This window comes from Andreesenia angusta (assembly GCF_001855385.1).
GTDB lineage: Bacteria > Bacillota > Clostridia > Tissierellales > Gottschalkiaceae > Andreesenia > Andreesenia angusta.
In genome coordinates, this window is the sequence record NZ_MKIE01000002.1 from 342,249 (window position 1) to 398,729 (window position 56,481).

Below are 56,481 nucleotides of genomic sequence, written 5' to 3' on the forward strand. Positions count from 1 at the left end.
TATTTTGATAAATTTCTCAGAGGTTAATCTTAATTTTATCACAGAATCAAGACCTGTAATAGCTCTTTATCAAAAAACATGACGATTTCCTTACATTTTTTCAGATTTTCTCAAAAAAGATAGGTCTCTCTTCCTTATCTTTTCAAATAAAAGTCGTCTTATGCTGGCAAAATTTTGAAAAAGTCTGGTTCCGAATGCAAATATTCCGGCGTAGTAGAGAGGAACTCCAAGTATCTCCCCTATGTAAGTCAAGAACACCGCCAATATGGCGTTGCCGAAAAAGCCACTGACAAAAATGCCTGTATCAAATTTTTCCTCTATCATAGCTCTTATACCACCTAAAACCGTATCGAAACATGCAAGTATTGCCATAGACATATATATAGCGTAGCTTGAAGAGTAGGTTATCGGAAGCACCATACCTACGGCTATCCCAAGCGCTATTCCAATTATAGCGAATATCAATTTGACTCCTCCTCCTTTTTAGACTGTGCGTAGAGATATCTGAAATCCTCGAACTCATATCCCGGAATGAAGACTTTCTCCTTTTCTTCCACTTCCACTTTTATTTTATAGACGTTTTTCAGCATATCTCCATAAGTGCCCTTGCCCTCTACAGAGGCCACAAGAGACTTCGGGTCTCCTATTACGCTTATCACAAACGGATTAGCAGAGCTTCGCTTGTTTATCTTTATAACAGGCCCTCCGCATTTCACTTCGGACTTTGAAACCACTCTCTGTCCGTTTATGCTTATGGCCTCAGCTCCAGCTCTTTTGAGATCGTTCAGTATAGTCTGTATGTCTGAATCATGTATTATATCGTCATTGATATTCTGTCCTACAATTTCCTCACTGGCGTTGTCTGCAATCAAAAGCCTGATTCCAGGTCCTTCAACAGGATGCACTCCTGATATCTGCTTTATGCTATCTATCTCGCTCTCTATGCTCTTTATCAGAGTGGCATCGTCTTTCCCTTCAAGAGCTTTTTTCTCTTCTAGCTTCTCTTTTTTGTCCTCTATGGACTTCTCCATGACGTCGACTTCCACTTTTAGGCTCTCTACCTCTGTTTTAAGGCTGTCGATTGAGCTTAGAGTGACCATGTCGTAGTCCTCTACTTCCTGTTTAAGAGGCGTCGAAAGCATAGTTCCCAGAACCACTGAAAAAAAAGTTATCATTACAATATTCTTAACTTCTAGTTTCAAGCCAACCAGCTCCAATTTCTATTGTTTTACTACGTCCGAATACCTGTACTCTATGTTTTTCGTATACCTAGGGACAATCACTCTGTCTTCTTTCTCTATCTGAATCTGCATATTGTATTGTTGCTCCAGCAGCCATACGACTCCGCCCTTCAGCCTAAGCGAGTTTTCAAGGTCCTTGGAGTTTCCAAGCGCCTTTATCTCGAAAGGAGGCCCTTGCGATACGCCGTTTATCTCTATATGGTTCCCCGCTGGAACTATCTCTGTAAAAGAGGTGTACCTCTGCTCGTTTATGGATATGGCCTCTGCCTCCGCGGCATTTAGAACATTGACTATCTCTATAAGTGTGTCGTAGTATTTCACAACACCAGCTCCCCCTTCTGCCTGTGGGGGTTCTTCTATCTTCACAGTTACGCCTTCCCCCGAAAGCGACTCGTATCCACTCAGCATCTTGTACTTCTCTATCTCTGAGTAGAGCGCTTCTAGAAACTCGTCTTCCCCTGACTTCTCGCTCTCGTATATTCTCACCTTCTGTTCCAGTGAGTTTATCTCTCTCAGAAGCTGTTCTCTTTCTTCTTTTAGCTTCTGATACTCTAGAGCCACTTCCCTAGACCTGTGAACCGGGATATTCGCAGCAGATATTGACTTGTTCGTCTTGTACTGTATGGAAAGTATGCTCCCCGCTACAATGCATATGAACATAACGGCTATCTTCTGCTTTTTTCCCCTATCCATATCTAATCTCCCTCTTTCACCAGTTTTTCCTCTACTATAACTCTGTTCCCACGTGTGAAGTCTATCTTTTCAAATACCTTGCCCTTCTTGTTCAAGTCTTTCGTTATCTCTTCTAGGTAGTTCAGCTTGTACTCTATATCTTTGAACTCTCCGAGCAGCGCTACTTTCTTGCTTCCAAAGTGGATTTCCAGCTCGTTTTTCTCATTGATCTTTACGATGCTTATTTCGCTGAAAAGCCCCAGCTTTCCAACTCCAGCTAAGAAGTCCTTGAACTCTTCTTTCTCTATATTGTTGCTGTATTCTACGATGCTAGACACCACTGGCTTTTTAAGCTTCAGCCCTTCTACAACTGGAACGTAGTAGCTCTTTAAACTATCTGAAACACTCAGCACTGTGCCCTCTCCGTCAAGATAGATTTTTTTATCCCCGTCTACAACCAGCACGTCCTTTTTTTCCACAATCTCTAGAACTATCCTGTCTGGGTATTTCTTCTCTATTTTCACGCTCTCTATATAGGGCTCCGACTTCAGATTGAGCACGATTTCCTCTTCGTCTAGCTCCATTATGCTGTCTCCTATGGCTATGCCCGAGTACAGAAGCACCCTGTCTTTTTTCAGCTTTTCATTTCCACTCACGTCCACGGTCTTGATGCTGAAAAAAGATGTTTTCTCTACAAGAAAGTAGCCTATGATCCCGAGAGACACTAGCAGTGCAAGCGCTATAGCTACGTATTTGCCCCAGTTTTTCTTCGTTCCATTGACATTAGAGATTTTTTTCATCTTTATTTCTCCTCGTCTCTTTTCAATTGCCTAAAAGTTCCCTTACAACTTCAAATATCCTGTTGTTCGCATCTGATATCCCAGCCTCTTTGCTCATCCTGCCCATATGCTTCAGCGCCTCTTCATCTGAAATGAGGTCGTCTAGCTTTTCCGAAAAGTCGACACCTGCAAGCTCGTCTTCTAGCAAGACTATGCTTGCACCTCTTTTCTCAAGAGCTCTGGCGTTGTACTCCTGGTGGTTTTCAGCAGTGTTTTTCTTTGGAATCAGTATGCTTGGTTTGCCAAGCGCAGTTATCTCGGCTATCGTTATGGCCCCTGCACTCGTCACCACAATATCAGATGACACAAGGTACTTCGGTATCTCGTAGCAGTACTCCATCACCCTTATATTCTCAGGCAGGTCTGCCATGCCATTCTCTTCGAGCTTAGACTTGAAGCTTTCATAGAACCTCTTACCCGTTATATGCACTATCTGCACATTCGTGTCTCCCGACTTCTTCAATATATAGTCGAGCATGCAGTCGTTAAGGCTTCTCTGTCCGCCGCTTCCCCCGAACGAAAGCACCGTCTTTGCGTTTCCGTCTAGCCCAAGCTCCTCTAATGCGTCAGCCCTGTCTATCTGGAGAAGGTCCTCTCTTATGGGATTCCCTGTAATCTGGATTTTCTCTTTGTTGGAGAAGTACTTCCTAGCTTCCTCAAAGCTACACGCTATCTTGCTTACAAACTTCGAAAGTATTTTGTTCGTAATCCCCGGGAATGCGTTTTGTTCGTGTATCATAGTCGGAATCCTCGCAAGTGAAGCAAGCAGAACTATAGGGCCACATACGTATCCACCTGTGCCTATCACAAGGTCTGGGCTGTACTGCCTTATTATCTTTCTGGCGTCGTTAAGCCCGAGCGCCAGCTCTGTCAAGCTTTTAAAAGTGTCCGGAGACAGCTTCCTCTGAAATCCCTTCACCCTGACAGTCTTGAAAGCTATGCCTTCCTTGGGCACTATGTCGGACTCCAGCCCGCTCTGCGTTCCCACATAGAGTATGTCGGCTTCAGGAATTTCCTGCTTTATTTTCTTCGCTATTGATATGGCCGGGTATATATGTCCACCTGTTCCGCCACCAGTTATCAACACTTTCATATTCTATTTTCAGCTCCTATTCATTTTCATGTTTCTAGATATGTTCAGCAGTATTCCAATTGCAAACATGTATATAACTAAAGATGTGCCCCCATAGCTCATAAACGGCATGGTTATACCTGTCGCAGGCATAGAGGAACTAACTACAGCTATGTGTATGGCAGTCTGCACCATTACAAGAGACGTTATGCCCACTGCCAAGTAAGACCCAAAGCTGTCTTTAGCAGAAATAGCTATCTTAAATCCTCTCCATGCTACAGCCGCGTAGAGCCCTAGCACTATTGCCACACCTAAAAAGCCAAATTCCTCCGCAAAGATGGAGAATATAAAGTCGCTGTAGGGCTCAGGTATATAGTAGTACTTCTGTTTGCTCTGCCCGAGGCCCGCTCCCATTACGCCTCCTGAACCGATTGCATAAAGCGACTGAACGACCTGCCATCCGTCTCCGTATTTGTCTTTGAAGGGGTCTAGAAAGGTAGTCACCCTTCTCCACCTATAGGGCTTTGTATAGGCTAGAAGTCCTCCAGCTGCAACTCCAAGCAATCCTGTGCATGCCAAGTAGGTCATACGGCCTCCCCCTATGAAAAGCATTATAAAAAGCGTTATGCCCAGCATTCCGCTAGTTCCAAGGTCGCTCTGAAGTCCAAGTATTATAGCGCACGGTATGGCTATTATAAGCATGGCGTATAGAAATCCATCTCCGAATTTCTTCATCTTTCTCTTACGTCTGCTCATAAAAGCCGCTAAAAATATAACGGCACTTATCTTCATTATGTCGGAAGGCATTAGCAGAGTTACACCCACGTTAATCCATCTCTTCGCCCCGTTGAGCTCCACTCCAAGAGGAGTCATAACCGCAGCTCCTAAAATCAGAGAACATACGTACATGACTGGAGCTATTCTTTTCCAGAATCTATAGTCTATCCTTGAAGCAATCGCCATTCCCAAAAGCCCTACCACAAAGAAAACCAGCTGTCTCTTGAAAAAGTGCATTCCATCACCTTTGTATGCTGGATTGCTTATGGCGTCAGGCCAAGACGAGCTGAATACCATCACAAGTCCTATCACTATTATTCCGATTATAGCTGCCAGCAGCACAAAGTCTACAGGCGGCTTCTTCCCGCGAGGCTTTTTTCTGTCGCCGGATTCTTTTTTTTCCATAGACTAAGCCTCCTTAATCCTGTAGACAGCTTCCTTGAACAGCCTTCCTCTTATCTCGTAGCTAGGGTACATGTCCCAGCTTGCACAAGCAGGTGAAAGCAGTACGTTGTCTCCCTCTGTAGAAATCCTGTGGGCCTTATCTACGGCCTCTTCTATCCCAGAGACCAGATGTATATCCTCTATGCCTGACTTCACAGCTTCCGCCTTTATTTTTTCGGCTGTCTCTCCCAGCAGAACAAGGCTTTTCACTTTTCCACCGAAAGACTCCACAAAGTCGTCAAATTCTCCGCCCTTGTCCATTCCTCCAGCTATCAGAATTATCGGGGAAGGTATAGCCTCTACAGCTTTTATGGAAGCGTCTGGATTTGTGCCTTTAGAGTCGTTGTAGTACCTAGCTCCCTCCACTTCCGCCACAAATTCCAATCTATGCTCTACTCCCTCGAATTCGGATACAGCGGATTCTACCACCTCAGGAGGTATGCCATAGGAAAGAGCCACAGCCACAGCCGAAAGCACGTTTTCCAAATTGTGATCTCCAGGTATCTTTATATCTGAAACTTTCATTATATCTCTCTTTAAACTGCCGTCCGAGAAAACCACTCGCCCATCTTCTATAAAGCAGCCCTTCTCAAGCTTCCTCTTTGCGCTAAAGTAGACTGCATTAGACGAGATTTCAGACGATGCGTCTCTCAGCACCTCGTCTTCGTAGTTCAAGACTGTGTAGTCTCCAGAGCCTTGATTCCTGTATATCTTCTTTTTCGAGCTTATATAGTTTTCCAGGCTTCCATGCCAGTTTAGATGGTCCGGAGTTATATTGGTCAGCAGAGAAATCTCTGGCTTGAACTCCACAGTGTCTTCTAGCTGAAAGCTGCTTGCCTCTATCACAAATACGCTCTCAGGGTCTCTCAGTGCTTCTAGCTCGGACAGTATTCCCACACCTATGTTTCCAACTACATAAGTCTTCTTGCCCGATTTTCTGAATATGTCGCCTATCAAGCTGGTGGTGGTGGTCTTTCCGTTGGTGCCTGTTACACATATAAACTCGGCTTTCCTGACTCTCTCCGCAAGCTCTATATCTGTTATGACTTCTATACCTAAGCTTCTGGCCTTTTGAAACAGCTCTATATCATATGGTATGCCGGGGCTTTTCAGCACAAGCTCTATACCCTTTAAGTCCACATCGTTTGACCCGAGCACGTACTCTACCTGTATCCCATCAAGCTGCTCTATCTCCTCTTTCAACTCTTCACTGCTCTTCATGTCGGTCACCACTACAGACGCTCCTAGTTTTGAAAGCGCCTTTACAGAAGCCACCCCGCTTATGGCAAGTCCTGCCACAAGCACTTTTTTACCTTCTAGCATATTTCTCAACTCCTCACACTATATAACAGACAGGAAGCCGACTGTGCACAGCATCACTGTAAAAATAAAGAATCTCATGACAACTTCCGTCTCTTTCCAACCTTTCTTTTCGTAGTGATGGTGTAGAGGCGCCATTAGAAGCACCCTCTTTCCTCTCGTCTTAAAAGACACCACTTGGACTATGACAGAGATGGCCTCTGCAAAGTAAAGCCCGCAAGCTATGGGTATAAGAAGCGAAAGGTTAAGCGAAAGGGCCACGGCTACAACTCCTCCGCCCAGCGCCATGGAGCCTGTATCTCCCATAAACACCTTTGCCGGATGTAGGTTGTGGCTCAAAAAACCTATGCAAGCTCCAGCCAACGCCCCTGCAAACACAGCTACCTCGTTTTGCTGAAACCTTATGGCTATAAGCATGAATGTTATGAGCATTACAGCCGTGACGCTTGAAGCTAATCCGTCTAAGCCATCAGTCAGGTTTGCACTATTTACAGTCGCCACTATTACAACTGTCAGAAACGGTACGAAGAGCATACCCAGATCGACAGTCTTGCCTGTAAACGGAACTATGACCTCTGATCCCACCGTGTTCAAGAAGTATATGCTCATGCCGACAGCAAGCCCGACCTGTCCTATTATCTTTTGATATGCCCTAAGCCCAAGCGACCTCTTGAGCACAACTTTTATAAAATCGTCTACAAAGCCTATAAATCCAAATCCCAGTGTGGATGCAAACAAAACTCCAACTTTAGAGGTGTTCCCGGTCAAAACCATGGAGATGATAAGCGCAAGCAGCATTATGACTCCACCTATAGTGGGTGTCCCACTCTTCTTAAGATGCGTCTCCGGTCCATCCTCTCTTACACTCTGTCCCACTTTAAGCCTTCTCAGCATAGGAATCACGACTGGACCAAGTACCATCGCCAGTACAAGTGAAATTCCTGTAGTTATAACTATATCCTTCAAGTAATCCATATATCTACAATCCTCCGTATCTTTATATCTTTAGAAGCGCCTCTCTAACTATCTCTCTTTCGTCAAAGTGATGCTTTGTCTCCCCTAGTATCAAGTAAGTCTCGTGTCCCTTCCCGGCAAGCAGAATTATGTCGTCAGGCTTGGCGTTCTTCACAGCGTACTCTATAGCTTCTCTCCTGTCCACTATAGCCACATATTCTCCGCCTTCACGCTTAACTCCCGCTAGCACGTCCTCTATAATTTTAGCCGGATCTTCTGTCCTGGGGTTGTCCGAAGTTACAACGCAGAAATCGGCGTATTTTGCCGCTATCTCTCCCATAGGGGCTCTCTTGCTGCTGTCTCTGTCTCCTCCAGCTCCAAATAGCGCAACTATCCTGCCTTTGGCAAATTCCTTTATAGACTTCAGTACCTTTTCAAGCGCATCAGGTGTATGTGCAAAGTCGATTATGACCGAGAAGTCCTTGCCTGTAGGCACAACTTCAAACCTGCCCTTCACTCCGCTCAGCTTTTCCAGTCCGCTCTTTATGTCCTTCAGTGTGAGCTTCACCCTGCCCGAGTAAGCCGAGGCATAGGCTATACTTGCCGCCGCCAAGCTGTTGTACACACTGAAGAGCCCCGGTATGTTGAGCTCTATATTTATGCTTCCCATAGGGGTGTGCATCTTGTAAGAAACACCTTCCGGCTTCATAACTATATCTGTCGCATAGAGATCATACTCTTCCGAATCGATTCCATATATCAGAAGCGGAGTCTCCAGTGACTTTATTTCATCTATTATCTTCTGTCCGTATGGATCGTCTCCGTTTATGACGTTGAATTCGCTCGTCCTGTAGAAAAGCTTCTTTTTGGCCTCTAGGTAGTTGTCTATTGTCTTGTGGTAGTCTAAGTGGTCGACAGACAGGTTTGTGAAAACCCCGACTTTGAAATCAGAGTAGTCTACTCTGTTTAAGTCCAGGGCATGAGATGAAACCTCCATAACGGCAGTGTCTACCTCGTTGTCTATCATGCTGCAGAAGCTCTCCTGAAGCTCTAGTGACTCCGGCGTAGTCGTATTGGTATCTACAACCTTGTTGCCTATCAGATTCCCTATAGTCCCTATTATACCCACTTTGTGGCCTATCTCCTCGAATATGGCCCTAGTCAAGTAAGTTGTGGTCGTCTTTCCGTTTGTACCGGTTATACCTATCAAATTCAGCTTGGAAGAAGGGTCTCCGCAAAAACTGCAGGCCAGTTTCGCAAGCATTTCCCTGGAGTTTGAAACCTTTATCACAGGCATTTCAGCCGGGATCCCCTCAACTTCTTTTTGAAGCACTATAGCCGATGCTCCGTTCTCAATCGCTGAAGCTATGTATTTATGACCGTCCGTCTTGAATCCCTCTATAGCTACAAAGAGATATCCTGCTTCTACTTTCTGGGAGTTGTAGGCAATCCCCTTTATTTCAACGTCTTCGAGATTGTTTCCGGATTCGAACTCCGCGCCTTCAAGTATATCTTTCAGTTTCAATCTTCATCTCTCCTTTATGAGTTTTGCTGTCTTTTCTCTATATGATAATATCACAAAACAAGACAATATTATAGTCAAAACTAAGAGGCAATCTCAATCTGAACCGATTGCGATTGCCTCACTTTATTCAAAGCTGACCTTAACTGGTGTTTCGTTGTCTATCACTGTGCCAGGACTAGGCTCCTGACTTTTTACGTTCCCATCTCCGCTCAGGCTGTACTTAAGCCCAAGCGCCTTAAGCTCTTCTTCAGCCTCTTGCTTGGTCTTTCCGGCCAAGTCTGGCATCTCTATATTTTCAGTCCTGACTCCGTCTAGATACAGCTTTACAAAAGAGCCGTATTCCACGCTTGATCCTGGCTCAGGGTACTGGTCCACCACCGGGTCGCCCTGGTCCATGTAGTAGCTGTCTGTAGTGTAGTCTAGCCCTGCCTCTTCTAGAAGCTTCACGGCTTCGGCAAGTGTTTTGCCTTTTACGTCCGGCACCTCTGCCCCCGCGCCCTCTTCTACGTCATTCCTCTTGACTCCAAGGTACTTAAGCGTATTCACAAGCATCTCCTCACCTATAGGGCCTGCCGTATCTATTCCGAAATACTTTCCCGAAGTAGACTCGTCCACTATTGTGAGCACTATTATCTTAGGATCTTCTAATGGTGCAATCCCCACAAAAGAGCCTATATGCTTCTCGTTCGAGTATGCTCCGTCAACTATCTTTTGTGCAGTTCCTGTCTTCGCTCCCACTTCATATCCTGGAACATCTAGCTTCCCTGCGTAGCTGTCTCTTGCTGTGTCTCCCATCATGCTGAGCACTTCTTTTGCAGTCTCTTCTGACATCACTTTTTTCACGACTTCAGGCTCTGACTTAGACACCACTTTTCCGTCTTTATCTGTGACTTCAGCCACCACTTTCGGCTTCATAAGGTCTCCACCGTTGGCTATCGAAGATATAGCGGTTATAAGTTGTATAGGCGTCACTGCCACTCCCTGTCCAAAAGAGATATTGGCAAGAGTGGCGTCTTTTATACCCTCTGCCGAAGGAGGTATTATACCCGTCGACTCTCCGGTCAAGTCTATGCCTGTAATGGCCCCAAATCCGAATGACTTGGTGTACTCGTAAAGTTTCTCTCTTCCAAGTAGAAGCGCTATGTCCACCATCATGTCGTTACAGGAGTTCTGAAGCCCCTGTGAAAGCGTCTGGTGTCCATGAGGGTTGTAGTACCTCCAGCACCTTATAGGAGTGCTTGACTCTATTCCGGTTGCGTAGCCATCACAGTAGAAAGTGCTGTTTGTGCTTATGACGTTTTCCTCAAGAGCCGCAGCAACTACTAACGTCTTGAAAGTGGAGCCCGGCTCGTAAGCGTCGTTTATATTGTAGTTTCTCCACATGTCAAACCATACGTTCTGCTTCTCTTCGTCAGTCATGCTGTCCCAATTCGACTTTATAGCCTCATCTTTTACTTCCCTGGGATTGTTAAGGTCATATCCAGGCCCTGAAGCCATGGCCAGAATATACCCAGTCTTAGGGTCCATGACTATCGCAGACGCATTCTTGGGCTTATGCTCCTCTATTGCCCTTTTGACAGCGGCCTCAGCTATCTTCTGGATTTCGCTGTCTATGGTCAACTTCACATCATAGCCGTCTTTAGGCTCGTAAATCCGCTCTTCTCCATACGGAAGCTGGTTTCCCTTGCCGTCAGCTATCTTTATTAGCTTTCCCTCTGTTCCAGTCAGCTCGCTGTTCATTATGCTCTCGATTCCATACTGTCCCACTTGGTCTATATTCGTATGTCCTATTACGTAAGAGGCAAAGTCGCCTTTCGGGTAGTACCTCTTGTTGTCTTCAACTATGTCTATCCCCGGCAGACTGGCCTTCTTGAGCTTTTCACTCTGGTCCTTTTCTATCCACTGCTTTATCTTTACATTTTGTCCGCCTTTTTTTATCATGTCCTCGAGAGTCTTCTTGTCCATCTCCAGTATCTCTGAAAGAGTACTGACCGTCTTTTCAAGTTTAGACTCATCTATATCTTTCGGCCTAGCCCAGACAGTGTCTCTTTTCAAACTAAGCGCAAGCTTCACGCCGTTGCTGTCATATATAGTGCCTCTTTCAGGAGATATCGGTATGCCTCTCGACCACTGGTTGAGAGCCTCTTTCCCGAGCTCGTCCCCTCTGACTATCTGGAGATAACCCACTCTGACGAGCAGCACAAGCACAAGAAAAGACATGAATATCGAGACTATCATTATCCTTGCTTTTGATTCTCTACTGGGTAAAGCCAAATCTTACACCTTCCTTGATCTATCTAGAAAATTTGTCCAATATTCCGGCAAAAAGCGATTTTGAACTTTCAGTCTGAGCAACCGCTTCCTGAGAGCTCTTAGGTACTTTGACCGTCACAAACTGGCCTTCTTCAGCTTTTCTGAGATTTATCTTCTCTTGAGCCTCTGAGACAAACCACTCTGAATCCCTTATCTCTCCAAGCTCTATGTTGAGCTCGTCTCTATGCTTTGTAGCTTGCTCTATTTTATACTCTAGTCCAACTATGTCGTATCTCACCTTTGATATCTCGGAATATCTGTAGAGAAGAACAAAAGTAGCCGCTGCAACTGCTCCAAAAGTCAGCGCAAGCTTCAGCCGCGCTTTGGCCTTGTTTTGCTTTTTCCTCTTTTTCCTGACTTTTCTCTTATGTACTCTCTCCTGCTCTAGAGGCCTTTGCTCTATATGTACTCGCTCTTTTCTCTTTACAGCAGCCACTTGTTATTCCTCCCTTTATCTCCTAGATTTTTTCAGCAATCCTGAGTTTGGCGCTTCTAGCCCTTGAGTTTTCACTAAGTTCTTCTTCTGTAGACACTATGGGCTTCTTTGTTATTATCTTGACTTCTCTTTTCTTGTCGCACATACAAACCGGAAGTTCCGGTGGGCAAACACAGCTCAAGCTCAGCTCTTTAAAAGTCTCTTTCACTATCCTGTCTTCCAGTGAGTGGAAAGTTATTATGCAAATCCTTCCGCCTCGCTTCATCTGCTTAACTGCGTCCATTATAGTCTTTCTTATTATCTCCAGCTCGTCGTTTACCTCTATCCTTATGGCCTGAAAAGTACGTCTGGCCGGATGAGGTCCTCCCTTTCTGGCTCCGCTTGGAATCGCTTTCTTTATCACTTCCACCAGCTCGAGAGTCGTGTCTATAGTCTTCTCTTCTCTCTCTGTGCAGATAAACTCCGCTATTCTCTTGGCCCATCTCTCTTCTCCATAGTCTTTTATTATCCTGTGGAGCTCTTCCTCAGAGTAGCTGTTGACTATGTCCCAGGCCGAGATTTTAGCCTTGCTGTTCATCCTCATGTCGAGCTTGGCATCCTGCTTGTAGGAAAAGCCTCTCTCCCCCTCGTCAAGCTGATGCGATGAAACCCCTAAATCCAGCAACAGTCCATCTATACCCTCGATATTGAGTTTGAATAATATATTTTTTATATTGCTGAAGTTGTCGTTTACAAATATGACTCTGTCTTCATACTGCTTAAGCACTTCTCTGGCTTTTTTTATGGCGTTCCTGTCCTGGTCTATGCCTATGAGCATTCCGTTTTCAAGCCTCTTGGCTATCTCCTTGGAATGACCTCCGCCGCCAAGAGTGCCGTCTACATAAGTTCCGTCCGGCTTTATATTCAATCCCTCTATGCACTCGTCTAAAAGTACCGATACATGCTTAAACTCCAATTCCAACACCTCTTCTGATATTTTCTATTTTCCTTTAGCTTTTGCAAGCTTTCTGTTTCTGTATATAAAGTATAGAGCGACTATAATCACCGAAGCACTTAAGAGCTGTGCAACCCTTATTCCTCCGAACATAAGGCTGTCTGTTCTCAGCCCCTCTATAAAGAGCCTTCCCAGAGAGTAGAGCGCTATGTACATCAGGAATATCTCGCCTTCAAAAGCCTTACCCTTTTTTCTGTAGTATAGGAGTAGCCCAAGCACACCTAGGTTCCAAATCGACTCGTAGAGAAATGTCGGATGAACCCCTACGCCGTCCACAGTTATAGCCCACGGAAGGTCTGTCGGCCCGCCATGTGCCTCTTGGTTTACGTAATTCCCCCAGCGGCCTATGGCTTGTCCAAGCACTATCCCTGGAGCCATTATATCTGCTATCTTCCAAAACTTGAGTTTCTTCACTCTACAGAATATATAAGCTGTAATCGTTGCGGCTATAAGCCCTCCGTGTATTGCAAGACCGCCTTCTCTTATGTTCAGTATGCTCTTTATATCCCCTGCGTAAGAGTCCCAGGAAAAAGCCACATAGTATATCCTCGCCCCAACTATCGCCATAGGTATCGCCACTATGAGGAGGTCTAGCACTATGTCCTCTTTTACTCCCTCTCGCTTGGCGCCTTTCATGGCCACCGCAGTTCCAAGTATCACGCCTATAGATATTATTATTCCGTACCACATCACATCTATTCCAAATATATTAAATGCCACTGGATCCAACTGCTTTCCTCCTCGACTGATTTTAAATATACCTATACAATATAATACCACAGTTTCAAGCCGCTTTCCAAACTTTATTGTATTTTTATGCCTATCTGAAGCCATTTAGGTCCAGGGTAATAAAAAAAAGGGCCTAAGCCCTTTTCTCTAAAGTGAAACCACTTCTCCTGTGCACATATACACAACTCTCTCGCACACATTGGTTATATGGTCTCCCATACGCTCAAGGTATCTGCCCACGAAGAGCAGGTCTATCGCCTTTTTTATTATCGTCTTGTCTTCTTCTATCTTCTCTAGTAGCTCCGCGCATATCTCGTCGTATATACTGTCTACTTCGTCGTCTCTTCTTGCCGTCTCTATAGCCAGGTCTTCGTCTCTGTTTATAAAGCTGTCCAGACTCTTGCCGAGCATCTCCTGGCATATGTTCGCCATTCTAGGTATGTCTACAAGAGGCTTTATGTGAGGACCGTCCATCTCTATCACGACGTTGGCTATGTTCACGCCGTAGTCGCCAACCCTCTCTAGCTCTGTTATTATCTTGAGTACGCTGCCTACAAACCTCAGGTCGCTCGCAACTGGCGTCTGAAGCAAAAAGAGCTCTAGGCATTTCTGCTCTATGTCGGCTTCGAGCCTGTCAACCTCGTTGTCTAGCTTTTTTACCATGGCCGCTTTTTCTTTGTCTGTCTCTAGAAGTGCCTCTAGTGACACCTTTATGACCTTTTCCACCTTTGAACCCATGTCCAGCATCATCAGATTAAGGTCTCTAAGCTCGCTGTCAAATGTCTTTCTCATCCTAATTAATCCCCCCGTTTAACCGAATCTTCCAGTTATATAGTCCTCTGTCCTCTTGTCCTCAGGATTAGAGAATATCTTCTTTGTTTCCCCTACTTCTATAAGCTCTCCCATCAGGAAGAATGCAGTCTTATCCGAAATCCTTCCAGCCTGTTGCATAGAGTGAGTCACTATGACTATGGTATAGTCTTTCTTAAGCTCGTCTATTAGCTCCTCTATCTTAAGAGTGGCTATAGGGTCTAGCGCCGACGTAGGCTCGTCCATCAAAAGCACCTCTGGCTCCATTGCAAGCGCCCTTGCTATGCAAAGCCTCTGCTGCTGACCTCCTGAAAGCGCCCAAGCCGAGTCATTCAACCTGTCCTTCACTTCATTCCAGAGGGCCGCGCCTTTAAGGCTCTTTTCAACTATTTCGTCTAGTTTCTTCTTGTCCTTGAGTCCGTGCTGCTTAGGCCCGAAGACTATATTCTCGTATATGGACTTCGGGAATGGGTTCGGCTTTTGAAACACCATACCAATCTTAGTTCTCAGGTCTACCTCGTCCACCTTAGGGTCGTATATGTCCCTACCTTCGAAAACTATGCTTCCGTCGTGGCTCGTTCCAGGTATAAGGTCGTTCATCCTGTTGAGTATCCTTAGAAAAGTCGACTTTCCGCAGCCTGAAGGGCCTATAAGCGCAGTCACCTGGTTCTCCTCTATATCTAGATTTATATCCTTAAGAGCTTTGAAGTCCTCGTAGTAGAAGTTCAAGTTTTCTATCTTTATCTTTGTGCTCATGTGCATTCCCCTATCCTTTCAGTCTGTCTTCATATTTATTTCTAACGTATATGGCTATTCCATTAGTGATAAACAGTATCACCAGCAGCACTATTATAGCAGCAGCAGCCAGGTCATGAAATTCCTCCTGAGGCCTCGCAGTCCAGTTGTATATCTGCATAGGCAGTATCGAAAATGAGTCCATTATCCCCGTCGGTGAGAAAGCTATAAACGAAACCGCTCCTACCATCAGCAGTGGCGCAGTCTCTCCAAGCGCTCTAGAAACCGCAAGTATATTCCCAGTCATTATGCTCGGTATCGAGTACGGCAGTATGACCCCCGTTATAACCTGCCACTTTGAAAGACCTAGCGCATATCCCGCTTCCTTTAGGTCTTTCGGAACGCTCTTTATAGCTTCCTGGGACGAAACTATTATGACAGGGAGTATAAGCAGCGCGAGCGTCAGTGATCCTGAGATTATGCTTCTTCCAAGTCCAAGGAACACCACGAACACTCCCAGCCCAAGTATACCATAGACTATAGAAGGCACTCCTGCCAGGTTTGAGATATTTAGCTGTATAAAGTTCCTCAGCTTGCTCTGTCCCGTATACTCTTCAAGGTATATGGCCGTGCCTATTCCAATCGGAACAGCTATTACAGCTGTAATGGCTATTATCCAAATGCTTCCCATCAGTGGAGCTCTTATTCCCGCTCTGCTCGCTATCCTGGAAGTATAGTTTGTAAAGAATTCGGCGTTAAGCCAGCTCAGCCCTGAGCTGAATATGTCGAATAGGAGAACAGCCAGCACTACTACCCCTAGAAGGGCGGAGGCCAGCACTACTCCATGAAATACATTGTTTTTTATCCGTCTCGACCTTATATTGCTCACTAGTATTCCTCCTTGTACTTCTTGACTATATACCTAGAAAGCACGTTAAGCCCTAGGGTTATACAGAAGAGCAGCAGCCCTACTGCAAATATCGTTTTGTAGATAAGCCCTCCATGGCTTACATCTCCCGAAGCCACCTGCGCTATGAAAGCCGTCATAGTCTGAACGCTCTCAAGAGGGTTCAGTGTCATATTAGGTGTAGACCCCGCCGCAAGCGCAACTATCATAGTCTCTCCTATGGCTCTTGAAATCCCAAGTATAAAAGAGGATATTATGCTTGAAAGGGCCGCTGGCACTACTACCTTGGTGGCAACCTCCAGTTTTGTGCAGCCAAGCGCGTAAGCTCCTTCTCTTAGAGACTCTGGCACTGCTCTCATGGCATCCTCACTCAGCGAAGATATCATAGGCAGTATCATTATGCCCACAGCTATTCCCCCGCTCAGCGCATTGAACACGCTAGATGAGGGAAACACAGTCCTTATTACAGGGCTCAAAACTGTAAGGGCAAAGTACCCATAGACTATAGTAGGTATTCCTGCCAGTATTTCAAGCGTAGGCTTCAGTATTTTCCTAGTTCTTTTAGAGGCATATTCGCTCAAGTATATTGCACTTCCAAGCCCAAGCGGAATCGCTATTATACAGCCTATAACTGTGACTACAAGTGTTCCAGCTACAAGTGGAAGTACCCCAAATTTTGGGTTGCTAAAAAGCGCTGTCCACTCTGTTCCAGTTAAAAACTCCACTATCGAAACTTCCTTGAAAAACCCAATGCTCTCGCTTAAAAGCACCCCTATTATCCCAATAGTCGTAAGCACTGAAACTCCTGCAAACATGGAAAGCAGTATTTTTATAAGCTTTTCTTTTCTCTCTATCTTCTTGTATCTTGCTGTTTTCTCTTCGTACGGTCTATCCAAAATCATCTCAATCCTCCTTGCCGTTTTTAAATCCTAAGGTAATTATATTCCCTGCAAGTGCAGATTGTGTTTAGTCAAAGTAAACCGAAGGTTAAGAATGTGTTAAGTCAGACTTATTAGTTTTTAAAGTCATCGTTGTATTTTGACAGCACTATCAAAAAAATAGCCCCTATGAATATAACTATACCTCCATAAGCCATGGATATTCCGACGTCAAAGTCGTGAAGGGCATTTACCATAGCTATTGAAAGCGGTCTGTTGTGCACTCCATAGAGAAGCGCCGATATTGTATATTCACCTATACACCTCATAAAAGCCAGCGAAAATCCTGATATTATTCCTGGGCTAACTATGGGGAGTATGACCCATTTAAATGTCTTGATCTGGTTAGCTCCTAGGTTCCTAGATGCAAACTCGTATTCTGGATTGAAGTTGCTGAATGCTGTATAGGTGCTTCTAGATACCAGAGTCACAGTGGCTATTACATAGGCTATAGGCAGTATAGCGTATGTTCCCACAAGGGAGTTGTTGAAAAGCATCAGCCTCTTTTGATTGAATGCAAATATCAGATTCACCCCCAGCGTACTTGGAGGTATCGCCATAGGGAGCAGTACCAAGAAGTTTAACGCCCTGGATTTAAAGCTTTTATCTTTTAGTATCAAGTAGGAGCTTATTACCGCTATAGTCGTGGCCAAAGCTGCGGCTATAGAAGACATATATAAGCTGTTCTTTATAGGTGCTAATACTCTTGCTCTAGAAAATATAGCTCTATAATTCATAAGCCCGAAGTCGTTCGGAAATATATTCATCATCCAGCTCTTAGAGTCCGCAAACGACAACAGTATTATTGCAGCAAGAGGAACTACTATCAAAATTACTATAAAAAGCGCCGTGGCATGAAGCATAGCATTTGCAAGTCTACTTTCTACTTTCACCTTTTTGAATTTTTTTGACTTAGTGGCTTTAGACTTTGAAATTTGCTTGCTGTAATGGCTATAGAGTCCCATAGTCGTAATAGATATAACCATAAGCAGTATAACTTGAGTAGAGGCCATTTGCATCTGATTGCTCATCTTAGACTGAAGTATCTGTGTGCTCATCATCCTGTACCCGCCACCTATTAAATATGGTGCCGAGAAAGATCCCGTTCCTGTAGCAAATGTCATTAGAGCGGATGTCAAAAGGGCCGGCCTTATATGTGGAAATATTATATCCTTAAATATCTCAAACTTTGAAGCTCCGAGTCCCTTGGCGGCCTCTATAGTGGAGTAGTCTAGAAATTTCAAAGCTATAGACGTGTTTATATAGAAATATATATACTGAGTGAATGCATGTACAAATATAATCCCCCAGAAACCAGAGAAGTTTATAGGCGGGCTTTTCAGATTCAACATCAGCTTTAGCGCTTGATTTACTATACCAGTCTCTGAATACAGCTGTATAAAAGCTATAACTATCATAACCCCAGGAAGCACAAATGGACTTAACATAAATAGATTTACTATTCGCTGATATTTGGCTTTAAAATAGTCTGTATAAAAAGCCATATATACTCCTATCACCATGCAGCTTAAAACTGTACCTATCCCAACTTTCACCGTATTAGAAAAAGCTATTTTATTCACTTGAATTGAAAAAAACATTCTATAGAAATCTAAAGACAGCCCCCCAACTTCTGATCTAAGCGTTATCATAAGTGTATTTGCTATAGGAAATAGTACGAAGGTAAATATCAAGTAAAATAAAATGATGTATATTATATAGTTCAGTGCCTTTTTCAAAAAATCACTCCTATTCCAGACTCTTTACAGCTCTTTTATCTATCTTAAATGCAACTAGATCCCCAATATTTCTGGGATTTTTACCAAGAGACGTTCCCTCTGTAATTTTAAGTCTTACTTTTCCATACACACATGTGTATGTGGTGTGGCTTCCATTAAACTCGGCCTCTACTATATTTGCGTTCATATCTCCCTCTTTTACCAGCGCTATATCTTGAGGCCTTATGCAAGCCTTCAATATATCTTCTCTCTCTATACCTATTTCTTTAAGCTCTTCTTTGTTCAGTATATTGGACTCTCCCACAAACCCTGCTATAAATTCATTTTTAGGATGATTATAGAGCCCACGAGGTGTATCTACCTGAACTATTTTCCCATCATTAAACACAGCTATTCTGTCTGAAATAGACATGGCCTCCTCTTGGTCGTGAGTGACGAACACAGTAGTTATACCCAGCTCCTTCTGAAGCTCTCTTATCTCTTTTCTCATCTTGTATCTAAGTTTTGCATCCAGGTTTGAAAGCGGCTCGTCTAAGAGCAACACTTTAGGCTCCACCGCCAAAGCCCTAGCGATGCATACCCTCTGTTGCTCTCCTCCAGAAAGCTCATTTATATCACGTTCTCCAAACTCGCTCATCCCCACCATCGCAAGCTTGTTTTCTACTTTATCGGCTATAGTCTGTTTGTTCATTTTTCTAGTTTTAAGGCCGTATCCCACATTCTTGCTTACATTCATATTAGAAAAAAGTGCATAGTTTTGAAACACCATTGCAATCTCTCTTTTTTCCGGCAAAAAAGAAGTTATATCTTTTCCGCCTAGCTTAACCTTGCCGGAGTCTGGCTTTTCAAACCCCGCAAGTATCCTGAGTAGAGTGGTCTTTCCACAACCTGATGGTCCTAGAAAAGTAAACAGCTCTCCATCTTCTATTTCGATGTTCACTTTATCTAATATTCTTTTTTCTCCAAATGATTTTTCAATATTTTCAAACTTTATATTTCCCATAAGTTTCCTCCCCAAAAAAATCCCGCAGAACACGTGTATGAGTTCTGCGGGATTTTTTTATTCCGCTATATCTTTTCCTGAATCTCTTATTTCAGTATCCCAAAGATTCAACCATTCCAGTTCATTTTTTGCGACATTTCCCCAGTTTATATCCATTTCCTTTAAAGGAGTCTGCATCCACTCTGGCCCCTGCTTTACTGCTTCAGCCAGTGTAGGCATTCTGTCAAATTCATTTGCCAGCTTAACCTGAACCTCTTCGCTTCCAGCGTAGTCTATAAAAGCTGCCGCCGCATTAGGATGAGGTGAGTTCTTTATAGCCGCAATAGCATCTGTAAGAACTATAGATCCTTCTTCTGCGTCTATCATAGTAAGCGGCATTCCATTGTTGTTCACATTGTCAGTTATAGAGCTTAAAACTCCGTAACTTATAGGTGCCTCACTTTTCCCAACTGCCTGGAAGTGAAGACTTCCGCTTCCATAGTAGTTTTTAGTGTTTTGATCTAGCTGCTTCAGATATTCAACACCTTCTTCAAAAGAAGAGTTGCTACTGTAGTAGTCTAAAAGAGAAACTATAGTAGCTCTTTGAGACGAAGAAACATAGTCTCTAGAAACTATCATATCCTTATACTTAGGGTCTGCAAGATCTGCCCAGCTCTTAGGAGCCTCTTCCTCGCTTAAAGCTTCGTTGTTGTAAAACATAACAACAGGTGTCTGCATCACTCCAAACCATCTTCCTTCCGAATCCTTGAATTTAGCATCAAGGCTTTCTTCCCATGAAGGCTTCGTACTCTCAAATAAGTCTTCTTCAGCCATTGTTATAAAAAGCGAAGAAGCTCCTCCGTACATTATATCTGCCTGCGGGTTCTCTTTTTCAGCTCTCACTCTATCTGCAAGTTCACCTTTTAGATTTATGAATTCAACTTCTACTCCTGTTTTTTCCGTAAATCCATCTGCAACCACTTCCAGCATATCCTCTCCATGCGTTGAGTAGATTACAAGCTTTTCCTCTAGGTCCTGAGTTTTGGCTTCACTCTCTGCACCGCTTTTTGCATCTTCAGAAGATGATTTGTCTGAGTTTGAGCAAGCAGCTAATGAAATTGCCAGCACCATAGATAGAGTCAATAGTAAAAATCTCTTTAATAAGTTCATCTATACATTCTCTCCTTTTGATTGAGTTTTTATACATTCTTTTTAACCCTACCATTTAATCCTAATTATTTCAAATAAGCTTATTCTATCCATTTCAATATTTGCATTTTATTTTTCTATAATAAAAAAGAGAGGCACATGGCCTCCCCGAAAGTCTGTTCTTATTTTATGGCTTCTAGAGTAGCTTTCCCCTCTTCGTAAGCGCTGTCCTCTAGTGCTATATACCCAACATCTCCAACTATGTCTTTAGCTAGGTCTAGGTAAGTCTCCACAAAAGCTCTGACCTGTGGCTTCTCTTTTATCGAGTTGTTAGAAACGTAGATGTATATCGGTCTTGAAAGTGGTGCGTATTCTCCGCTTTGGATAGTCTCGTTGTTAGGTGCTATTCCGTTTACAGATACAAGCTTTAACTTGTCTTGGTTCTCTAGGTAGTAAGCGTATCCGAAGTATCCCATGGCGTTTTTGTCTGCCATTATACCTTGAACAAGTACGTTGTCATCTTCACTGGCTGTGTAGTCTGTTCTAGAAGCTCCGCCTTCGCCCATTATCTCTTCAGTGAAATAGTCGAAAGTTCCAGAGTCTGTTCCAGGTCCATAAAGCTTAACTGGCTCTGCTGGCCAATCCGCCCTTACATCTTGCCAAGTCTTTACAGTGCTGTTTGGCTCCCATATCTTCTTCAGCTCTTCAGCTGTTATATCCTCTATAAATTCATTGTCTTTGCTTACAACTATAGATATTCCGTCGTAAGCCACGTCGAACTTAGTGTATTCTACCCCATTTTTCTCTGCTTCTGCTTTTTCCTCATCCTTTATCTCTCTAGAAGCGTTTGAGATATCTGTCTCGCCAACTGTGAATCTCTTGAATCCTCCACCTGTTCCAGACATTCCAACAGTCACTCTTGAGTCAGGATTAGCTATTTGGAACTCCTCTGCAATTGCCTCTGTTATAGGATAAACTGTAGAGGAACCGTCTGCTTCTATTGAACCAGATATTTCTGTACTAGCTCCACCGTTCCCGTTCTCTCCGCCATCTCCGTTGCTTCCGCAAGCAGTGAATAAAAGTGACATAGATGTTATAGCTAGTAGTGATGTCTTTACAAATTTTGAATTCTTGAATAATTTCATTGATTTATTCCTCCTCTTATTTGATTGCTATTTTGTTTGCGTTTTTATTTCTTGATTACAATCTAATTCTAGCAATTTCAAATGTAAAGTATGTATAGACAAAGTTAAAGAATTGTTAAGTAGCATTAAGGTACGGTAAACTGTTTACGATTGCCCCAGTTTGAGTTATAATCTAATGGACTGAAAAATAGGAAAACGAAAAGGAGCTAAAATATAAATGAAATTAGGAATAGTAGGTTTACCAAACGTAGGAAAGAGTACGCTTTTTAACGCCATAACTTCAGCAGGAGCAGAGTCTGCCAACTACCCATTCTGCACTATAGAGCCGAATGTAGGAGTTGTTTCAGTTCCGGACGAAAGACTGGATGCGCTTAGAGAGCTTTTCAACTCGGAGAAATGCGTTCCGACAGCTATAGAGTTCTTCGACATAGCGGGACTTGTAAAGGGTGCCAGCAAAGGTGAAGGACTTGGAAACAAGTTTCTTTCACATATAAGGGAAGTAGACGCAATAGTACATGTAGTTAGATGCTTCGAAGACGAAAACATAACTCATGTGGAGGGCAGAATTGACCCTGTAGATGATATAGAGATAATAAACCTGGAGCTAGTGCTTGCAGACCTTGAAGTTGTGTCAAAGAGACTCGACAAGGTGCAAAAGCTTGTGAAGGGAGACAAATCGTATCAAAAAGAATTCGAGCTACTGACCGAGATAAAGAGTGTGCTTGAAGAAGGCAAGTCTGTCAGGACTATGGAGTTCTCTCCTGAAGATACAACAGTTGTAAAGAGCTTTAACCTAATATCTTCAAAGCCTATACTCTACGTTACAAACGTGTCTGAGGAAGACGTAGTAGAGGGGAACGAAAATAGCTTTGTGCAAAAGGTTATGGAATACGCCTCTGAAGAGGGTTCAGAAGTTGTAGTGATATCTGCCCAGATAGAGGCGGAAGTTTCAGAGCTTGACCCTGAAGAGAAGAAAGAGTTCCTAGGCGACCTAGGCCTTTCAGAGTCAGGACTCGACAAGCTTATAAAAGCAAGCTACAAGCTGCTTGGGCTTATGAGCTACCTTACTGCCGGCCCTAAAGAAGTTAGAGCTTGGACTATAAAGATAGGCTCTAAGGCGCCTGAAGCCGCTGGAAAGATCCACTCTGATATGGAGAAGGGATTTATAAGGGCAGAGGTCGTAGCTTTTGACGCTCTTATGGAGCACGGTGGATACACTAAGGCCAAGGAAAAAGGGCTTGTAAGACTTGAAGGCAAAGAGTATGTGATGAACGATGGAGATGTTGTAAATTTCAGATTTAATGTGTAGGGTTTCCCTGTTTAAGCTATATAGCCCAACCCATTGAAAACACTGAATTCTTTTACTTGTCTTTACGGACTAGAACTTGAAAATATCGTTGTTTTCTCGTTCTGTTGCAACGCTATTGCAACGGCGTTGCAACAGTGAGATGATCGGATTGCTACATCAATATGATAGATATGTATGAAAATAGCCGCCATAAATTTGGCGGCTTTTCTGTTTCTTCCTATTTCTACTTAAGGCACTCGTAACATACGCTTAGAACCTTTAATATATTCTATAGAATCTCTTTTTGTAATTCCGTCTTCAGAGCAAATATCAATAGCTATGTTTAAGTCTTTGTTTTTATTATATGTAAAGCAAAATACACTTTTGGCACAAACCTCCGCTGAATGTTCTTCTTTTAGTACTAAGTTATATTCATAACGTCCATTTCTTTCTTTTGCCGATGATGACGTGACAAGGTACATACTTTCCATGTCAGCTAGACGACTTTGCCTTAAATCTACTTTATCATTAAAAGATATATTTAGATAATTGATGTCATATTTCTTATCTAATGTATTTATTATTGATTCAATTCGGTATTCTCTATTTAACAGCATTCCTTCACTTACTTTAGGTTTCGATAGCGAGATTATACTATAAGGAGACCCTTGATTTGCTACTATTGATATTCTTGAAACCTTATCTTTCAAATTTATATTTTCACTTTTTAGCTTATCGTTATCATCAGACTGCTTATCAATTGCACCAATTAAATATTGACATACTGCTCCTAAAAATATCACCATTACCCCTAAAGCAATTGAAGATCCACTAAACTCTGCCATGTAAATACTTATTATACTTATAATAACCACAATAAATATTCCTAAAACATTCACACACCTCATCAAGCTACTTTCCCTCCAAAACTGTATTTATAATATTTATAAGTATAATCGGCGAAGTAGCTTTAGAGTTTATTACTCCACCTTTGCTCAACGAGGTTGTTATTTTAGTAAGCCCTTCTCTTTCAACAGTGAAAACTATAAATTCAATAGTATTTCCTTTTGAAATTTCATCTATAATATTTTCTTTATTTTCTACAGACTTTATATAACCATCAATATTAATATCACAATGTAATATTTTCCTTGCTTTTCTATTTACTAAGTCTTCAAAAAAGTCCTCTGTGATTTCATAAGAATTTATATCTAAATTTAATAATAATTTGTATTTTTCCACAATAAGATTAAAGTATTCATTATATAGTTTTTCTATTAATAAGTACTTCTTGTCTGCTATTAAAAAAGTATTAATATAGACATCCATAGGTATTTTATTTAAATTTTCAACATACTTAGTATTGGTGCAATACTCTTCTTTTATATAAAATATAATGTGATATGTATTGTCATTAATCTTGCTAAAAGAAAATATACCTACATCTTCTTTTATATTTGTATAGTAGTCTAATTCTTTAAGTTTTTTCTCTACGGATTCCATATCCAATGTGGACTCTATTTTATATATCTTCAAATCCATAGCTTTAATCCTCCTCTTTTTTTGACTCGCTGTCCTCCTCAAGTTCATTGGCTGCTTTTTTGATATCAGAAATCAGCTCTAATAAGTGTACACTAAACGCATCTAGCTCTTCCGGTGTTTTAAATTGAGACTCATCTATTGAAATTTTATTTCTTTCTTTATAAAGTTTAACTACATACTTGTCCTCTTTAAACTCTAAGTGGAAAGTTACATGCTCATATACCCCACTATCCTTATACATCAAATCAACGTCTGACTTTTTATCAGATGCAGGATCTATTTCATAAGAAACCTTTTTTGTACTATCACCCTCGATTTCAATCTTTTGTATTTTTATTTTCTTCCATTCATAATTGTCTCGAATATGTTGGAATACTTCATTTGTCAACTTTATTGGCCTTACTTCTATTCCCTTTTCATTTAATAATTCTAAACATTTAGATTTTGAACTTTCTTCACTTGAGTAGTTGGCTTTTACTATTATATTTAGGTCGCTTGTTATACTCACTCTACAGCTTCCAAAATAAAAATATGGTTCCCTTATAGTTACCATTTTTTCTTTTTCTACATCGTATCTGTTTTCGGTATATTGTCCTAATGTGTTTTTAAAAATATACATACAGCTCAACATTTTTGAAACCTCATCAAACTTAATTTGAGCATATCCTTCAGAATCATAAACCTTATCCTCATTATATTTTGATTCACTTGTCTTTAATAATTCTATTATTCTATCAAAATCTATCTCATTATCATTAAAGTATACTGTGTCAAACATACTGATTTCAGGTGATCTTTTATAAAAAAATAAACTTGCCATGTTTTCCCCCTTTGTGTCAATATTAACCATGTATATAACTCACTTTTTTAAATTTGCACACTATAAATATACCACACTTAAGATCACCTATGAAGTGAATCAGGCATTTTAACATATTTTTTTATAAAGTACAATGAATTTGGAGAACAAAATCTTATTTGAAAGTACTATAATGTAAATAAGGGAGGGTAAATTTATGACAAAAAAACAGCTTGAATTTTTAAAAGCCATCTACAACGAAGGTAAAACTGCCAAAAAGTTGTGCCAAGAGTTGAAAGTAACACCTTATAAAAATGATTTATTTGCTGGACACTATAACGCTTTAAATAGTCATATAGATTATCTTATATCTGACGATAAAGGCGAAATTGACGATATGTTTGAAATAATTCCATTTGATGGTCCAGAATCTAATGAAGACATATATATAATTAGTCAGAGCGGAAAAACGTATATTGAAAATCACAAAGAAGACTCTAAGCGCTATAGAACCCAAAGTATCCTTACACTAATAGCTATTATAGTTGCAATCATCGGAGTTATTATTGCTTTTTTTCAGTTAGCAAGCTGATGATATTGACATTATTTTAAAAACAAAAAAGCCAGGGTTTCCCCTGGCCTGCTTGCTACATACTATTTGCAGCTACACCCCGTCTTGGTAGATATGTTCAGCATCCTTATGACTTCTCCCCTGGTTGCAAGGTCATTCAGGTTTGTGGAACTTATCCCAGGAGCACCTGCCTGAGAAAGCCTTGTGTTCAGCTCTACAAGGTCCTTGTATGCCCAGTGAGTATCTACAGTACCCGCAGTGTCATACTTGCTCTGCTTGACTGCTTTGTCCACTTCAGACTTCACAAGAGCCCTAATCTGTGACTCTCCAAGCATTAGTTGCTTCATCTCGTCTCTAACTATATTCCTTATGTCCTGCTCTTTCATTCCGTTCCCTCCTAGTTGATTCGCTACTCTAGCTTTGAACTCTATCCACTTTGCCCAGTTATCTGACCTCATGAAGTTCGGGCAGTACTTCCTACTAGCATCATAGTGTCTAACTACTCTGTCCAGTGGTATATTGTGCTTTTGCATAAGCTCGACTGTCAGGTCTATCGCATGAGCCACAGAACGCTCCTTGTTGCCCGGAAGGCATATCTCTATACCTATGCTATTGCTGTTTGTTATTCCGTACTTTCCACGGCCGTCTCCGACGTGCCAAGCGCTATCTTCATCTCTTATTATCTGGATGATGTTGTCTTGGTCTATGAAGTAATGAGCACTGGCTCCACGATTACCCCCATTGAAGTATCTGAAGTGGTTTTCAGCACTAGCAGTAGGGTTCCCGGTATCATGAATGACTATATATTTAGGCTTGTTCGTGCCTTTGTTGAAGTTGTACTTCACAGGCATAAACTGAATTGGCAGCATGTCTATTCCTCCTCACTTTTGCTTTTTAAAACTTCAATGGCTTTCTTAAGAGCACTAGGCACTGGGAGCCCCATAAGTCCTGCGTTTTCTATTATTGAGATAGATTCGTTTATTATATAGGCTATTATCACAGCGTCTCGTATGAACTCGGAGCCCATGACCATATCTAGCCTGTATGCCATTAATACTATGGCTAGAATCATACCCTTTTTACAGAGTCCCCTAAACCCAGCACCCGATTCTAAAGCTCCAAACTCTGTTTTAGTGCTATTGTTGAATACTCCAGCAACTACAAGGCCTGTTATGTAGTCCACCGACATAAATATTATTAGTGTGTTTAGTGCCATATCCCAGCCTCCTAATTGATGTACTGCAAAGCTACCGACTGTTCCGGCGACTGATAGCACTCCTGTTTTCGCTACGTTTATTCTTTCCATGTCATGCCCCTTTCTGATTTTGGGTAAAAAAAGAGAGCCTTACGGCCCTTTCTTCTATGCCGTTGCTAAATACTCTGCAACTGCTATTGTATATTCTGTCGGAACTGTAGGTTTTGAGTCACCTTCCACTGGTTCGAGTACCCATTTTCCACTCTTTACGAGTATCGCGTAACATACTATCATGTAGCTTTTCAATTTACACACCTCCATTAATTTGTAATTTCAGATTTTCGACTTCCATTGTAAGGCTTACTATAGCCTCAGCCATAGCGGCTTTTTCTTCGTCTACAACTTCATCGACTATCGGCGTAACGCTGTTTATATAATCTGCAGATGGATTAATTAACAGCTTCACTACTGCACCACTATCACCTTCCTCAATCAGCCATTCACCTTTTTCGTCTACAACATTCTTCACCAAAATCCACCCTCTTTCTTATTTATAGTAAACTGAAATAGCAGAGCCTACTCCAAGCGACACTAAGCCCGCATCCTTTATCTCTATCGATGTTAAATTTGAGGCATATGCAACTTTACTTTGCAAAGTTGCATCTCCGTTAGATATATAATAGCCGTCTACTGGCTTGGTGTTTAAAATCGTATTTATGGCCGAATGATTTCCCACAGATGTACATAGTTTAACTGCAGTAGATGTGCCATTTAGATAGACTTTTAAATTTCCACCACTTACAGCTGTGCCTTGGATTAGCAAGTGTCTCGCTTCTGGTGGTATGCCAGCCACTGAAACAACGGCGGTGTTTTGGGTTATTACTGCGCTGGCAAGGTGCTTCCACATGCTTGTCGGGAATTGCTCTTGTTTTATTTTCCCTTCAGAGTCGATACTGGCTGCATCAGTAATTCCATATCCCGACAAAGTAGTTGGCTTAGACTCAAGAGAATTGAACGAATGGGTATGATTTACTGGAGATTTGCCGCTGTTCAATTCGTTGAGTGCTCCGGTTACATCCTTGGCCGCTGTAGACCTAGAATTGTCTACATCATCAGCCTTGGCTTTTATTTGCAGAGCTATCTCTTCCAAATGAGAGTCGACCTCTTTATTGATTTCTTTTTGATTTCCTCCGCTCAGCACCGCGAAGCCGACATTCGAGTTAATAATCCCATAGTCATAGTTCAGCTCAGATAACTCCGCAGTAACATTAGCTGCATTACCTATTGCTGCCACAACCTGATAGTTCCATGAATATGGTCCTTGCGACGCAGGGGCATAGTAGTCCCCATAGGGCCCTGCATTACAGTACCCATATAAAATCTCCCCTTCTTCTGGGTCTATTGCAAATATACCTATTTCACATATATAAGTAGACTCCGTAACTTCGCTATTATTAATGCTTCCGATTATAGTAGCACTTTTAAGTTCTGAATTAGGAGATATAGTTAGTATCGGAATATTAAACTTAGGCTCAATTAGCCCTAAGAAAGATGCTGAGTTTTGACCTCCGATATCACCAGATCCAACTTGCATTTTAGTAAATATAATTTGCTGCCCGGCTTGGGCTTTGGCATATAGAGCCATTCCCTTCGACGTAATTATCATGTTTTTAAATAACGCCATATTCTTAGACTCCTTCCATCATTAAAGTAGTTTCACTTATTCCTTGAATAATCAAATTAGGATATTCTCTGAGATGCACGATATCTTCGTAGTCGAAATCCATTTCTATGGTTTGAGATGTGCTCGAACCTACTATAACCCCTGAATAGCACTTAAAATCGACGATGGATTTTCCTATATAGTTGACTTTTACACCCTCTGGCTTAGGAACTATATATCCGTGCTGTATGAGGTCTTGTCTAATCTGATTCACATATCCCGTAACATAAGCATTGAAGCTCATGTCCTGATTATCTTCTATCTGAAGCCCGATATCGCTGAAGATATTTTCCCAGATTTCATAGATGTGAGGTATTGTTCCGTCCCACATATTTATTGCCACCTTGGTCTTGAGTACTAGTCTGTAGGTTTCATCATCTAGCACTGGGTCATGGCCATTCAAGGGCTGAAATGTTAGCGTCCTTTCCCTTCCAATTATGATCCCTAGAAGGTCGAGTTGCTGACCTATGGCATTGTCTATATCGAAGTTAATGTCTATAGACTTTGTTGCGAGATATGCGTGGTCTATTATGGTCAAGCTTTTACTAAGCCAAGATATAAACTTCGGCCTATCTCTGTGCTGTGAAGTAATATTGTCTAAATATTTTTCTATAGCCAATAAGACACCCCCTAAACCACATTTGCCGTTACATTATTTACATTCCCACGACAAACCTCATTAAAAGCCAAGCTTATATCATCTGTCTGATGCGTTTCTCCAAGCCTAGAAGCCGTTATTGAAGTTATCGAAAAGAGCGGAGACGATAAATCAGGCATAGCTTGAAGCGCCGCACCCCACAAAGAAGATATAGATAAGCTGGAGCCTATTTTCATGGCGTTGAGATAGTCCTGTATCTTTTTCTTTATACTCTCCGTAGTTTCAGTTGTGTATCCATAAAGCTGCTTAATATTTACGATAACCTCTATATCTACATAAGTTGGCCTGAAGAATCTTATTGGTGCTTTCTGCTTCTTAGAATCTACTATTTCAATAGTGACATCTCCGTTTGTGAAGCATCCAACCCCCTTGTGTTTCCATATAGCTCTTGCTATATCGTTGTTGCTTCCACCCTCTACTACTGCTGTAATCGAGTGTGGAGGCAATCCTTTTTCATCTACAACATTAGTGTCGTTTTCGTATACCTTAGAGCGTGTAACTCCAGTCAGTTGAGCTACAGACCCCACAGTGCCTTCAAGCATTGTCAAGCTAGCCTGGGCTGTACTTTTGGATTGACGCACCCTTAAGAGCGAGTCGTCTTCGACATAAGAACCTACACTTCCATTCTGTTCGTTGTAAACACTATTCCATCCGTATATAGGATTGAATATAGAATTTATGTCCCCGGGATTAGATACTACAGGTCCTGGAATAGAGCATTTAGCGATTATTTCTACCTCTCCACTTTCGGGGATCATTACACTGCGAGGTAAATTCCACTTTATGCCGGACTTGTCTACCGCAATACCTTCCAGTATTTCAGTTCCACCTAGACCCATTACTTTGACTTTACATTCACTATAGGTTGCAGGCTTTCTCTTGATTCCATTTATTTTCACAACTGAGTCAAGTCCAGTCCCTATAGCTGTGTTAGGAGCCCTGTTATTGTAGACTTGCTCTGCCATTTGGAAAGCGTCATATATTTTTTCAGCAACGGTAGCTATCCACTGGTAATCTTGACTGTCCTCTCCAAGATATATGTCTTGTCCGAAAATCGACTTCGCATCTCCTACAAGTTGATCTCGTATGCCTATATATGTCGGGATGTGAAGTCCAGTTTTGTCGATGTACGGTTTAAAATAAGTCATTCACTAGCCTCCTTTCTATAGCCTAAGATCAATATCTCCAATGTCGATGTCGCCATATCGTGTTGTTACTATGCACGAAAAAGTGTATTCTCTATTTTTGAATTCACTAGAAAAGTCTCTTATAGCAATTACATCTCTTGTGTTTATGATTCGGTCCTTTACTATGCTGTCAACTATCATCTGTCTATCAGAATTTCCCCTAGCTCCTAAAATCTCTTGAAATAGTGGGGTGCCCTCTTCTAAGTTCTCCCACCATTCCCCTTTGAGCAGTTTCAGCCTAGTCTTGATAGCTTGAGCTACAGCATATATACCATATGTTATGTTCTGACTACCCTTTCCAAATGAGTAGTCTCCGTCAGCGTCCAGTATTCTGTACTTCATATTTCAAACCTCCTAGAGCCGCTTAGTGCGGATCACTTGTCTCTCCACCAGAGTAAGTATGAGTGTGAGTGTTTATATCGAGACCATTCGACTTCACACTAGCAGCTGAAAGATTAATGCTTCCTTTGGCCACTATATTTACATTATCTCCAGAGAGTTCTATATAAGAACTGCCCTCTTCGTTCCGAATTTGGCACGAAGTTGTAGAGTAGTCTTTGACTCTGTTCGGCTGTGACCATATCCCTGGTATGCAGATTCCGTCGGACAGATCGTGTCTCCGTTTCTCCATCTGATTTTGAACTCCTCCATGCATAAACCACCCGTCTATGCACATGTCAGAGAAGACAACTAGGCACTCGTCACCAGCTTTTATAGGAAGAGTCATCATATAGCCTCCCGCCCTTGGAATCAGTATCGGAAGGTCCAGCAATGGAGGTATTTCTGCCCACTGGCTAGCTCCACTGTCATTCGTTATAGATTCTCTGATGCAAAGTCTAACTGTAGCTGTTTGGGACTCTATATCGAAAGCCTGAATTATACCAGGGCAGGCAACCCTCAGGCTGTTGTTTAAATTAGATTTAATCATCTCGCCCTCTTCTGTTTTAGAAGGGATTATTTCAGGTATTCTCATTATTCTACCTCCTTATACCGGAACTATAGGTATAGCGCCACCTAATTGAGTTATAGTCTCGAAGTTAAGATGCCACTCATTCCCTCTAGTGTCTCCTACGTATTCCATTTTTATTACTCTATAGATTCCATCCTTATCTAGCGAACGTATCATAGCTTGAACTTCGCCCGAATCACCAGCAGATGCTCCTGAAGATGAACTAGGATTAGAACCTCCTACGCTAGCATTCGCACTCGCAACACTAGGCGGCGCACTATTACCCCCACTCCCATTGATTACAAAGATAGGGTCCTTGTACTTGCCACCTTCCTTAATCTCGAAGTGAAGGTGAGGCCCTGTAGAGCCTCCGGTGTTTCCAGAAAGCCCTATCTGCTGTCCTTGCCTTACGTTGTCACCCGTCTTGACCGACCAGTCGTTAAGGTGGAAGTAGTTCGTTGCTGTGCCGTCTGGATGTTCAAGCATGATTATTTTTCCGCCACCGTAGTTTATCCCTTTGGAGTCTACTCCAGCTTTCAATACCTTTCCAGCTTTTGATGCGAATATAGGGGTCCCTATAGGCATACCTAAATCTATTCCGTTATGATTAGTACCGCCTCTTCTCCCAAAGTGGGAGGTTATCTTGAAATTGCCGTTGTAAGGAATAAGGTAGCCTCCAGCACTAGGTTGTCCGCCTGAAGTGCCTGTTGAAGCTCCAGTATCCCCGGTAGATGTGCTAGCAGGAACAGCATTGGAAGTTCCAAAATCTACACGCTTATCTCGAATCAGACTGTTGTCTATGTGAATCAAGCTATTAAGTTTTATTTGAGGATTCAGCAGGCATTGTCCAGATACTCCGTATTGAGTTTGCTCCGGGACCCCTATAAGTCCAGAAGTAGTGTCCAGCTTGAATATCTCATCCTTAGGGAGCTCTTTTAAGTCTATTAAATTCAACCTACCATCATCCATGTAGCACTTAAGACCATTGCTTTTAGCAATCTGCCTGATAAAGTCGGAGGCTTTTCCGAAAATAACTTTCCCCCTAGGGAGCGTTGTGGTTTTCAGTTTTTCGGATATGCTTCCGAGCGGTACAGGATTAGACGCTTTATTAGCTATATGCTCCACTATACTTCTATGGCTCTGTCCTCTTAAAATAGAGTAGTTGGCTATATCGAAGTTTATAGCTCTGTCAGAATCTAGAGCTATTATAGTAAGCTTGAAGGTGTTTGCATTGACCTTTTCCCTTATGCACTGAATGATATCTCCATCGAAGATAAGCCCAAATTGACTTCCTTCATATCCAGCCTCTACAGTAACTCTTTTGCCATTCATAATTATGGCATTCTCTGTTTGGGCATTCAGGTTGTAAACTGATATTTCAGAAGAGTTTGGCTCCATCTGGATAGTCTTTATAATCGAGAATGTGCAGTGAAGCCTAGATATATCTATAGCTGTACCAGATTTATCAGATACGGTTATTCTGTACCTTCTGCCAAAAAGGATATCTCCTCTTTTCTCACTTCCTTTAATCACCTGATAGTTTGTTTCCTCTATGGTCATCATTTCCACTTGCTCTGATGACCCAACAGAGGCATTCGCAGTAGCTCCAGGAGTATAAGAGCCAGTACTTCCGGTAAATCGGTTGTAGTATTCGTGTGCCTTAGGTTTTCTTCTACTTTCAAGGTGTGATGATGATTCAATGTCTAATGGTCGTAGAAAATTACGCATGAAGGATGCTGTTAGTTCAGATATAGAGCCTTTTCCTTCCATAAAACTATTGAAATTCAGTCCATATTTTTGAATCCACTGTTTCTTAGCTCCTGTTGCAGATGCTCCTTGTCCTGTTAATTCAGCCCAAAGGAAATTAAGCTGATGATCTAGAGTAATTCCGTATCTTTCAAGCTCACTTCTTCTCCCTGTTGAACCACCTTTGGGATTTGTCCATTGAATTAAGCCAAAACCTCCTCCACCACCGACCTCGACCAAGTTTGTATCAAAACTACTTTCAGCTTGGATATTTCCCATAACTGCCGCTACTGACTTCTCAGGGAGCCCCTTACCTCTGAGAAACTTCCATACCACAGCTTCTCTTTCTGATCTATTCAAGCAGGACACCTCCTATTTATAAATTTGGGCATAATAAAAGCAACCCCTTTTGGGATTGCTTTATTCTTTATATTTCAAATATATTGCTTATTGAAAGTTTTATATTTTCAAAGCTTGTTAACATTGCTACTCTGAATGACTTTATTATTAAGTCATTAGTAATCTCCTTGTTTTTTTCGATCATGCCTTCTGAGTAAATTTCTATCATATCTAGAGAATAGCTAAGTGCGATCTCAGCCTTTCTCATATAGGCTAGCTCTTCTTTGAGCTTTTCTTTTCTTGTTAGAACTCCTTTTGAAGCCACCCCAAAATAATTATCTATAAAACCCTTAGCTCTATCGTAAATATTAAGACCTTTACACACCATCTCTACGGACACCCTGTCTAAAATTACCAAACTAGCAATATACTCGCTCACATTTGGATTGCTGTCCTTGAATTTAGATAACTCTTCACCTTTAAGCATTACTCCTAAGCTGTTTTTTTCTAAAAAGCGGTGTATTCTCCACTCTGTCAATCCTGTTACTTGCTCCACGTCCTTAACAGTCATATGAGGTACACCATTCAGGTACTTAGGTTCCAGTTCTTTAGGCTCTTCTATCTGGAGTTGTTCAGGCTCTCTAATTCTAAAGTAGCTTTTCACCAACTGCCTTTGAACCTTCCAAGCTAGGTCGTCAGTGAATGACTTTACTAGCATTAGATATCCTGTTTCGGTGACTAAAAACACAGCCTTTGCACGACTGAGTACGAAATTCGTACCTTGTTGTTTTAGTCTTTTAAGTTCATTTCCTATTACCTCAAAGTAGTCTTCACCTTCTATGAAGTGCTTCTTATTTTGACTAAAGTTTCTCTTGGCTGTCCCACTGGCTCTTTTGTGCACTTTATCAATGTCATTAAATGTAACAACTCTTTGGCCTTCCCAAACCTTCACTTCCAATGGCATTTCGTTTACTTGTACTGTATTCATATTAAATTCTCCTTTCGTCTTCTAAGGTCAATGCTGCTGACTTTAGAACTTCGCTTTATTAGTTTGAAAGAAACAACTCAATATGATACAATATTTCATAGAGAGCTATCTCTTGGCAAAACACTCGTGTATTCTTTGGTCGGAAGAACGGGTGTTTTTTATTTTTTGTCATCTTGATTTTCTTCAACCAACTTAGTTATATACTCAACTAATATTTTTTGCATATCTTTTCCTGACGTTATCGAGTATATTTTAAATTTTTGGTGAAGTTCATCATCAAGCCTAACTGTTAATGTTTTTATGTTAATCACCTCCTGCTATATTGTCATTCTATCATTCTAGAATGACAAGGTCAAGGAGTTTTTAATTTATTCACTGGAGTTTTTGTCTTGGACTGTAAAAATAGTTGCGTACGAATTTCGTCCAATAGAAAAAGCACTCTCTCGAGTGCTTTATTCATTATGATTTGTATAGTAACCAGTCATCGCATTCACTATTGCGAAAGGCTCATCGTTTCCTACAACGTACACGTCATAGTAACCATTATCCCAATAACCTTGATCGTAATAATCTATAGTCTTGTTGCTCCACTCTTCATAAAAAGACTTTTCAAAAACTTCTTTCCAGTTATCTTGAATAGGAGCATTATACATCATGTGCCTAGTAAATTTTACTATATCATATCTATCCCAGCCATCTTCTACAAAAGATGCGTATATATCATTTATATCTTCATCCGACAATCCGTTTAATAGAGTTTTGTTCCAGTATTTCTTTTCTTCACTATTCAGAATATAGTGTCTTGCTTCAAAAGCTACATCTCCACCTATTCCGATGCCTGGTATATACTCTCCTACTTCTCCGGTTTCTTTGTCTACACATAGGTTGTAGTCCATAAAGCTACCATATTCTTTGCTGAATACCCCAAATATATAGTAATTCTCTATCGCTTTATAGTTTTTAGCCGCATAACTTTCATAAGGCATATACTTAAATCCTAGCCTGGAATTATCAGACTTTTCATCATTCAATATTTTGTATGCTTCCTCTAGAGATATATTAGCTTCCGGAACTTCATTTAATATAACGTTTTTGTTTTGTCCGTCCCACTTAATATCCAGTCCAAGAAGATCCGATATCATTCTCACAGATACCAACGTTCTGCCGTTTATTATTCGAGGACTGACATCGCCACGACTTATCTCAATATTGTTATAGTAGCTATCTGTCCAGCCATCCACATAGTAGTTTCCAGTGTAGAGTTCGATTTCCACGCCCTCTTTTTCTCCTATGGCGATTCTTTTTTCAGCATTCCAACTTACTTTCATCCCTAAGTTTTCAAATAATGCTCTAATTGGCACCATCGTTCTACCATCTACAATTATAGGCTTTACGTCTAGGTTTATTTCTTGACCGTTAAGAATTATACCGTTGGCCTCAGTATATTCGGCCCCTAGTACAGGTGTTGCGAATGAGAAAATTACTAGCATTAATACAATTAACTTTTTAATTGACATTTCAATCCCTCCTTTGACAATATTATATATCCCTCTCAATTGGAAGTCAAAATACTTCTCTGGAAAGAAGTGTTTTCTGCGTGATATAATTATTCAGCAAAGGAGGTGTTATTATGTCAGAAAAAAGAGATTCTTTTGTAGGCAACTCTAGAAGAGAAGTTCGAGACGGTGCTGGCTCTAAGGATAATTCCAATATCTTAAAGCTAAAACCAAATAAGAAAAAAGACTCTAACTAGCCCGTAGAGTTCTTTTGCTTTAACTTAGAGTGCAGCTCTTCTAAGCTGTACTCTTTAATCAATATGTCCTTATCAAGACTATAGTAAGTACGTGTCACATCGTCCTCATCCAGGTGTTCTTCTATCCATTCCCCCTCTAGTATCAGCTCTTTCTCTTCGTTGTCCGCATGATTCCAGTTCTTGACCAAACCACATGCTATTTGCTTTCCATCCTTGAATATGGCGACTGGCTGACTTTCGTTGTTATTGAACATTATGTTCCAGACATCGTCCTCTTGAGACACTTCACTTAGTCCACGAGACTTCCTTATGACATTTGCCAGTGCCGTCGTATACTTGGGATGTATTATACTAAGCATCGTTCCATATAATACCGAGACCATAAGCATGAGCGTAGTGTACTTCAGTATATTCCATATATCTTCCATATACTTCATCAGTTGAGGTATTGTTTCAATTTCTGTGAGACTTACAACCACTACCAGACTAATCACTATTATTGGAATGCTGTGTAGCAAGGCTATTACGGTCCTCCTGAAATCGGACTTCTCTTTTTCCCCCGAGTTGAGACGCTCATATATGTTTCTAGCTATGAACCCTGGAGCCACAACTAAAAGCATTGCAATATAATTTTCCATAATCAATCCCCCTCTACCTAATGGTATTTCTGTTTACCATATATGTCAATTGCTTATTCAGGAGTGTCACCCCAAACCAAAGCAAAGTTTACACCTAAGTCAAACTCATTTGGCTTGTTTCTTTGAATATTCGGGTCAAGCTTTACGACATGAGCGCTCCCTATATTCAAGTAGCTATGCTGTTCAAGTATATTAAGTCCGCACACAAGAGGTATCGCATTTACTAAGTCCTTTCTTTCTTCATCCTTCAGGCTCATCATCCAGCATTTCTGCTCGGTGTTATATCTTAGAAAGAAGTATAGTTTAATTGCAGCCCCGTCTACTGGGATAGTGCTAGTGAACGTTTGGTTTGGAGACGATGAAACAGGAATTATATACATATTCTAACACCTCGCTTAGTTAAATGCTTTATGCAGAAGACTTTCATCAGCTTCTATAGCTTTCTGATCGCCTTCATTTGTTGAGGAGCTTTTCTGCGGACGCTCCGATATCTTTACAGTAGAAACTTCCGTTACAAACATCTCCTTAAGCACTACTGTAGCTTTAAGAGCGTGTGTAGTAGTGCTATCATCATCAGCAGATATAGTTTCAACCATCATGTTTTTATAAGTTCCGAACTTGGTAGATACCATAATGGGCATTCTTTGAGACTGAAGTTCTTTTAGTTTCAAGTGTGCAGATACAGACCTAGAGCCGTTCCCTGAAAATTGACCCGCTACATGACTTTCCATTACATCACTCATACCTATCTGAAAGGTCAGAACGTCAGCCTCTTTAAATGCGTGGTCTGACACGTTCGCCCCGGTTTGCACGGGGTGCTCTGTAATGTTCAGCTTACTTGTGTGATTGGTAGAAAAGATAGCATCGAATATAAGCTTCTCACTTCCTGTATCGAAGTATGTTTTTGACTTTACAGACCTCACTATTCAAGCACCCCCTGCATATTTCTTATTGTTATTCCTTGCAGCCTTCTATCTATTGCCCTTGAGGTAGATTCAGCCTCTGTCCCGTAAACATTTATTGTATTAGCGTTGCTTATTGAGTTGCTATTGCTTATGTTCTGAGAAGTGCTATTATTGTTAGTCATGTAGCTCTTGGACTCGACTCCACTAGAACCACTTCCATAGTCATTGGCAAAGGACACTACTTTTTCTCCGAATTCTCCGAAGAACTCTTTGCCTTCTTCCCACTTGCTTTTCGACCACTCTCTAACCTTTCCCCAAACCTCTCTCGCTTTATCCTCTATCTTATCTAGGGCTTCACTGGCTCTTTCCCAGTAGTTACTCCATTCGTCACTTATATAAGACATTCCGGTAGCGAAGCTTTCTTTGAGCTCGTCAAAGTCTTCAAGTATACCGCTTATACTTTCAGAGCCCTTTTCTCCGAATGATTGCCACTTGTCCCTGAAGAAAGATATTCCCAGTCCAAAGACAAGTTTCAAGAATTCGAATTTTTGCTTTATTTTTTCTATTGCCTCTGACCCATCTCCTGTAAAGCTGTCTATTATGTCTCCAATTACAGACTTTCCGCCTCTAAGATATGTCAGGAAGTCATCAATAATTGCTATTACAAGAAGGAAAGGAGCTGTCATGGCTATTATCCAAGCCATTATTCGCTTAGCTGTCTTCTCAACCTTATCAGGAGCCTTGTCAATAATATCGAATACACTGCCTAGCAGCTTAAAGAACTTCCATACCGGGGATATTACCTTCCAAAACATCCATATTATCTTCCCAACTACAAATATGAGTCTTAGAAAGCCTCCTATGAGCGTTCCGATAACCTTAGCAACCTTAGGGATATGTTGTATAAGCCAACCATTTAAATCGCTCATATCACCCTTAACCTCTGCTAATGGACCAGCTAGATATTCCAGTATATAATGCCCTATCCACTGAAATAGCATAGAAAGAAGTTGCTTGAACCTTTTGAATTCAAGACCTAGCCCCTGGACAATCTCTAAATTTTCACTGAACTCTGGTGGCAATCGCATCTGAGAAGCGTCTTCTCTCAACTGATTAAATTGTTTCAGCAGCGTAGGACTAAGCCACAAGTCTTCCATTGAAGCCCCAAGTAAATCTAGGGCCTGACTAACTTCTTTAGCAGTTTCCTTGGTAGTCCAGAGTTGCCTTGATAGCTTTTCGTATTTAATATCTTCGTTCGCCAGCTTATTCAGGTATTCTCCAACTTTTTTTATGGCGACTATAAGAGCTAATACGGCAGCTATAATCGCCGCTATGCTCGCAATGGCTGTTAAGGAGAATCCTTTGAGTGCTGGCCCACCTTTACTGATTAGACCGCTTATGCCTTTCTTGAGACCCCCGATTTTCTTTGTCGCAATCTCTGCTGTGGCAGAAAATTTATCATTTATTCCAAGAGTCTTTTCTTTAAAGCCTTTTAGAAATTTGAACAACTCCTTGTAGCTTTCAATATCATTTTTAGCACCAGACTTCTTATTGTTGCCCCCGGTTCTGTCCTTTGCAAGCTCCCCTTGAGCTTTCTTAAACATCTCAAGGTGTTTCGAGCCTTCTTTAAGAGACTTATCTAGGCTTGGAAATAGATCCCCGACTTTCATAGATTTAATCTGAGAAAGAAGCTCCTTGAACTCTTCTGTTCCCGGAAAGAGACTTTCTATATCTATAGACTTTAAAGATTCGGGAATATCCTTTATCTCACTCAGTCCAGGGAATAGGTCTTTTAGGGTTTTAGAGTCCAGTAAAGAAAAAAGACCTTTCAGAGAATTGCCAGTCTCAGAAAAGCCTTTTTTACTAGTCTCATTGAACTCCTCTACTTTTCTTTTGGTGCCGTCCATAGAGCTATTCGCTTGCTCAAAAGAAGTTGAATCTATTCGAAATCCGATTCCAACTAAGTAACTTTTTATTAAGTCTATACTCAAGTCAGATTCACCTCCTCACCTTTGTTCTTGTATTTCCACTTAAAACCATGACCTGTTTTATATATGCCCTTGCAACATTTGCCTATACTATTGTTAAGTTGAGTAACGCCAACCGCAGCACAAGCTTCTTTTATAGAAGAGTACTCGGAAATGAACTCCCCCTCAAGAGATAACTGAATTACAGGAACTTCATTTTTCTTTGAGGCTTTCTTAGCGTTTTCTCTACAAGCCTTCAATCGTTTCTCGGTTTTCAAACTGGCCTTTCCTTTTTCAGAAAGAGGAACTCCTTTTTTAAGCAGAGATAGTTTTCTATTTCTTTCTTCTGATTTGTGAATTCTAGATAATGCCTCCTGATGCTTTTTAGAGTTTCTAATGCTACTAGAAAGTTTTTGACTATAGGCCTTCTTTTCAGATTCAGTCATGGAGGCAAGCTTGTTGCCAGACTTGCCTCCATCCGCAAGATTGTAAAACGTATCTTCATTTACTGCATTATATTTTTCTATCCATTTTATCTCAAGGTAATTTAATTCTTCTTGGGATGCTCCATATTCAATAATGTCTCTTTTGAAATTCTCTTTTCCGTACTTCTTTATAGCTCTCTTAATTAACTTCCCACTCCCCAAATAGTATTCCCATCCCGAACTCAGCTTACGTTGCCCTATATACTTTTTGCCGTCTATCAAGTTTGTAGTTATATATATGAACCCAATTTTTTTCAAAACCAACCCCTCCTTTCGTTACATTATACAATCAATAATCATTGTAAGCAATAACTATTGATTGGAAAGAATAAATATATTAAAATACAAAGAAAGGAGTTGATTATATGCAAATGAATTTGAAGGAACTTTTAGAGAAGGAAGGAAAGAGTGTTTACTGGCTGAAGCACGAAACGAATATAAGTCATGGTACAATATACAAAATGGTGAATAACGAAACTAAGATGATCTCGTTTGATAATCTTGAAAAGATATGCAAAGCTCTAAAGTGCACACCTAACGACGTTTTCGGATATAAGGTCTAATCCCATTAAGTCACCTCCCTCTTAGACGCCTCATAAGCCCTGCGCTCATTTTCGTGAGTGACTTGCATTATTTCATGAGCATCCAATAAGTCGTCTAAAGTATAAGTTCCATCCCATACTTCATGTTGCTTCCACATGCCTTTTATAACCGGTGCGTAGGTGAAGGCTTCTACGTTGCGGAATTCTGCTGGGATATATTCAACCCCTTGAGCATCGAGGCCAAGGGGCTGTCTTCGAAAAAACCCGACACATTGAACACTAGTGACTGGATTGTTAGATTCATTACTAAAGCCGTGTCAAATTCTATGTCAGAGACCTCAAATTCTCCGTACTTATTAAGCACCTGAGCTCCTCCAGATGGGAGTGTTTCCTCTACTCTTTGTAGACAGTTGTCTTGAATATACCTAAACTCCTCTTCTGGAAGGTCAAATAGCGACCCTGCTAGCTCTGTGAGATTTATCTTGTCTATATCAAAGTCTTTAAGGCTATCTGCTTTAACATTCTTTAATATAGGCGTAAGTATTTTAGTTAGCTTGAAAAGCATATAGGAGCCTGTCCTCGCATCTAGCTTATTCAGCCTAAAGCTCCTACCTCCAACCTCTATATCTTTGAAATTTTTACGTTGAACTGTATTATCCATCTAATTGCCTCCTATTTCTCGGTTATTTCTGCGGCCATAAGGTTCCATGTCACATGCTGGCCTTGTGCTTGATAGCTTCTATCTGCAATCTTCTGTGGAGATACACCGGTGCAAACAGTTTCATCGCCTAGGTTTTTGGACGCTATAGTGATGGTCATATTCGCGAATTCTGATAAAGGACCTGCGGACTCCACATAGTTATACCATTTCAAGAGCCATTTATGTAGCTCTGACGTCTGCTGTATCGCTATAGTTATGGCGCCATTCTTTCCAGCTAACTTAGATACCATTACTTCGCCATCCGCACCTACGTCATGTGCTGTTTTGTCTCCTGCCATAGACACTCCTATGCTCCCGACACCAGCACCTGTAGATGATTTGCTCCCCACTTTTGGGTGTGAGAAAGATGCAGTTACATCTCCAAATCCATATACTTTCATTTTATCCCTCCTATCTGTTTACGAATACTTTTATGGCTACTGCCTCTATCGCTCCGGCCAACTTAACAAGGACATAGATAGGCGGAGCTTTCCTAGCCTCTCTATCTTCTTGTGACTGATCATTTACAGAGCCGCTCATTATGAGGTATCCTCTCTCGAGGACATCCCCGGTCTCAACATCTAGTATAGGTGCAGACGTCCATATTCCCGGTGCTATGAACCCTGTTCCCCTATGTTTTTCAAGCGGAGCTCTGATTCTATTCAGCAGATTATCCATCCCTGGGTCGGTCTGAGGTATCTTGCTTGAAGTTTGGAGCCCGTCCATAACTGCCATCTGTATATCGTTGGTCAGCATATCTAAGTTTATTATTTCATCGAAAGGAGTCCCATCGGCCATAACTCCGTCCTCGAACAGATTGTAGACTGATCCTCTATTGATATAGACATTGCAGTTGTTATTCTTGATTTGAACTAGTTGAGTTCCGTTTAGGTCCTCGGTATTTACGCCGACTTCTTTTTTAAACTTTAGCGTGTATGCCGAGCTTGCCGTCTGGGTGTTGGCCCCCATAGCATAACCTATAGCCGCCATTATTGCATGATCTGTTGTAGAGTACTGCCCTATAGTCCTTTGAATTCCTGACTTTTTCAATGTCTCTATTACATTTCCTTCAGCATTTGTGAGAACTTCACTGTCGCTTGTGTTATATGCGTGAGTTGATGGCGGAATAGCAGACTCGATATAATTAGCTACATCTATTATTTCCGTCTTGGTAGCATTACATACATAGACTGTATACCATTCAGCATTAGCTTCTCTACAGGCAGTTACAGCTTGAACAGCCGTCTCACCTATATCATCCCACACCCCGATTGCAACTCTGCTTGGCTTGGGAGTCTGGGAAAAGTATAGCTGTGCTGCTAAATATTCCGGCTCCTCTCCAGTCCAACCATCAGCCTTCATATCTTCCATGCCTGCATAGTTTTTAACCCTTTCGCTTTTTGTAATAATTGTAGAAACTCCAACTATAAGTGCTATGTTGAATTTAGTCCTGACCGAGCGTACAGGGCCTATGTCTACACTTACGTCAACGGCATCTTTAAGGGGTAAAGTTGACATAATACCACATCCTTTTATTTATTTTTCAATACGATTACCTCCGCTCCCGTAATGAACGGAACTTTAGCTTCTCTTATGACCGACTCTGTAAAAGTTGCTGAAAAATCAGTCCTATCCCACCACTGCTTATTATAGAATTCAGGAATTCTTGTTGGCATTGGCACGTCTGTAACCAGGAATAGATTTTGCTTCTTAAACTTAACCATGTATTCATTTGCGAATATATGGCTTCTTAATAAGTCAGCATTGTCATAAGAATTCGGACCATAAAGGGTCCAGTTTATTTTATGTGTTCTAGCATATCCGGTTTTTCTTTTAAGATTATCTAAGTCAGTTTCATCTGTGTCGTATAATATGTTAAGCTCTCTAGCCATACGATTATCTTCAGGAGTAACCCTTAGTAAAACCACATCTTCGTCAATCTTCCAGCTTGGAGCTCCATCTGACTGCCAAGCTATCCTGACTTTGCTCATTTCTTCCTCAGTCGTATATCCAAGCATATGGCATGTTATGTCGAAAAAGAAGTCCTCTATGTCTTTGAGTTTAAGTATTTGGTCTGCCATTACCTACTGTCCTTCCTGACTGCAATAGACTTGTAATAGCCATAGTCCCTATACGGCTGAACAGCATATATCTTGTACCTCTCGCCATTCCATGAAACTTCATCCGAGGTTCCAGAATCACTAGTCACAAATACTTCTCCAGTAGTGAATATAGCTATTTCTCCACCAACTCTGTCCCCCTCGGGTATCATCTCTATGTCCTGGGGCTTTGCAGGGCTCACTACTCCTTGCATGGTTAAAGGGTTCTCCACTTGTTCGAATCTCCCTTTCACCCAAGCTCCAGATTTCCTAAAAAGCTGTATGCTTTGAGATAGTTTCGGATGAAGAATAGCCCTTGAAACATTAATCATGCGTATCACCTCTTCTTATCACGGATATTATGCTCTTCCGTAGCTCTGTAGAGTCTATAAGTGGGTTTTCACTACCCTTTCGTTCTATGGTCAAGGGACTGTTTGGAGGCCAATTGTTCTGTGGGTCTCGGAACCAAGCTCGGGCCATGTTCTCGCCCAATACGCCGACTTTCTCGAGCGCTATCACAGGGTTGTTTCCATCAAGTGCAGCTTTGACCGCTTCGGCCATCTCTTCCGCTATAATCTCTTTTCCATCATCGAGTGCTGGTACTAGGACAGGTCTAGGCGGTGATTGGTACATAGGAGAGCCGTGTTCATGTATATAAAGCTCGTGCGCCTTGCTATAAGGCATAGTATCCACATCTTTCTGCATAGCTTTCCTCATCTGGGAGTCTCTGATCCCGTGTGTGTGGATGTAAAGGAGTTGAGCGTTGGTTATGTCGCTATCATCCCTCTTAGTGTTAGCCTCTTCAGGTATTCCAACGCATACAGTGTTCTGCGCCAACTCCTCTAGGGATTTTTTCAGGTCTTCCGTGAAGTCCTTCTCTAATGAGATATTGACAAAGCCCTTTATCATAAAAGCACCTCCTATAGAACCACCATTCCGCCCTTTCCTACAAGTTTGGCCAAACTCGAAAGCTGTTGTCCAAATTGAGTAGACCTCCAAGACGCCCAACCACTTACACTTTCGGCCACTACACTATAGTCAGTGCTTACTGATACATCTCCTACTGAAACAGAAGTGTCTAATCCTAATGACTGCCCAGCCTCTAAAATTCCTGCTGCTCCACTATTCGGGTCAGCAGTACTCTGCATGTGCAAGTGGCAGAAATGAGCTGTGAACAAAGCCATTCCAATCCTCCACCTACTGTGCCATCTGACTTCTTTTATAGACGCATCTGCTAAATCGAGATACATTTGAGCTACAGCTTGAGGAACCACATGGTTTCCCGAGTCATCAGGTCCAAACTGAGGATACATTAAGTAAAAGTCTTCTAGTGTAAAAGGAGGATTGGCGCCAGTTTTTATATTACTGGCCCCTCCGATTATTCCGTTTATAGACATATAAAATCACCTACTTCTCTTCAGCAGGCGATTCTTTAGTTGCAGGCTTTTTGTTAGTTGCAGGCTTGCTATTTTCAGCCTCTTTCTGCTGCAATTTATTCTCTATAACTTGGATAGTGTTATCCTTTTGAGCCAGTTTGAATAGCATTGTTTCAGCAACCCAGTCTGGGACATCCTTTATTTCATGGTGCTTTATCTTAACTTCCTCTTCGCCTCTAGTAAATAGAAGCGATCTTGTAGCCATTACTCTCATTGTTATTCCCCCTCTATATTCCGTCTACATACAGTGCACATTGGTGATATAGGAATTTTACTTGTCCTATATTAGCCACATATGGCGTATAGTATGCTAGATCTTTTGCTGAAGTCTCTGTGAATGACCTCATCATTGGCACAGGGATGTCTATGCACACTCTGTTCTTGGCATTAACATAGGCTACCATTCTGTTCGTGTCTCCAGTTCCTGCTCCAGTACACCATCTTGATGGACTGATTACTAGCTCCACGCCTTGATTTTTAGCTATATTGTTTTCTAGTAGATAGTTAAGTAGAGACACATTCCCTGCATCACTAACCTTTCTACTAACTAGATATGAGTACTCTGAAGGCGGTATCAATATATGATTCGCCATACCACTTAAGTCATACTCAGAGTCAGCCCAAGTTTTAGTAAGTGCTTGGTTTATATCATCCAGTATCTCATCTGGAGTCTTGTCCTTCCAAGTTGTCTTAGTGCTTGCTCCAGCTGTAGCGGCAGTAGCTGTTATTGCCGGATTGTTTACCAAGCCATATACATCATCTTCAGGAAGTCCTTCGTAGACCATTTGATCTAGTGTCTTGTTGTAGTTTAGCTTTATTCCATTATCCAGTATCTCATTTAGAGAACGGCCTATCTTTTGAAGCTTTTGTTGATCTATGAAAGGAACTTTAAGCACGTTGCTCCACGCATATACTTTGAACACGTCCTTGCTTACGTCTCCTTGAACTATAGGAAGGTTATTTGTCTGGCCTCTCATGAGTCCGTGCTCGTTTCCTCCCGTAGTTCTGTAGTCAGCAAACATATTGGACGTAGACTCTACCCATCCACCGCCAGTATTTGCGACTATATCCCTTGGCCACGTTACTGATGTAAGTGGTTCGTTTAACTCCATATCTCTTTTTTCTAGCTCTCCAACTAAGAATGCCATTCCACTATCGACAGATGCTGCGTCCATAGCTATGGCCCCTTGTCCTAAGCTAAGCACTTGTGAGTCAAAAGATTGAACTCTAGTATTTCCGAAACTCTTCATATGCTATCCCTCCTTATATTGACCTGTTTAGTATAGTTATTTCTGCAACTCCATTAGCGTCAACTTCTCCGGTTGTAAATCTTACTCCAGAAAGCTCAACTGTGTTCGTAGTATCTGGCGCAGCTTCAAAGCCACCTATCACTCCGGCAGGGATAGCCACATTCTCGGTTATACGTATATATACCTTCCCGTTTGGAGTAGGTGCTCCTGCATTGACCTTTACAGACATGTAGCCTCTGGTTAAGATGTCGGTTCTTTCTTTATCCAGGTATCCAGATGTCGAAGTATCAACGCTTATCGCTTGTTTAACCTCTCTGACTGCTATTCCTACAAAATCAGCCGCTGTGTCACTTGCTCCAAATGCAGAAACTGTATTATCACTATTCAGAACTACCGGAGCTCCAAATCCTATTTCTCCAGTAGAAAGTTTGTTTTCGACTATAGCATCTATACTCCTAGATATCGTTCCTGGATATCCGTAGTTCAACTTCTTTCCTATCGCTGATCCTGGCATATTAGTTTCCTCCTTTTAGGTTTGCGTTGTATTTTTTAGCTATTTGGTCTCCGAGGTTTTCTAAGTGTGCAGTCATATCTTGAACACTTCTTTGATTACTTGCATTGTCTACTGCGCTTTGTTTTTGAGATTTTGCTATAGCAGAATACGTGTTTCTCCCTTTTGGAGCCTTTGTAGCTTTCTTGTACTCCTTAAGTAGAGAGTCACAAGCCTTCTTTCTCTCTCCTGCGTCTGGTATTGCAGCTATAACAGGCTTTATAGCTTTGAGTGTAGCTACCCAAGCTTTGCTGTCTGTTACTGGATTCGTAGGTCTATCTTCTGGATCCGAAACATCTCCTTCTTCAAGATCGCCATCCTCTGTCTCCACTATTTCAGACTCTTCACTATCCTCTATCTCTTTTATAACTTCGTCTATAGCGTCTTCTGGACTCGTCTCCTCATCCTTAGCTGTTACTATAGCTTCTACTATTGAGGTTAGTTTGTCGATCTTATCATTTATAGCTGCTATCTCGGGAGATGCGACCCCTTCGCCGTTGTCATTAGCTTTCTCTCTTGATTCTACTTCTTCATCTTCGGCTCTTCCCTCTTCAGCCATGTCATCTACAACTTGAGCTATGTCTTCAGGTTCAGCATCCATCGCTAAATGTTTGAGCCCTATAGCCGCTAGGAATTTAGTTGTTGTAGAAGGTTTTTTTCTAGGCATTTTTAGTTTACTCATATTATCACCCTCGCTTTCTTTACTTTTAGAATCTTTTATTGACACTCTGTGACCTGCTCGTCCAGCTTCAACCACTGCGACATGATTGCCACGTATATTGGTTTGACTGTATGTCCCATCATCATTTTTGACGTATATACAGTCGTATCCAGACGACACTTCACGCTTACCATTTTTGATATCCTCTATGAGTCTTCTCTCGTGAATAATCAAGTCCGCAAGCATAAGGTCTGGTTCATCTTTACTTCTCCTTACATTCTGGACAACTCCCTTGGAATACCTCTGAGACGTTTCGGGAGTCAATAGGTCGGGCGGATGTTCATTTGTCACTATCTTGCCCTCAAACGAGGCCAATGTAGCCTTGCTGAAAAGTTCATCCTCATTTCTATGGACTTTGATTCTTTCCTGTCGCCTCTCTGTGTCCCCTATTTCGGCTCCCAGATATTCCATATGACCAGTACGTCCTATGGGGACATTCCGAGCTACTAGGTAGCCCTCTGGTGTCTCCGCTATGTTGTTTGATATTTTACTTGCAAAATAAGCTATCCCATCGTTTCTTCTCACCTCCTTAAATAGACATAAGAAAAGCAACCTGAGTGTTCAGATTGCCTTTATAAAGCCTATTTACATTATGCTTTCAAACTCTTTTCGGGTCATTCTCTGTATCTGTCCGCCATGATAAACCTTAGCTGGGAATTTAACAGTCTTTAGATTCACTATTGGCTCAGGGATAGCAGCGACAATTAAATATATCGCCAGGCGCATAGTGCCCATATGACTTTTCTCCTTTGAGCGCCTCTGGGTCAGGTGGATCATTCCAGTTTACAAGTACGTCATTCATATGCCTGTGACTGCTCCTCACACGGCTGTCTTCAGACGTCTTCCATACATACCACCTAATACCCATTCGCTCGCTTCTAGCTTTAGTAAGGGCTGTCGAGGCTTTACTGCTCTCTGTCCTAGCTATCAATGTAGCTCTGCTCTTGTTCAGCTCAGGAAACTTCTCCTGAAGGTCCTTAGCTATATCGGTATGTCGCCTTCCTTTCTGGGCTTCTTTGGCCACATACCTAGATACATATTCAGTCATACTCTCTGGAATGGTCTTTATGAGCTTGGAGTTTTCTTTGACTATCTCCCGGAACACATCCCCTACTTCTGTTCCCATTTCATTCTTTAGGGCTTCGTATATTTCCTTTCCTTGACCATTCACCTTTGCAGCTTCTCTCCAAGTGCGTCCAGCGTCTGTGAATACGTGTGTGGCCATTTTCAGAGCTGTAGTTTCGGCGTGGTCCTGAAATTCTTTTGTTTGAGTCAAGCTTTTTAAAACCCCTATCATGCTGAAGGGGTCTGTAATCCCTATTATGGCCTTTTCTACGAACTTGAATATCTTCTTTAATGACCTAGCATAGGAGCGCTCTATGCGTCTCTTGGGTTCCCACAAGCTACGCTTCATTGCTCTATACCCCTAAGGTAATTTTCCACTATAGAGCTTCCTGTCTCCGGCATATCCTCTCCAGCGGTATCAAAGTCATCATCAGCTTTGTCTATATCCTCTGCGGTTATATTTGTGAACATTCCAGTGGTAACACTCATTTCCTTGAGTTCCTTTAGGGCCACCTTCTGGCTCAATATGCCTGCATTGAACACATTGACGATAGAGTTGACTTTCTTGTCCACTATGTTTGCCAGTTCGTCCTCAGACTGTTCTGCTATAGGATTGAACTCATAGTCAAGGTCATCAGGGATGTACCCAAACTCACTCATCGCCATAACTGGAAGTAGCTTGTCTAGTGCCGGCTCCAATTGCGAAGCTTGCTTTTGTCCTACCATGTCGTAGTAGTTCTGCATATCGCTTTCACCTGTGGCACTCAGTCCAGCAGGGCTTCTCCCAAATAGCTTAGTAACCGGTATCTCTGCCGCACCCGATATGTCCAGCATGAAGTTCTGGTATATGTCAGATAGCCCTGAAAATGAGTATTGTATGGTATGGAAGTCATCGTCCTTATCCATAACCTGTAGTCCCATATTATTCAGTAGTTGATTTTGCTGTGACAGGGTAGTATATAGCTCTCTCTGTGATTGTTCATCACCCATAGCAAGCATTTCTCCAAGGTCAGCCATCTTCAACACTCTGATATTTGCTAGGAATACAAGTTGTGCTATATTCCAACTAGTGTTATCCCTTTTCTTAAGATCATCGAATACCATTTCTACTTCGGACGCTCCCCAGTGCATTTCTGCATATCTTTCCATTAAGGGAAGTTCTCTTCCAGTAAACCTAAGTACTCTACTGTGATGCACCCTCATTGCACTTCCATTCTCCAGATTCCACTCGTAGTACTCTGGATAACCGAACTCCGGACTCGACACATCCTCTATAGTTTCACTAGAAGGATATAGACCTGTCCATCTATCAGCTACTATCAGTCCCTTGAAGCTTCCAGGCATTATCTCATCATAGTTAAGCGGCTCGTCCAATATATGTTCGTGGCCCTCTATTATCATTACAGCTCCGGAACCACCATATAGGCGACACCACTTTAGAGCTTTCAGAATATCCCTTTTAACTCTAGTTCTTCTCTCTAGCCTCTCGAAACGCTCCACTTCTCCTGGCTCTAGTTGAGTCTTCAAGTCTATCCAGTTCTTGCACATGTCTTCCGGTATACAGTCTATAATTTTCCGTACAATCCAATGTGAGCGATATAAGCTGTTCATCAAACCATAGTTCTGTGTAAGTCGAGTATTTGGATATTCTGTGCTCTCTAATAAGTTTGGCGTTCCAGTACCAAGTCTCGCAAGAGTATTCATAAAAGCGTCTGCTGTGTAGCCACTCATTTGTTCCTTTGGTTTACTGTCTACAGCTTTCTGCATCTGCTTTTCAGCCATTTTCTTATTTCTCTTTCGACTCATACAATCCCTCCTTTCTATCTGGCTAATCTTCTAGGTTTTACTACAGTCTTGACGTAATAGCGTACAGCATCACAATTGTGAATAATGAAACCACCATTAACACTGTAGTTATGGTGGTTTTCGACTTGCATATTATATACATCTTCTTTCCCGATGTGTTTTATGTTTTTTATTTTTGTGCATTTATACTTCTTAGCTTTCCTCTGCATTTTCTTGAACATGTTTTTGATTTTGAGTATTTGTATGCCGAGTAAATATTTCCACAAATAACGCACGTCCTTTCATTGTTATCAAGTCCTTGTTTTCTCCTCCATGCTGATTTACAGTTATTGGAGCAAAACTTGTTTAATCTAACAGTTGCTTCAAACTCTTTTCCGCAATTGTAGCATGTATACTTTTTCTTGGCGTAGAGTTTGTCTTTCATTTCCTCATAATGAGATTTGTGCCACTCCCTACCCGCTTCAGACTTATGCCACTCGATGGCTTTCGGCCTAGCTTTTTCATTAAGTATTTTTGCCGATTCCTTTCTTCTCTCTTCATTTTTCAAAAAATCATCTGCGTGTATTCTCATATGTTTTTTATTTGTAAGTAGTTCAAGATTTTCTATTTCATTACATAGCTTGTCTTTGTTTTTATGATGAACCTCATGCCCCTTCGGGATTTCTCCATTAAAGTATTCCCACATATAGACATGCAATCTTTGTCGCTTATTCCCCTTGGTAGGTCTAGCTGCAAGATAATAATTAGTTTTTTCATCTCTTGTGAATGTATGACCATTAAAGTATGCATGTTTTTTATCTTCATCATATTTGACCATAACTTCAACTCCTTTTTTATATCGTATCTCATTGTATCAGTAATGGTCTTTTATATCAACTATGCAATCCTCCAAAGTTAAATCTTTTACCTGTATCCAGCCTCGATTCGTCAACACAGGGTGATCTTCAGTGGCTTTTATATACCGTCCATCTTCAAGTTCTATTTCAAAAACATCAGCATCAGATTTCGTCTTACAAACATCGTAATATCTAGATGATGTGGTAATTCGCTTCTTTTCATCGAAGCAATATACAGTTCCGCTTTTCCCAACCAATTCAGATATTTGAATCTGTCCCTCGGTAGTATCTATCAGGGTATCTCCTGTTACACAAGCGTGATCTGCAACTTTAACCGGCTTCTCTTCTCCACGTTGCGAAGCCTTCTCGTCCCACACGTAACTCAATACGTCTCCTATAGTCCTTTGACACTTAGATTTGACCATCTTTATCTTTCCTTGACCTATCATAGTCGAGGTCATTCTGATGCCGTCTAAGACTTCGTTATCCGCCGCCTTGACTCTTAGGCCCCTACTCCTTATTTCAGCCTTGAATGAAGCGGCTGATGGGTCCAGTATTATCGCTGTCGGGCTTGGCCCTTCATTTACGAATGCCACTAAGTCGTCTGCATATTGCCTGTCTGTCTTTTGGGCCATCTTTTCTTTTGAGTCATAGTAGTACTCTCTAGTAACCCACGCTATATCTCCATCATCGTATATATCCAAGAATACCGTAGCATTGGAGGTACCATAGTCTATTGCTATATACCGCCTAGCATAACTCTGTATAGACATCGGCAATTCATTCTCTGCAATCTCATTAACCTCCGGGTCCCACATATCAAATATGGCACCAGAAGCAACAGACCATAAGCCAAGTATGTAGCGCTTGTAGAATACCCCTCTATACATGTTTCTGTAACGCTCTTTTATCCTCTCTGAAAGAGATAAGTTATCATCCATGGTGAAATGCAGATAAAGTAGATTTTTCTCCTTTGCTTTCAATATCCAGTTTTGATTGAACCAATGCATAGGTCCATCTGGATTGCAGTTGAAGAAAAACTTACTTCCTTCTACAGAACAACGTCCAGTACCCTGATTGACAAAGGACTCAGGCATAAGTGCCACTTCGTCAAAAAGTATACCCGAAAGAGTGATGCCCTGTATCAAGTCCTGACTAGCCTCATCTTTCCCGCCGAAGATGTAAAAGTAATTAACCTTTCCACCCTTGCTTATCTCTATGTAATTGTCTGTTTTTTTATCTGTGTACCTGTAACCTCTGCTAAGGAGCATAAGCCTTAGCCAAAACCATACATTTCTTCTGAAACTTCCTACCGTCTTTCCACACATAGCAAAATTCTGATTTTCAAAGTTATCCATAGCCCACATAACATAAGACAGCCCCATTGAGACTGTCTTTCCAGATCTGATTGCTCCATCTGCTATTATTCCGTCTGCTTCCTTGGCCGGACTGCTCGGCATCCAGAAAGTCAGCACCTTCTTTTGCTTTGTAGAGAAAGGTTTGAACTTGAATATAGTCTTATTTTTAGCTTTCTTCATCTTCCCATATCTCCTCTACTCTGCCACTAAGAGCCTCTATGAATCCATCGTCACCGAGCTCTTCTATCTCTCCCGTAACCTTAGCTTTGTCGAGCTCTAGCCTGTCTTGAGATATCCTTAGCTTCTCTTCATCTATCTTACGCTTGAATTTGTCAGGGAACAGGTCAAAGAATAAGGCTAGTTTATCGAGTGCCTTCTGCCTATCTTCTAGCTTAATAGATACGCCATTCCTACCTTGCTTGATTTCACTTATTAGAGAGCCGTCCACTTCAAAGCTGCTCTTTATCTTGAGGTAGTCCACCTCGACCTCTTTAGTACCGCCCGATGCCACTCCTACTTCAATCAACTCTGTCCCGAACTCTACAAAGTCCGTCATGTCCGAGAACGCTGTTTTTATATACCTATCCAGTATGTCGTAGTCGTCTATAAGCAAGTCCTCCGCTATAGCTCCTTTGAGTTTCTTTATCTCAGCTCGAACCTTAACATTCCTTAACAACCTACTGCCTTCTGCATGAGCACTGTCTGGAGCATACCCAGCTCTTTTTGCTGCCATGGTTGCATTACGGTTTCTTATGTAGTGCAAACAGAAAGACCTCTGCATTTCAGTAAGTTCATCGTTTTCTTCCATAACTACTTCTATAGCTTTTCGAGGAGTAACGACCTTTTTTTCTTCCTTCTCAACCTCAACCTTTTTTGACTCAACCTTTTCGGTTTTGGTTTTTTGGTTTTTTGTTTTTGGTTGAGTTGGCTTAGTCCAAGGTTGACCTCTATCTCTATCCTGCTTCGCCCAGCTCTTTATAGTCCCTTCGCTTACTCCATACTTCTCTGCAAGCTTTTTGAACGTTCCTTCTCCAGACTCATAAGCTTCTCTTAAAGTATCCTTCTCTATCACATCTCTTCACCACCTCTACTTTCACGCACGAAAAAAGACACCCTTCCGAGTGTCTTCTTTACCTATATATTTCTCTCCTGTGACCTATATCTATGACGAATATCTTTATCTCTCCGTCGTCTATTTCAGCTAGTATCCTGTAGTCCCCAAATCTATATCTCCAAAAGTCTCCTAGATCACCTTTCAAAGCTTTCCCCTTTATTCTTGGGTTCTCAGTTCCTTGAAGGTTCTTTTTGATAAAGGACATTATCATCGCACTATCTCGCTTATCCATCTTCTTTAGAATCTTAAGCGCTTTGTCGCTGATAACGACCTGGTACTCTTTCATTAAAGCCCCAATTCTTTTTCTACTTCGTCTAAAGAGTAGAACTTAGTGTCTTTTTTGTTAAGGAGATACTCATTATAGGCTTTAACGTCTATTTCATCTTCGATTTTCTCGATTACAGATTCCCTCACAAGTTCAGAAATAGTCATGTGCTTTACTTTTGCGTACTCACGTATTAAATCATTATCTTCATTGTCTACTCTTACAGTAATAACAGCCATCGTCATCGCCTCCTTGTAATACAATTGTATTACACAAAGACTCTCATGTCAAGAAAAGAGCCTTTCGGATCTCTAGTCTATTATCTCCGGCTCAACTGGTATCCACATCTTAGGGTTGTAGTTCAGTGAGTATTGGTACTTGTCTACGTTCTTGTAGTCCTTCTGCTCCACTACGTAAGTCACATTGTCGCTCAAGCCCACAAAGTGCTTCTGATAGGACCCATCCGAGTTCTCTACGATAACCTCCAATTGATTATCTGTTGTGTCTGCTGTTATGGACATCTTGCCCGTCATCTGAAAAAGTACGTCCCCTTGTATGCAGTTCATTACTGTAAGCTGTCTAACCACGTTAAAGTTGTCCGCCTCTTGAGACAGGTTGTATGACACCCTGTCCGATTGACTCTCATTTACGCATCCCACTAGCGATACCATTAATCCTGTCGCTATAATTGTAGCTGCTAATTTCTTTTTCATTCTCTTTCCTCCCTAATCCCAAACCTCTATTATCATACAAGGCCCTGTACTCTCTGTTTCTATAGTCTGTCTACGTCCGTCGTCTTCATAAGTAGTCTTGATACTGTACTTCTGGTGTGGCTCTGCCATTCTGGCCGATACCGCTTCTCTCCTTATGAGTTCCTCCATCAAAGCTTTTGTACTTATGCTGGCTAAGTCTATTTTTATCGCACTATTGATTATTACTTCCACATCATAGCCTCCCATGTAAAAAGAGCACCTTTCCGGCACTCTACTTTTTAGTATACTTCTGACTCGTCACTTCTCTAAAGCATCTGCCAAACATACATGTCGCACTTTCTACGTCTGACCATCTAGCCCATAGACAACTACTGCACTTATGTTGCTTCTGTCTGTCTCGTGCTGTCATGTATATCTTCTGGCGGGTCTTTCTCATTTCTTTATTAATACTCATTCCTTGTCCTCCTATCAGTTATGAGGAAATCTTATGTACTCTCGGGGATAAACCGAAACTTCCCGAGCCCCAGCGTCCTGGAGTTTTTGTTTCCACCATCTTGTGGTGGCTGCCCGTTCATTTAAGTATCGGGCTCGGTCCTCTTATGATTGCTCGTATAGAGCTCTGTTGTTCGGGATGGCAGGAGTCGAACCTGCGCAACATATTCCTCTACCACTGAGTTACATCCCTATTGGCCTTACATGCGTAAAAAGTGGCCCTTTGTCCACTCTTTCTTCAATGCCTATGTACTGGCCCTTTCAGGCCATATGGTTAGGGGTTAATCATTGAAAACTTATCTATGGACTTATATGGGCGGAGTTTGTGCATCATATCTTGTTTGCTTCTCTCGCCCAATGCCTATGTATATGTTCCGGATCTAAATCCTTTCGGCAAACTCCCCGGAATTGTTTGTGAAAATAAATTTAAGAAAGGAGGTGCGTACCGGCAGATATCCATACACACTTTATGTTAACTACCTATGTTTCAGTAGTTATACGCATTGCCGGTTGTTGAGCCGGCCTATTAAGTCTCAATATCTTGGGGAAAATGGACTTATTTTGGCTTTTCCTTTTCAGGCAATCCCCCGGCCAGGGTTTAGAAAGACTTCTGTATTTAGCGAGGATCCGTAACAACACTATGGGTAGTCCGACAGTTCCCCCTCGCCATACTAATATCTTACTACTTATATTGTTTCCCGTCTTGGCATTTACTTGTCATCTTAACTTTATTTTAGAAGAAATTCTAGCTATATGGTCATAAGAATATCCTAGCTCATCCGCTATCTCCTCCAACTTCTTTCCTTCCAACAGTTTCATTCTTCCAACCTTGTATTCTAGGCCTTTTAAGTCCTTCAACTTGTTTCCTATGTCGTATCTAGTTGCTACCAAGTCTTCCAGCATACCCTGATAATTCTCTATGGCTCTTTCCGTTCTGAATAACTGGTCGTGATATGTAGCTACATCCATCTTGTGAGTATCCCTTATCTTTTCAAGTGCATAGTACTGCCTCTTTAGTCGCTCTATCTCCATCTCTATAACGTCTTTCTCTACGTCTAAGTCTTTCGCTATCTTAATCGC

70 protein-coding genes and 1 tRNA gene (1 of these 71 cut by a window edge) are annotated in these 56,481 nt (G+C 41.6%); 4 read left to right on the top strand and 67 right to left on the bottom strand.

The features are described from left to right. Window positions 1-90: 90 nt before the first annotated feature. From EUAN_RS03955 to EUAN_RS04055, 21 genes are all read right to left on the bottom strand, one after another. The gene (locus tag EUAN_RS03955) at window positions 91-465 is read right to left on the bottom strand and encodes a small basic family protein (RefSeq protein ID WP_211266273.1); all 375 of its coding nucleotides are present in this window, start codon (window positions 463-465) and stop codon (window positions 91-93) included. Continuing rightward, window positions 462-1,202, bottom strand: a complete 741-nt coding sequence (locus EUAN_RS03960; protein WP_071061931.1) for a DUF881 domain-containing protein — start codon at window positions 1,200-1,202, stop codon at window positions 462-464. The genes EUAN_RS03955 and EUAN_RS03960 overlap by 4 nt, the downstream gene beginning before the upstream one ends. A gap of 18 nt (window positions 1,203-1,220) precedes the next feature. Then, the gene (locus tag EUAN_RS03965) at window positions 1,221-1,934 is read right to left on the bottom strand and encodes a DUF881 domain-containing protein (RefSeq protein ID WP_071061933.1); all 714 of its coding nucleotides are present in this window, start codon (window positions 1,932-1,934) and stop codon (window positions 1,221-1,223) included. A 2-nt stretch (window positions 1,935-1,936) separates the two neighbouring features. Next, entirely contained in the window at window positions 1,937-2,713 is a 777-nt protein-coding gene (locus EUAN_RS03970; protein ID WP_071061934.1) for a cell division protein FtsQ/DivIB, read from the bottom strand. 22 nt (window positions 2,714-2,735) lie between these two features. Next, window positions 2,736-3,845, bottom strand: coding sequence for an undecaprenyldiphospho-muramoylpentapeptide beta-N-acetylglucosaminyltransferase (gene murG, locus EUAN_RS03975; protein WP_071061936.1), 1,110 nt, complete (start codon window positions 3,843-3,845; stop codon window positions 2,736-2,738). Between the two features lie 9 nt (window positions 3,846-3,854). After that, entirely contained in the window at window positions 3,855-5,006 is a 1,152-nt protein-coding gene (ftsW, locus tag EUAN_RS03980) for a putative lipid II flippase FtsW (protein ID WP_071061937.1), read from the bottom strand. A 3-nt stretch (window positions 5,007-5,009) separates the two neighbouring features. Continuing rightward, the gene (gene murD / locus EUAN_RS03985; protein WP_071061939.1) at window positions 5,010-6,368 is read right to left on the bottom strand and encodes a UDP-N-acetylmuramoyl-L-alanine--D-glutamate ligase; all 1,359 of its coding nucleotides are present in this window, start codon (window positions 6,366-6,368) and stop codon (window positions 5,010-5,012) included. A gap of 18 nt (window positions 6,369-6,386) precedes the next feature. Continuing rightward, window positions 6,387-7,340, bottom strand: a complete 954-nt coding sequence (gene mraY / locus EUAN_RS03990; RefSeq protein ID WP_071061940.1) for a phospho-N-acetylmuramoyl-pentapeptide-transferase — start codon at window positions 7,338-7,340, stop codon at window positions 6,387-6,389. A gap of 22 nt (window positions 7,341-7,362) precedes the next feature. Then, window positions 7,363-8,844 (bottom strand): UDP-N-acetylmuramoyl-L-alanyl-D-glutamate--2,6-diaminopimelate ligase, encoded by a 1,482-nt coding sequence (locus tag EUAN_RS03995; RefSeq protein ID WP_071061942.1) that lies wholly within the window; start codon window positions 8,842-8,844, stop codon window positions 7,363-7,365. Window positions 8,845-8,967: 123 nt separating this feature from the next. Beyond that, window positions 8,968-11,118: a penicillin-binding transpeptidase domain-containing protein gene (locus tag EUAN_RS04000; protein WP_071061943.1), complete on the bottom strand. Its 2,151-nt coding sequence runs from the start codon at window positions 11,116-11,118 to the stop codon at window positions 8,968-8,970. A 19-nt stretch (window positions 11,119-11,137) separates the two neighbouring features. Beyond that, the gene (locus EUAN_RS04005) at window positions 11,138-11,593 is read right to left on the bottom strand and encodes a hypothetical protein (protein WP_071061945.1); all 456 of its coding nucleotides are present in this window, start codon (window positions 11,591-11,593) and stop codon (window positions 11,138-11,140) included. Between the two features lie 22 nt (window positions 11,594-11,615). Continuing rightward, window positions 11,616-12,548 (bottom strand): 16S rRNA (cytosine(1402)-N(4))-methyltransferase RsmH, encoded by a 933-nt coding sequence (gene rsmH / locus EUAN_RS04010; protein WP_071061946.1) that lies wholly within the window; start codon window positions 12,546-12,548, stop codon window positions 11,616-11,618. Window positions 12,549-12,572: 24 nt separating this feature from the next. After that, complete coding sequence (lgt, locus tag EUAN_RS04015) at window positions 12,573-13,316, bottom strand: prolipoprotein diacylglyceryl transferase (protein WP_071061948.1); 744 nt, start codon at window positions 13,314-13,316, stop codon at window positions 12,573-12,575. Window positions 13,317-13,463: 147 nt separating this feature from the next. Further along, a complete protein-coding gene (gene phoU / locus EUAN_RS04020) occupies window positions 13,464-14,108 on the bottom strand; it encodes a phosphate signaling complex protein PhoU (RefSeq protein ID WP_071061949.1) in 645 nt (214 codons plus the stop codon). Between the two features lie 18 nt (window positions 14,109-14,126). After that, a complete protein-coding gene (gene pstB / locus EUAN_RS04025) occupies window positions 14,127-14,882 on the bottom strand; it encodes a phosphate ABC transporter ATP-binding protein PstB (RefSeq protein ID WP_097678047.1) in 756 nt (251 codons plus the stop codon). 10 nt (window positions 14,883-14,892) lie between these two features. Next, complete coding sequence (gene pstA / locus EUAN_RS04030) at window positions 14,893-15,750, bottom strand: phosphate ABC transporter permease PstA (RefSeq protein ID WP_071061953.1); 858 nt, start codon at window positions 15,748-15,750, stop codon at window positions 14,893-14,895. Beyond that, a complete protein-coding gene (gene pstC, locus EUAN_RS04035; protein ID WP_071061955.1) occupies window positions 15,750-16,670 on the bottom strand; it encodes a phosphate ABC transporter permease subunit PstC in 921 nt (306 codons plus the stop codon). The genes pstA and pstC overlap by 1 nt, the downstream gene beginning before the upstream one ends. Window positions 16,671-16,780: 110 nt before the next feature. Beyond that, on the bottom strand, window positions 16,781-18,307 hold the full coding sequence (locus EUAN_RS04040) for an ABC transporter permease (RefSeq protein ID WP_169817334.1): 1,527 nt from the start codon (window positions 18,305-18,307) through the stop codon (window positions 16,781-16,783). 148 nt (window positions 18,308-18,455) lie between these two features. After that, on the bottom strand, window positions 18,456-19,448 hold the full coding sequence (locus tag EUAN_RS04045; protein WP_071061958.1) for an ABC transporter ATP-binding protein: 993 nt from the start codon (window positions 19,446-19,448) through the stop codon (window positions 18,456-18,458). Window positions 19,449-19,505: 57 nt separating this feature from the next. Further along, complete coding sequence (locus EUAN_RS04050; protein WP_071061960.1) at window positions 19,506-20,597, bottom strand: extracellular solute-binding protein; 1,092 nt, start codon at window positions 20,595-20,597, stop codon at window positions 19,506-19,508. Window positions 20,598-20,758: 161 nt separating this feature from the next. Then, window positions 20,759-21,721: a PstS family phosphate ABC transporter substrate-binding protein gene (locus tag EUAN_RS04055; RefSeq protein ID WP_071061961.1), complete on the bottom strand. Its 963-nt coding sequence runs from the start codon at window positions 21,719-21,721 to the stop codon at window positions 20,759-20,761. A 217-nt stretch (window positions 21,722-21,938) separates the two neighbouring features. Between EUAN_RS04055 and ychF the strand changes: the two genes are divergently transcribed. Beyond that, a complete protein-coding gene (gene ychF / locus EUAN_RS04060) occupies window positions 21,939-23,030 on the top strand; it encodes a redox-regulated ATPase YchF (RefSeq protein WP_071061963.1) in 1,092 nt (363 codons plus the stop codon). Between the two features lie 227 nt (window positions 23,031-23,257). Here the strand turns inward: ychF and EUAN_RS04065 are convergent, their stop codons facing one another. From EUAN_RS04065 to EUAN_RS04075, 3 genes are read right to left on the bottom strand one after another with little or no spacing between them, the layout of a single operon-like run. Then, window positions 23,258-23,908: a hypothetical protein gene (locus EUAN_RS04065; protein ID WP_169817335.1), complete on the bottom strand. Its 651-nt coding sequence runs from the start codon at window positions 23,906-23,908 to the stop codon at window positions 23,258-23,260. Between the two features lie 13 nt (window positions 23,909-23,921). Continuing rightward, on the bottom strand, window positions 23,922-24,551 hold the full coding sequence (locus tag EUAN_RS04070) for a hypothetical protein (RefSeq protein ID WP_071061966.1): 630 nt from the start codon (window positions 24,549-24,551) through the stop codon (window positions 23,922-23,924). Window positions 24,552-24,555: 4 nt separating this feature from the next. Next, window positions 24,556-25,371, bottom strand: coding sequence for a hypothetical protein (locus tag EUAN_RS04075; protein ID WP_071061968.1), 816 nt, complete (start codon window positions 25,369-25,371; stop codon window positions 24,556-24,558). A gap of 196 nt (window positions 25,372-25,567) precedes the next feature. Here EUAN_RS04075 and EUAN_RS04080 point away from each other — a divergent pair, with 196 nt between their 5' ends. After that, entirely contained in the window at window positions 25,568-25,942 is a 375-nt protein-coding gene (locus tag EUAN_RS04080) for a hypothetical protein (RefSeq protein ID WP_071061969.1), read from the top strand. Window positions 25,943-26,004: 62 nt separating this feature from the next. On the opposite strand, the gene EUAN_RS04085 is transcribed toward EUAN_RS04080, so the two are convergent. From EUAN_RS04085 to EUAN_RS04135, 13 genes are all read right to left on the bottom strand, one after another. Next, window positions 26,005-26,790, bottom strand: coding sequence for a peptidoglycan recognition protein family protein (locus EUAN_RS04085; RefSeq protein ID WP_071061971.1), 786 nt, complete (start codon window positions 26,788-26,790; stop codon window positions 26,005-26,007). A 2-nt stretch (window positions 26,791-26,792) separates the two neighbouring features. After that, window positions 26,793-27,227 carry a phage holin family protein gene (locus EUAN_RS04090; RefSeq protein ID WP_071061972.1) on the bottom strand — a complete coding sequence of 145 codons (435 nt, stop codon included), beginning with the start codon at window positions 27,225-27,227 and terminating at the stop codon, window positions 26,793-26,795. A gap of 54 nt (window positions 27,228-27,281) precedes the next feature. Beyond that, window positions 27,282-27,422, bottom strand: a complete 141-nt coding sequence (locus EUAN_RS12595; RefSeq protein WP_169817317.1) for a CD1375 family protein — start codon at window positions 27,420-27,422, stop codon at window positions 27,282-27,284. 1 nt (window position 27,423) lies between these two features. Beyond that, complete coding sequence (locus tag EUAN_RS04095) at window positions 27,424-27,648, bottom strand: hypothetical protein (protein ID WP_071061974.1); 225 nt, start codon at window positions 27,646-27,648, stop codon at window positions 27,424-27,426. 15 nt (window positions 27,649-27,663) lie between these two features. Next, complete coding sequence (locus tag EUAN_RS04100; protein ID WP_071061976.1) at window positions 27,664-28,800, bottom strand: hypothetical protein; 1,137 nt, start codon at window positions 28,798-28,800, stop codon at window positions 27,664-27,666. 4 nt (window positions 28,801-28,804) lie between these two features. After that, entirely contained in the window at window positions 28,805-29,458 is a 654-nt protein-coding gene (locus EUAN_RS04105) for a baseplate wedge 1 family protein (RefSeq protein ID WP_071061977.1), read from the bottom strand. 11 nt (window positions 29,459-29,469) lie between these two features. Then, window positions 29,470-30,645 carry a baseplate J/gp47 family protein gene (locus EUAN_RS04110; RefSeq protein ID WP_071061979.1) on the bottom strand — a complete coding sequence of 392 codons (1,176 nt, stop codon included), beginning with the start codon at window positions 30,643-30,645 and terminating at the stop codon, window positions 29,470-29,472. Between the two features lie 15 nt (window positions 30,646-30,660). Beyond that, window positions 30,661-31,026: a contractile injection system sheath initiator gene (locus EUAN_RS04115; protein ID WP_071061981.1), complete on the bottom strand. Its 366-nt coding sequence runs from the start codon at window positions 31,024-31,026 to the stop codon at window positions 30,661-30,663. Between the two features lie 22 nt (window positions 31,027-31,048). After that, window positions 31,049-31,657 (bottom strand): Gp138 family membrane-puncturing spike protein, encoded by a 609-nt coding sequence (locus EUAN_RS04120; RefSeq protein ID WP_071061983.1) that lies wholly within the window; start codon window positions 31,655-31,657, stop codon window positions 31,049-31,051. A 12-nt stretch (window positions 31,658-31,669) separates the two neighbouring features. Next, entirely contained in the window at window positions 31,670-33,739 is a 2,070-nt protein-coding gene (locus EUAN_RS04125) for a phage protein (RefSeq protein WP_211266274.1), read from the bottom strand. Window positions 33,740-33,806: 67 nt separating this feature from the next. Then, window positions 33,807-34,706: an ORF6N domain-containing protein gene (locus tag EUAN_RS04130; RefSeq protein ID WP_071061984.1), complete on the bottom strand. Its 900-nt coding sequence runs from the start codon at window positions 34,704-34,706 to the stop codon at window positions 33,807-33,809. A 158-nt stretch (window positions 34,707-34,864) separates the two neighbouring features. Then, complete coding sequence (locus tag EUAN_RS12600) at window positions 34,865-35,017, bottom strand: hypothetical protein (protein ID WP_169817336.1); 153 nt, start codon at window positions 35,015-35,017, stop codon at window positions 34,865-34,867. Between the two features lie 141 nt (window positions 35,018-35,158). Further along, on the bottom strand, window positions 35,159-36,223 hold the full coding sequence (locus EUAN_RS04135; RefSeq protein WP_071061986.1) for a copper amine oxidase N-terminal domain-containing protein: 1,065 nt from the start codon (window positions 36,221-36,223) through the stop codon (window positions 35,159-35,161). A gap of 113 nt (window positions 36,224-36,336) precedes the next feature. Here EUAN_RS04135 and EUAN_RS12930 point away from each other — a divergent pair, with 113 nt between their 5' ends. Further along, window positions 36,337-36,459: a hypothetical protein gene (locus EUAN_RS12930; RefSeq protein ID WP_281182076.1), complete on the top strand. Its 123-nt coding sequence runs from the start codon at window positions 36,337-36,339 to the stop codon at window positions 36,457-36,459. Here EUAN_RS12930 and EUAN_RS04140 read toward each other — a convergent pair. The 5 genes from EUAN_RS04140 to EUAN_RS04160 all read right to left on the bottom strand — a co-directional run bounded on the left by EUAN_RS04140 (window position 36,456) and on the right by EUAN_RS04160 (window position 40,712). Then, window positions 36,456-37,097, bottom strand: a complete 642-nt coding sequence (locus EUAN_RS04140) for a DUF6338 family protein (RefSeq protein WP_071061987.1) — start codon at window positions 37,095-37,097, stop codon at window positions 36,456-36,458. The two genes, EUAN_RS12930 and EUAN_RS04140, sit on opposite strands and share 4 nt — an antisense overlap. A 53-nt stretch (window positions 37,098-37,150) precedes the next feature. Beyond that, entirely contained in the window at window positions 37,151-37,477 is a 327-nt protein-coding gene (locus tag EUAN_RS04145; protein WP_071061989.1) for a phage baseplate plug family protein, read from the bottom strand. 15 nt (window positions 37,478-37,492) lie between these two features. Further along, on the bottom strand, window positions 37,493-38,020 hold the full coding sequence (locus EUAN_RS04150) for a phage baseplate protein (protein ID WP_071061990.1): 528 nt from the start codon (window positions 38,018-38,020) through the stop codon (window positions 37,493-37,495). After that, window positions 38,020-39,606 (bottom strand): phage tail family protein, encoded by a 1,587-nt coding sequence (locus tag EUAN_RS04155; RefSeq protein ID WP_143000703.1) that lies wholly within the window; start codon window positions 39,604-39,606, stop codon window positions 38,020-38,022. The genes EUAN_RS04150 and EUAN_RS04155 overlap by 1 nt, the downstream gene beginning before the upstream one ends. 383 nt (window positions 39,607-39,989) lie before the next feature. After that, window positions 39,990-40,712 (bottom strand): hypothetical protein, encoded by a 723-nt coding sequence (locus EUAN_RS04160; RefSeq protein ID WP_071061993.1) that lies wholly within the window; start codon window positions 40,710-40,712, stop codon window positions 39,990-39,992. Window positions 40,713-40,825: 113 nt separating this feature from the next. Between EUAN_RS04160 and EUAN_RS13030 the strand changes: the two genes are divergently transcribed. Continuing rightward, the gene (locus EUAN_RS13030; protein ID WP_211266282.1) at window positions 40,826-41,017 is read left to right on the top strand and encodes a helix-turn-helix domain-containing protein; all 192 of its coding nucleotides are present in this window, start codon (window positions 40,826-40,828) and stop codon (window positions 41,015-41,017) included. Window positions 41,018-41,022: 5 nt separating this feature from the next. On the opposite strand, the gene EUAN_RS13035 is transcribed toward EUAN_RS13030, so the two are convergent. The 25 genes from EUAN_RS13035 to EUAN_RS04275 all read right to left on the bottom strand — a co-directional run. Continuing rightward, window positions 41,023-41,154, bottom strand: a complete 132-nt coding sequence (locus EUAN_RS13035; RefSeq protein ID WP_425388411.1) for a DUF6889 family protein — start codon at window positions 41,152-41,154, stop codon at window positions 41,023-41,025. A gap of 32 nt (window positions 41,155-41,186) precedes the next feature. After that, window positions 41,187-41,657, bottom strand: coding sequence for a phage tail assembly chaperone (locus EUAN_RS04170; protein WP_071061997.1), 471 nt, complete (start codon window positions 41,655-41,657; stop codon window positions 41,187-41,189). Window positions 41,658-41,668: 11 nt separating this feature from the next. Beyond that, entirely contained in the window at window positions 41,669-42,097 is a 429-nt protein-coding gene (locus EUAN_RS04175; protein WP_071061998.1) for a tail tube family protein, read from the bottom strand. A 10-nt stretch (window positions 42,098-42,107) separates the two neighbouring features. Next, the gene (locus EUAN_RS04180) at window positions 42,108-43,214 is read right to left on the bottom strand and encodes a DUF3383 family protein (protein WP_071062000.1); all 1,107 of its coding nucleotides are present in this window, start codon (window positions 43,212-43,214) and stop codon (window positions 42,108-42,110) included. A 14-nt stretch (window positions 43,215-43,228) separates the two neighbouring features. Further along, a complete protein-coding gene (locus EUAN_RS04185; RefSeq protein ID WP_071062002.1) occupies window positions 43,229-43,777 on the bottom strand; it encodes a phage neck terminator protein in 549 nt (182 codons plus the stop codon). Beyond that, window positions 43,777-44,127 (bottom strand): hypothetical protein, encoded by a 351-nt coding sequence (locus EUAN_RS04190; protein ID WP_071062004.1) that lies wholly within the window; start codon window positions 44,125-44,127, stop codon window positions 43,777-43,779. Before EUAN_RS04190 ends, EUAN_RS04185 begins: the two co-directional genes overlap by 1 nt. Next, window positions 44,120-44,704, bottom strand: coding sequence for a hypothetical protein (locus EUAN_RS04195; protein ID WP_071062006.1), 585 nt, complete (start codon window positions 44,702-44,704; stop codon window positions 44,120-44,122). The genes EUAN_RS04190 and EUAN_RS04195 overlap by 8 nt, the downstream gene beginning before the upstream one ends. 11 nt (window positions 44,705-44,715) lie before the next feature. Then, window positions 44,716-45,192: a DUF4054 domain-containing protein gene (locus EUAN_RS04200; protein WP_071062008.1), complete on the bottom strand. Its 477-nt coding sequence runs from the start codon at window positions 45,190-45,192 to the stop codon at window positions 44,716-44,718. A gap of 10 nt (window positions 45,193-45,202) precedes the next feature. Next, entirely contained in the window at window positions 45,203-45,445 is a 243-nt protein-coding gene (locus EUAN_RS04205) for a hypothetical protein (protein ID WP_071062010.1), read from the bottom strand. 13 nt (window positions 45,446-45,458) lie between these two features. Further along, window positions 45,459-46,481 carry a DUF2184 domain-containing protein gene (locus tag EUAN_RS04210; protein WP_071062012.1) on the bottom strand — a complete coding sequence of 341 codons (1,023 nt, stop codon included), beginning with the start codon at window positions 46,479-46,481 and terminating at the stop codon, window positions 45,459-45,461. Between the two features lie 13 nt (window positions 46,482-46,494). Then, window positions 46,495-46,995: a structural cement protein Gp24 gene (locus EUAN_RS04215; protein ID WP_071062013.1), complete on the bottom strand. Its 501-nt coding sequence runs from the start codon at window positions 46,993-46,995 to the stop codon at window positions 46,495-46,497. A 1-nt stretch (window position 46,996) separates the two neighbouring features. Next, window positions 46,997-48,277, bottom strand: coding sequence for a DUF2213 domain-containing protein (locus EUAN_RS04220; RefSeq protein WP_211266275.1), 1,281 nt, complete (start codon window positions 48,275-48,277; stop codon window positions 46,997-46,999). 160 nt (window positions 48,278-48,437) lie between these two features. Continuing rightward, on the bottom strand, window positions 48,438-49,166 hold the full coding sequence (locus EUAN_RS04225; RefSeq protein ID WP_084655699.1) for a phage head morphogenesis protein: 729 nt from the start codon (window positions 49,164-49,166) through the stop codon (window positions 48,438-48,440). After that, entirely contained in the window at window positions 49,163-50,623 is a 1,461-nt protein-coding gene (locus EUAN_RS04230; RefSeq protein WP_071062015.1) for a phage portal protein, read from the bottom strand. The genes EUAN_RS04225 and EUAN_RS04230 overlap by 4 nt, the downstream gene beginning before the upstream one ends. A 14-nt stretch (window positions 50,624-50,637) precedes the next feature. After that, complete coding sequence (locus EUAN_RS13040; protein ID WP_084655700.1) at window positions 50,638-50,844, bottom strand: hypothetical protein; 207 nt, start codon at window positions 50,842-50,844, stop codon at window positions 50,638-50,640. Continuing rightward, window positions 50,793-51,440: an HNH endonuclease signature motif containing protein gene (locus EUAN_RS04235; RefSeq protein ID WP_071062016.1), complete on the bottom strand. Its 648-nt coding sequence runs from the start codon at window positions 51,438-51,440 to the stop codon at window positions 50,793-50,795. The genes EUAN_RS13040 and EUAN_RS04235 overlap by 52 nt, the downstream gene beginning before the upstream one ends. 36 nt (window positions 51,441-51,476) lie before the next feature. Further along, complete coding sequence (locus tag EUAN_RS04240; protein ID WP_071062018.1) at window positions 51,477-52,997, bottom strand: PBSX family phage terminase large subunit; 1,521 nt, start codon at window positions 52,995-52,997, stop codon at window positions 51,477-51,479. Beyond that, window positions 52,984-53,889 (bottom strand): terminase small subunit, encoded by a 906-nt coding sequence (locus tag EUAN_RS04245; RefSeq protein ID WP_071062020.1) that lies wholly within the window; start codon window positions 53,887-53,889, stop codon window positions 52,984-52,986. Before EUAN_RS04245 ends, EUAN_RS04240 begins: the two co-directional genes overlap by 14 nt. Window positions 53,890-53,947: 58 nt before the next feature. Next, window positions 53,948-54,217: a type II toxin-antitoxin system RelE family toxin gene (locus EUAN_RS04250; RefSeq protein ID WP_071062022.1), complete on the bottom strand. Its 270-nt coding sequence runs from the start codon at window positions 54,215-54,217 to the stop codon at window positions 53,948-53,950. Next, window positions 54,217-54,435, bottom strand: a complete 219-nt coding sequence (gene relB / locus EUAN_RS04255) for a type II toxin-antitoxin system RelB family antitoxin (protein ID WP_071062024.1) — start codon at window positions 54,433-54,435, stop codon at window positions 54,217-54,219. The genes EUAN_RS04250 and relB overlap by 1 nt, the downstream gene beginning before the upstream one ends. A gap of 72 nt (window positions 54,436-54,507) precedes the next feature. Continuing rightward, window positions 54,508-54,909, bottom strand: coding sequence for a beta-sandwich lipoprotein (locus EUAN_RS04260; protein WP_071062026.1), 402 nt, complete (start codon window positions 54,907-54,909; stop codon window positions 54,508-54,510). A gap of 12 nt (window positions 54,910-54,921) precedes the next feature. Next, a complete protein-coding gene (locus tag EUAN_RS04265) occupies window positions 54,922-55,140 on the bottom strand; it encodes a BC1881 family protein (RefSeq protein ID WP_071062027.1) in 219 nt (72 codons plus the stop codon). Between the two features lie 40 nt (window positions 55,141-55,180). Continuing rightward, a complete protein-coding gene (locus EUAN_RS04270) occupies window positions 55,181-55,363 on the bottom strand; it encodes a hypothetical protein (RefSeq protein WP_071062029.1) in 183 nt (60 codons plus the stop codon). 172 nt (window positions 55,364-55,535) lie between these two features. Further along, window positions 55,536-55,594 (bottom strand) — tRNA-OTHER (locus EUAN_RS12610). A gap of 524 nt (window positions 55,595-56,118) precedes the next feature. After that, on the bottom strand, window positions 56,119-56,481 hold the 3' portion of the coding sequence (locus EUAN_RS04275) for a hypothetical protein (protein WP_071062030.1). 6 nt of this gene lie beyond the right edge of the window; 363 of the gene's 369 nt are visible here — the last part of the coding sequence; the start codon falls outside the window, past its right edge — the gene reads right to left on this strand; its stop codon occupies window positions 56,119-56,121.

Coding starts and splice junctions, on each gene's coding strand:
- EUAN_RS03965 (WP_071061933.1), bottom strand. CDS start 1,934: ATGGATAGGGGAAAAAAGCAGAAGATAGCCGTTATGTTCATATGCATT.
- EUAN_RS03970 (WP_071061934.1), bottom strand. CDS start 2,713: ATGAAAAAAATCTCTAATGTCAATGGAACGAAGAAAAACTGGGGCAAA.
- murG (WP_071061936.1), bottom strand. CDS start 3,845: ATGAAAGTGTTGATAACTGGTGGCGGAACAGGTGGACATATATACCCG.
- ftsW (WP_071061937.1), bottom strand. CDS start 5,006: ATGGAAAAAAAAGAATCCGGCGACAGAAAAAAGCCTCGCGGGAAGAAG.
- murD (WP_071061939.1), bottom strand. CDS start 6,368: ATGCTAGAAGGTAAAAAAGTGCTTGTGGCAGGACTTGCCATAAGCGGG.
- mraY (WP_071061940.1), bottom strand. CDS start 7,340: ATGGATTACTTGAAGGATATAGTTATAACTACAGGAATTTCACTTGTA.
- phoU (WP_071061949.1), bottom strand. CDS start 14,108: ATGAGAAAGACATTTGACAGCGAGCTTAGAGACCTTAATCTGATGATG.
- pstB (WP_097678047.1), bottom strand. CDS start 14,882: ATGAGCACAAAGATAAAGATAGAAAACTTGAACTTCTACTACGAGGAC.
- pstC (WP_071061955.1), bottom strand. CDS start 16,670: ATGATTTTGGATAGACCGTACGAAGAGAAAACAGCAAGATACAAGAAG.
- EUAN_RS04040 (WP_169817334.1), bottom strand. CDS start 18,307: ATGTTTTTTTCAATTCAAGTGAATAAAATAGCTTTTTCTAATACGGTG.
- EUAN_RS04045 (WP_071061958.1), bottom strand. CDS start 19,448: ATGGGAAATATAAAGTTTGAAAATATTGAAAAATCATTTGGAGAAAAA.
- EUAN_RS04050 (WP_071061960.1), bottom strand. CDS start 20,597: ATGAACTTATTAAAGAGATTTTTACTATTGACTCTATCTATGGTGCTG.
- EUAN_RS04055 (WP_071061961.1), bottom strand. CDS start 21,721: ATGAAATTATTCAAGAATTCAAAATTTGTAAAGACATCACTACTAGCT.
- ychF (WP_071061963.1), top strand. CDS start 21,939: ATGAAATTAGGAATAGTAGGTTTACCAAACGTAGGAAAGAGTACGCTT.
- EUAN_RS04070 (WP_071061966.1), bottom strand. CDS start 24,551: ATGGATTTGAAGATATATAAAATAGAGTCCACATTGGATATGGAATCC.
- EUAN_RS04075 (WP_071061968.1), bottom strand. CDS start 25,371: ATGGCAAGTTTATTTTTTTATAAAAGATCACCTGAAATCAGTATGTTT.
- EUAN_RS04080 (WP_071061969.1), top strand. CDS start 25,568: ATGACAAAAAAACAGCTTGAATTTTTAAAAGCCATCTACAACGAAGGT.
- EUAN_RS04085 (WP_071061971.1), bottom strand. CDS start 26,790: ATGCTGCCAATTCAGTTTATGCCTGTGAAGTACAACTTCAACAAAGGC.
- EUAN_RS04090 (WP_071061972.1), bottom strand. CDS start 27,227: ATGGAAAGAATAAACGTAGCGAAAACAGGAGTGCTATCAGTCGCCGGA.
- EUAN_RS04100 (WP_071061976.1), bottom strand. CDS start 28,800: ATGGCGTTATTTAAAAACATGATAATTACGTCGAAGGGAATGGCTCTA.
- EUAN_RS04110 (WP_071061979.1), bottom strand. CDS start 30,645: ATGACTTATTTTAAACCGTACATCGACAAAACTGGACTTCACATCCCG.
- EUAN_RS04115 (WP_071061981.1), bottom strand. CDS start 31,026: ATGAAGTACAGAATACTGGACGCTGACGGAGACTACTCATTTGGAAAG.
- EUAN_RS04120 (WP_071061983.1), bottom strand. CDS start 31,657: ATGAGAATACCTGAAATAATCCCTTCTAAAACAGAAGAGGGCGAGATG.
- EUAN_RS04130 (WP_071061984.1), bottom strand. CDS start 34,706: ATGAATACAGTACAAGTAAACGAAATGCCATTGGAAGTGAAGGTTTGG.
- EUAN_RS04135 (WP_071061986.1), bottom strand. CDS start 36,223: ATGTCAATTAAAAAGTTAATTGTATTAATGCTAGTAATTTTCTCATTC.
- EUAN_RS12930 (WP_281182076.1), top strand. CDS start 36,337: ATGTCAGAAAAAAGAGATTCTTTTGTAGGCAACTCTAGAAGAGAAGTT.
- EUAN_RS04140 (WP_071061987.1), bottom strand. CDS start 37,097: ATGGAAAATTATATTGCAATGCTTTTAGTTGTGGCTCCAGGGTTCATA.
- EUAN_RS04145 (WP_071061989.1), bottom strand. CDS start 37,477: ATGTATATAATTCCTGTTTCATCGTCTCCAAACCAAACGTTCACTAGC.
- EUAN_RS04155 (WP_143000703.1), bottom strand. CDS start 39,606: ATGTTTAAGAAAGCTCAAGGGGAGCTTGCAAAGGACAGAACCGGGGGC.
- EUAN_RS13030 (WP_211266282.1), top strand. CDS start 40,826: ATGAATTTGAAGGAACTTTTAGAGAAGGAAGGAAAGAGTGTTTACTGG.
- EUAN_RS13035 (WP_425388411.1), bottom strand. CDS start 41,154: ATGTGGAAGCAACATGAAGTATGGGATGGAACTTATACTTTAGACGAC.
- EUAN_RS04170 (WP_071061997.1), bottom strand. CDS start 41,657: ATGGATAATACAGTTCAACGTAAAAATTTCAAAGATATAGAGGTTGGA.
- EUAN_RS04175 (WP_071061998.1), bottom strand. CDS start 42,097: ATGAAAGTATATGGATTTGGAGATGTAACTGCATCTTTCTCACACCCA.
- EUAN_RS04180 (WP_071062000.1), bottom strand. CDS start 43,214: ATGTCAACTTTACCCCTTAAAGATGCCGTTGACGTAAGTGTAGACATA.
- EUAN_RS04185 (WP_071062002.1), bottom strand. CDS start 43,777: ATGGCAGACCAAATACTTAAACTCAAAGACATAGAGGACTTCTTTTTC.
- EUAN_RS04190 (WP_071062004.1), bottom strand. CDS start 44,127: ATGATTAATGTTTCAAGGGCTATTCTTCATCCGAAACTATCTCAAAGC.
- EUAN_RS04195 (WP_071062006.1), bottom strand. CDS start 44,704: ATGATAAAGGGCTTTGTCAATATCTCATTAGAGAAGGACTTCACGGAA.
- EUAN_RS04200 (WP_071062008.1), bottom strand. CDS start 45,192: ATGTCTATAAACGGAATAATCGGAGGGGCCAGTAATATAAAAACTGGC.
- EUAN_RS04205 (WP_071062010.1), bottom strand. CDS start 45,445: ATGAGAGTAATGGCTACAAGATCGCTTCTATTTACTAGAGGCGAAGAG.
- EUAN_RS04210 (WP_071062012.1), bottom strand. CDS start 46,481: ATGAAGAGTTTCGGAAATACTAGAGTTCAATCTTTTGACTCACAAGTG.
- EUAN_RS04215 (WP_071062013.1), bottom strand. CDS start 46,995: ATGCCAGGATCAGCGATAGGAAAGAAGTTGAACTACGGATATCCAGGA.
- EUAN_RS04225 (WP_084655699.1), bottom strand. CDS start 49,166: ATGAAGCGTAGCTTGTGGGAACCCAAGAGACGCATAGAGCGCTCCTAT.
- EUAN_RS04230 (WP_071062015.1), bottom strand. CDS start 50,623: ATGAGTCGAAAGAGAAATAAGAAAATGGCTGAAAAGCAGATGCAGAAA.
- EUAN_RS13040 (WP_084655700.1), bottom strand. CDS start 50,844: ATGTTCAAGAAAATGCAGAGGAAAGCTAAGAAGTATAAATGCACAAAA.
- EUAN_RS04235 (WP_071062016.1), bottom strand. CDS start 51,440: ATGGTCAAATATGATGAAGATAAAAAACATGCATACTTTAATGGTCAT.
- EUAN_RS04240 (WP_071062018.1), bottom strand. CDS start 52,997: ATGAAGAAAGCTAAAAATAAGACTATATTCAAGTTCAAACCTTTCTCT.
- EUAN_RS04250 (WP_071062022.1), bottom strand. CDS start 54,217: ATGAAAGAGTACCAGGTCGTTATCAGCGACAAAGCGCTTAAGATTCTA.
- relB (WP_071062024.1), bottom strand. CDS start 54,435: ATGGCTGTTATTACTGTAAGAGTAGACAATGAAGATAATGATTTAATA.
- EUAN_RS04260 (WP_071062026.1), bottom strand. CDS start 54,909: ATGAAAAAGAAATTAGCAGCTACAATTATAGCGACAGGATTAATGGTA.
- EUAN_RS04270 (WP_071062029.1), bottom strand. CDS start 55,363: ATGAGTATTAATAAAGAAATGAGAAAGACCCGCCAGAAGATATACATG.